The 56111-nt window shown below is 51.4% G+C and carries 59 protein-coding genes, 2 pseudogenes and 1 riboswitch (1 of these 62 running past the window's edge); of the genes and pseudogenes, 8 read left to right on the top strand and 53 right to left on the bottom strand.

Annotated features, from left to right (window positions below; genetic code table 11):
- The 12 genes from folP to I2H39_RS27665 form a co-directional block, all read right to left on the bottom strand.
- Positions 1-124 carry the beginning of a dihydropteroate synthase gene (gene folP, locus I2H39_RS27720; protein WP_195628027.1) on the bottom strand. It extends 755 nt beyond the left edge of the window, so the window shows 124 of its 879 coding nt (coding positions 1-124); it begins with the start codon at positions 122-124; its stop codon lies off the left edge, out of view.
- 5 nt (positions 125-129) lie between these two features.
- Positions 130-687, bottom strand: coding sequence for a GTP cyclohydrolase I FolE (folE, locus tag I2H39_RS27715; protein ID WP_195628026.1), 558 nt, complete (start codon positions 685-687; stop codon positions 130-132).
- Positions 671-2038 (bottom strand): folylpolyglutamate synthase/dihydrofolate synthase family protein, encoded by a 1368-nt coding sequence (locus I2H39_RS27710; protein ID WP_243281850.1) that lies wholly within the window; start codon positions 2036-2038, stop codon positions 671-673. The genes folE and I2H39_RS27710 overlap by 17 nt, the downstream gene beginning before the upstream one ends.
- Before the next feature lie 10 nt (positions 2039-2048).
- Entirely contained in the window at positions 2049-2924 is an 876-nt protein-coding gene (gene sdaAA / locus I2H39_RS27705) for an L-serine ammonia-lyase, iron-sulfur-dependent, subunit alpha (RefSeq protein ID WP_195628025.1), read from the bottom strand.
- Between the two features lie 12 nt (positions 2925-2936).
- The gene (sdaAB, locus tag I2H39_RS27700) at positions 2937-3605 is read right to left on the bottom strand and encodes an L-serine ammonia-lyase, iron-sulfur-dependent subunit beta (protein ID WP_138310054.1); all 669 of its coding nucleotides are present in this window, start codon (positions 3603-3605) and stop codon (positions 2937-2939) included.
- A gap of 80 nt (positions 3606-3685) precedes the next feature.
- Complete coding sequence (lpdA, locus tag I2H39_RS27695) at positions 3686-5113, bottom strand: dihydrolipoyl dehydrogenase (protein ID WP_195628024.1); 1428 nt, start codon at positions 5111-5113, stop codon at positions 3686-3688.
- A 92-nt stretch (positions 5114-5205) separates the two neighbouring features.
- Positions 5206-6651, bottom strand: a complete 1446-nt coding sequence (gene gcvPB, locus I2H39_RS27690) for an aminomethyl-transferring glycine dehydrogenase subunit GcvPB (protein WP_195628023.1) — start codon at positions 6649-6651, stop codon at positions 5206-5208.
- A complete protein-coding gene (gene gcvPA / locus I2H39_RS27685) occupies positions 6642-7967 on the bottom strand; it encodes an aminomethyl-transferring glycine dehydrogenase subunit GcvPA (protein WP_195628022.1) in 1326 nt (441 codons plus the stop codon). The genes gcvPB and gcvPA overlap by 10 nt, the downstream gene beginning before the upstream one ends.
- A 24-nt stretch (positions 7968-7991) precedes the next feature.
- The gene (gene gcvH, locus I2H39_RS27680) at positions 7992-8369 is read right to left on the bottom strand and encodes a glycine cleavage system protein GcvH (protein ID WP_195628021.1); all 378 of its coding nucleotides are present in this window, start codon (positions 8367-8369) and stop codon (positions 7992-7994) included.
- 17 nt (positions 8370-8386) lie between these two features.
- Positions 8387-9475: a glycine cleavage system aminomethyltransferase GcvT gene (gcvT, locus tag I2H39_RS27675; RefSeq protein WP_195628020.1), complete on the bottom strand. Its 1089-nt coding sequence runs from the start codon at positions 9473-9475 to the stop codon at positions 8387-8389.
- Positions 9476-9562: 87 nt separating this feature from the next.
- Complete coding sequence (glyA, locus tag I2H39_RS27670; protein ID WP_138310048.1) at positions 9563-10810, bottom strand: serine hydroxymethyltransferase; 1248 nt, start codon at positions 10808-10810, stop codon at positions 9563-9565.
- A 278-nt stretch (positions 10811-11088) separates the two neighbouring features.
- A riboswitch (glycine riboswitch) is annotated at positions 11089-11169 on the bottom strand.
- 191 nt (positions 11170-11360) lie between these two features.
- Positions 11361-11951, bottom strand: coding sequence for an MFS transporter (locus I2H39_RS27665; protein ID WP_227147614.1), 591 nt, complete (start codon positions 11949-11951; stop codon positions 11361-11363).
- A gap of 18 nt (positions 11952-11969) precedes the next feature.
- Between I2H39_RS27665 and I2H39_RS29370 the strand changes: the two genes are divergently transcribed.
- Positions 11970-12176 carry a hypothetical protein gene (locus I2H39_RS29370; RefSeq protein ID WP_240305415.1) on the top strand — a complete coding sequence of 69 codons (207 nt, stop codon included), beginning with the start codon at positions 11970-11972 and terminating at the stop codon, positions 12174-12176.
- A gap of 48 nt (positions 12177-12224) precedes the next feature.
- Here the strand turns inward: I2H39_RS29370 and I2H39_RS27660 are convergent, their stop codons facing one another.
- Positions 12225-12500, bottom strand: coding sequence for a M20/M25/M40 family metallo-hydrolase (locus I2H39_RS27660; protein WP_227147620.1), 276 nt, complete (start codon positions 12498-12500; stop codon positions 12225-12227).
- Between the two features lie 33 nt (positions 12501-12533).
- Between I2H39_RS27660 and I2H39_RS27655 the strand changes: the two genes are divergently transcribed.
- Positions 12534-13397, top strand: coding sequence for a LysR family transcriptional regulator (locus I2H39_RS27655; protein WP_227147624.1), 864 nt, complete (start codon positions 12534-12536; stop codon positions 13395-13397).
- A gap of 222 nt (positions 13398-13619) precedes the next feature.
- Here I2H39_RS27655 and I2H39_RS27650 read toward each other — a convergent pair whose 3' ends face one another.
- Both I2H39_RS27650 and I2H39_RS27645 read right to left on the bottom strand, forming a co-directional pair.
- Entirely contained in the window at positions 13620-15878 is a 2259-nt protein-coding gene (locus tag I2H39_RS27650; protein WP_195628019.1) for a molybdopterin cofactor-binding domain-containing protein, read from the bottom strand.
- Between the two features lie 3 nt (positions 15879-15881).
- Positions 15882-16358, bottom strand: a complete 477-nt coding sequence (locus I2H39_RS27645; protein ID WP_138310045.1) for a (2Fe-2S)-binding protein — start codon at positions 16356-16358, stop codon at positions 15882-15884.
- Positions 16359-16857: 499 nt separating this feature from the next.
- Here I2H39_RS27645 and I2H39_RS27640 point away from each other — a divergent pair, with 499 nt between their 5' ends.
- Complete coding sequence (locus I2H39_RS27640; RefSeq protein ID WP_138310044.1) at positions 16858-18216, top strand: nucleobase:cation symporter-2 family protein; 1359 nt, start codon at positions 16858-16860, stop codon at positions 18214-18216.
- A gap of 22 nt (positions 18217-18238) precedes the next feature.
- Here the strand turns inward: I2H39_RS27640 and I2H39_RS27635 are convergent, their stop codons facing one another.
- The 8 genes from I2H39_RS27635 to I2H39_RS27600 all read right to left on the bottom strand — a co-directional run bounded on the left by I2H39_RS27635 (position 18239) and on the right by I2H39_RS27600 (position 25041).
- The gene (locus I2H39_RS27635; protein WP_138310043.1) at positions 18239-18859 is read right to left on the bottom strand and encodes a flavin prenyltransferase UbiX; all 621 of its coding nucleotides are present in this window, start codon (positions 18857-18859) and stop codon (positions 18239-18241) included.
- Positions 18860-18905: 46 nt separating this feature from the next.
- Positions 18906-20135 carry a UbiD family decarboxylase gene (locus I2H39_RS27630; protein ID WP_264469695.1) on the bottom strand — a complete coding sequence of 410 codons (1230 nt, stop codon included), beginning with the start codon at positions 20133-20135 and terminating at the stop codon, positions 18906-18908.
- A gap of 75 nt (positions 20136-20210) precedes the next feature.
- Positions 20211-21887 (bottom strand): recombinase family protein, encoded by a 1677-nt coding sequence (locus I2H39_RS27625; protein WP_019727566.1) that lies wholly within the window; start codon positions 21885-21887, stop codon positions 20211-20213.
- A 100-nt stretch (positions 21888-21987) separates the two neighbouring features.
- Positions 21988-22215: a transposon-encoded TnpW family protein gene (locus I2H39_RS27620; RefSeq protein WP_004607973.1), complete on the bottom strand. Its 228-nt coding sequence runs from the start codon at positions 22213-22215 to the stop codon at positions 21988-21990.
- 417 nt (positions 22216-22632) lie between these two features.
- Complete coding sequence (locus I2H39_RS27615; RefSeq protein ID WP_019727567.1) at positions 22633-22893, bottom strand: helix-turn-helix domain-containing protein; 261 nt, start codon at positions 22891-22893, stop codon at positions 22633-22635.
- Positions 22874-23314 (bottom strand): sigma-70 family RNA polymerase sigma factor, encoded by a 441-nt coding sequence (locus I2H39_RS27610; RefSeq protein WP_008978027.1) that lies wholly within the window; start codon positions 23312-23314, stop codon positions 22874-22876. Before I2H39_RS27610 ends, I2H39_RS27615 begins: the two co-directional genes overlap by 20 nt.
- A 535-nt stretch (positions 23315-23849) precedes the next feature.
- Entirely contained in the window at positions 23850-24839 is a 990-nt protein-coding gene (gene rlmN / locus I2H39_RS27605) for a 23S rRNA (adenine(2503)-C(2))-methyltransferase RlmN (RefSeq protein WP_008978028.1), read from the bottom strand.
- A 22-nt stretch (positions 24840-24861) separates the two neighbouring features.
- Entirely contained in the window at positions 24862-25041 is a 180-nt protein-coding gene (locus I2H39_RS27600; protein WP_002588768.1) for a cysteine-rich KTR domain-containing protein, read from the bottom strand.
- A gap of 382 nt (positions 25042-25423) precedes the next feature.
- Between I2H39_RS27600 and I2H39_RS27595 the strand changes: the two genes are divergently transcribed.
- From I2H39_RS27595 to I2H39_RS27580, 4 genes are all read left to right on the top strand, one after another.
- Positions 25424-25777 carry a helix-turn-helix transcriptional regulator gene (locus I2H39_RS27595; protein ID WP_008978029.1) on the top strand — a complete coding sequence of 118 codons (354 nt, stop codon included), beginning with the start codon at positions 25424-25426 and terminating at the stop codon, positions 25775-25777.
- A gap of 267 nt (positions 25778-26044) precedes the next feature.
- A complete protein-coding gene (gene mobC, locus I2H39_RS27590; protein WP_008978030.1) occupies positions 26045-26374 on the top strand; it encodes a plasmid mobilization relaxosome protein MobC in 330 nt (109 codons plus the stop codon).
- A complete protein-coding gene (locus I2H39_RS27585; RefSeq protein WP_008978031.1) occupies positions 26335-27681 on the top strand; it encodes a relaxase/mobilization nuclease domain-containing protein in 1347 nt (448 codons plus the stop codon). The genes mobC and I2H39_RS27585 overlap by 40 nt, the downstream gene beginning before the upstream one ends.
- Positions 27682-27746: 65 nt before the next feature.
- Positions 27747-27998 (top strand): helix-turn-helix domain-containing protein, encoded by a 252-nt coding sequence (locus I2H39_RS27580; RefSeq protein WP_002585088.1) that lies wholly within the window; start codon positions 27747-27749, stop codon positions 27996-27998.
- A gap of 177 nt (positions 27999-28175) precedes the next feature.
- On the opposite strand, the gene I2H39_RS27575 is transcribed toward I2H39_RS27580, so the two are convergent.
- The 23 genes and pseudogenes from I2H39_RS27575 to I2H39_RS27465 all read right to left on the bottom strand — a co-directional run bounded on the left by I2H39_RS27575 (position 28176) and on the right by I2H39_RS27465 (position 51099).
- Entirely contained in the window at positions 28176-28541 is a 366-nt protein-coding gene (locus I2H39_RS27575; protein WP_067539660.1) for a cysteine-rich VLP domain-containing protein, read from the bottom strand.
- On the bottom strand, positions 28538-28744 hold the full coding sequence (locus I2H39_RS27570) for a transposon-transfer assisting family protein (RefSeq protein ID WP_002569181.1): 207 nt from the start codon (positions 28742-28744) through the stop codon (positions 28538-28540). The genes I2H39_RS27575 and I2H39_RS27570 overlap by 4 nt, the downstream gene beginning before the upstream one ends.
- Positions 28745-28746: 2 nt before the next feature.
- Entirely contained in the window at positions 28747-29700 is a 954-nt protein-coding gene (locus I2H39_RS27565) for a hypothetical protein (protein ID WP_008978032.1), read from the bottom strand.
- A 3-nt stretch (positions 29701-29703) separates the two neighbouring features.
- A complete protein-coding gene (locus tag I2H39_RS27560; protein ID WP_008978033.1) occupies positions 29704-33072 on the bottom strand; it encodes an antirestriction protein ArdA in 3369 nt (1122 codons plus the stop codon).
- Positions 33073-33312: 240 nt separating this feature from the next.
- Positions 33313-35403, bottom strand: coding sequence for a DNA topoisomerase 3 (locus I2H39_RS27555; RefSeq protein WP_008978034.1), 2091 nt, complete (start codon positions 35401-35403; stop codon positions 33313-33315).
- Between the two features lie 15 nt (positions 35404-35418).
- Positions 35419-35607: a hypothetical protein gene (locus tag I2H39_RS27550; RefSeq protein ID WP_002569177.1), complete on the bottom strand. Its 189-nt coding sequence runs from the start codon at positions 35605-35607 to the stop codon at positions 35419-35421.
- On the bottom strand, positions 35604-36305 hold the full coding sequence (locus I2H39_RS27545) for a DUF4366 domain-containing protein (protein ID WP_002585094.1): 702 nt from the start codon (positions 36303-36305) through the stop codon (positions 35604-35606). The genes I2H39_RS27550 and I2H39_RS27545 overlap by 4 nt, the downstream gene beginning before the upstream one ends.
- Entirely contained in the window at positions 36298-36576 is a 279-nt protein-coding gene (locus tag I2H39_RS27540; RefSeq protein WP_002569175.1) for a DUF4315 family protein, read from the bottom strand. Before I2H39_RS27540 ends, I2H39_RS27545 begins: the two co-directional genes overlap by 8 nt.
- Positions 36577-36614: 38 nt before the next feature.
- A complete protein-coding gene (locus I2H39_RS27535; RefSeq protein ID WP_002569174.1) occupies positions 36615-38684 on the bottom strand; it encodes a CHAP domain-containing protein in 2070 nt (689 codons plus the stop codon).
- Between the two features lie 35 nt (positions 38685-38719).
- Positions 38720-39679: a site-specific DNA-methyltransferase gene (locus I2H39_RS27530; RefSeq protein ID WP_008978036.1), complete on the bottom strand. Its 960-nt coding sequence runs from the start codon at positions 39677-39679 to the stop codon at positions 38720-38722.
- The gene (locus I2H39_RS27525; protein WP_067539662.1) at positions 39676-42114 is read right to left on the bottom strand and encodes a VirB4-like conjugal transfer ATPase, CD1110 family; all 2439 of its coding nucleotides are present in this window, start codon (positions 42112-42114) and stop codon (positions 39676-39678) included. Before I2H39_RS27525 ends, I2H39_RS27530 begins: the two co-directional genes overlap by 4 nt.
- Positions 42065-42466, bottom strand: coding sequence for a PrgI family protein (locus I2H39_RS27520; protein ID WP_067539664.1), 402 nt, complete (start codon positions 42464-42466; stop codon positions 42065-42067). Before I2H39_RS27520 ends, I2H39_RS27525 begins: the two co-directional genes overlap by 50 nt.
- A gap of 177 nt (positions 42467-42643) precedes the next feature.
- Complete coding sequence (locus I2H39_RS27515) at positions 42644-43513, bottom strand: VirB6/TrbL-like conjugal transfer protein, CD1112 family (protein WP_016289915.1); 870 nt, start codon at positions 43511-43513, stop codon at positions 42644-42646.
- 19 nt (positions 43514-43532) lie between these two features.
- Positions 43533-43616 (bottom strand): annotated as a pseudogene (locus I2H39_RS27510) (Maff2 family protein); the annotation flags it as partial.
- Between the two features lie 90 nt (positions 43617-43706).
- Positions 43707-45377: a recombinase family protein gene (locus I2H39_RS27505; protein ID WP_195628018.1), complete on the bottom strand. Its 1671-nt coding sequence runs from the start codon at positions 45375-45377 to the stop codon at positions 43707-43709.
- Positions 45378-45575: a hypothetical protein gene (locus I2H39_RS27500; protein ID WP_054328110.1), complete on the bottom strand. Its 198-nt coding sequence runs from the start codon at positions 45573-45575 to the stop codon at positions 45378-45380.
- Positions 45576-45815: 240 nt separating this feature from the next.
- On the bottom strand, positions 45816-47153 hold the full coding sequence (locus I2H39_RS27495; RefSeq protein WP_005929926.1) for a virulence-associated E family protein: 1338 nt from the start codon (positions 47151-47153) through the stop codon (positions 45816-45818).
- Positions 47122-47766: a CHC2 zinc finger domain-containing protein gene (locus I2H39_RS27490; RefSeq protein WP_195628017.1), complete on the bottom strand. Its 645-nt coding sequence runs from the start codon at positions 47764-47766 to the stop codon at positions 47122-47124. Before I2H39_RS27490 ends, I2H39_RS27495 begins: the two co-directional genes overlap by 32 nt.
- 65 nt (positions 47767-47831) lie before the next feature.
- Positions 47832-49412: a MobQ family relaxase gene (gene mobQ, locus I2H39_RS27485; RefSeq protein ID WP_195628016.1), complete on the bottom strand. Its 1581-nt coding sequence runs from the start codon at positions 49410-49412 to the stop codon at positions 47832-47834.
- 182 nt (positions 49413-49594) lie between these two features.
- Positions 49595-49990, bottom strand: a complete 396-nt coding sequence (locus tag I2H39_RS27480) for a hypothetical protein (protein WP_195628015.1) — start codon at positions 49988-49990, stop codon at positions 49595-49597.
- Positions 49991-50283: 293 nt separating this feature from the next.
- A complete protein-coding gene (locus I2H39_RS27475) occupies positions 50284-50580 on the bottom strand; it encodes a DUF3847 domain-containing protein (protein WP_195628014.1) in 297 nt (98 codons plus the stop codon).
- On the bottom strand, positions 50573-50914 hold the full coding sequence (locus I2H39_RS27470; RefSeq protein ID WP_195628013.1) for a DeoR family transcriptional regulator: 342 nt from the start codon (positions 50912-50914) through the stop codon (positions 50573-50575). The genes I2H39_RS27475 and I2H39_RS27470 overlap by 8 nt, the downstream gene beginning before the upstream one ends.
- Positions 50911-51099 (bottom strand): hypothetical protein, encoded by a 189-nt coding sequence (locus tag I2H39_RS27465; RefSeq protein WP_118601709.1) that lies wholly within the window; start codon positions 51097-51099, stop codon positions 50911-50913. Before I2H39_RS27465 ends, I2H39_RS27470 begins: the two co-directional genes overlap by 4 nt.
- A gap of 483 nt (positions 51100-51582) precedes the next feature.
- Between I2H39_RS27465 and I2H39_RS27460 the strand changes: the two genes are divergently transcribed.
- Positions 51583-52389, top strand: coding sequence for a helix-turn-helix transcriptional regulator (locus I2H39_RS27460; RefSeq protein ID WP_006060470.1), 807 nt, complete (start codon positions 51583-51585; stop codon positions 52387-52389).
- A gap of 122 nt (positions 52390-52511) precedes the next feature.
- Here I2H39_RS27460 and I2H39_RS27455 read toward each other — a convergent pair whose 3' ends face one another.
- The 7 genes and pseudogenes from I2H39_RS27455 to I2H39_RS27425 all read right to left on the bottom strand — a co-directional run.
- Positions 52512-53039 carry a hypothetical protein gene (locus I2H39_RS27455; RefSeq protein WP_195628012.1) on the bottom strand — a complete coding sequence of 176 codons (528 nt, stop codon included), beginning with the start codon at positions 53037-53039 and terminating at the stop codon, positions 52512-52514.
- Positions 53040-53105: 66 nt separating this feature from the next.
- Positions 53106-53708, bottom strand: a complete 603-nt coding sequence (locus tag I2H39_RS27450; protein ID WP_195628011.1) for a Type 1 glutamine amidotransferase-like domain-containing protein — start codon at positions 53706-53708, stop codon at positions 53106-53108.
- A 51-nt stretch (positions 53709-53759) separates the two neighbouring features.
- The gene (locus I2H39_RS27445; RefSeq protein ID WP_009274452.1) at positions 53760-54137 is read right to left on the bottom strand and encodes a TnpV protein; all 378 of its coding nucleotides are present in this window, start codon (positions 54135-54137) and stop codon (positions 53760-53762) included.
- Complete coding sequence (locus I2H39_RS27440; protein WP_347708613.1) at positions 54097-54459, bottom strand: helix-turn-helix domain-containing protein; 363 nt, start codon at positions 54457-54459, stop codon at positions 54097-54099. Before I2H39_RS27440 ends, I2H39_RS27445 begins: the two co-directional genes overlap by 41 nt.
- A 64-nt stretch (positions 54460-54523) precedes the next feature.
- Positions 54524-54682, bottom strand: a complete 159-nt coding sequence (locus tag I2H39_RS27435) for a Maff2 family mobile element protein (protein ID WP_009243792.1) — start codon at positions 54680-54682, stop codon at positions 54524-54526.
- Positions 54683-55093: 411 nt separating this feature from the next.
- Positions 55094-55264 carry a hypothetical protein gene (locus I2H39_RS27430; RefSeq protein WP_002569167.1) on the bottom strand — a complete coding sequence of 57 codons (171 nt, stop codon included), beginning with the start codon at positions 55262-55264 and terminating at the stop codon, positions 55094-55096.
- Positions 55251-56033: pseudogene (locus tag I2H39_RS27425) on the bottom strand (VirD4-like conjugal transfer protein, CD1115 family); the annotation flags it as partial. The gene I2H39_RS27430 and the pseudogene I2H39_RS27425, both read right to left, overlap by 14 nt.
- Positions 56034-56111: the final 78 nt, after the last annotated feature.

The raw sequence follows: 56111 nt of genomic DNA, 5'->3' as shown, positions 1-56111 counted from the left end.
GCCTGAGAGCCGCCTCCCGGTCACGGTACCTGCCTCCGTCGGAAAAGGAATCCGGCGTTATGTTCAGAATCCCCATGATATAGGTCCTGTTCCCCACATCAAATTCTTTTTGTCCTATAATCATCCTGACTACCCCCTTACCATTTGAAAAAACAGGTTTACCAGGTCTTCCCGCTGACAGAAGCAGCCCCTCTTTACCACGGTGACGGTCCGGCTGCCCGGCTTTTTGATTCCCCGCATGGTCATACACATATGCTCCGCCTCCATCATGACCATGGCGCCCCGGGGAGCCAGGCATTCCATCAATGCATCTGCAATCTGGGCTGTCAGCTGTTCCTGTATCTGCAGGCGCCTGGAAAACACTTCCACGGTCCTGGCCAGCTTGCTCAGTCCCGCCACCTTCCTATCCGGCACATAAGCCACATGGACCTTCCCATAGAAAGGGAGAAGGTGATGTTCGCAAACCGAATAAAAGGTTATGTCCTTTTCCACAATCAGGTCATTATTCTCCGCCTGAAATGTTTTATCCAGATACATTCCCGGCTCTTCGTCCATACCGCCGTACAATTCCTCATACATCCTGGCCACCCGCTCAGGCGTTTCGGCCAGACCTTCCCTGGACGGGTCCTCGCCCATTCCCTCTAACAGCAGCCTGACAGCCTGCTCCACCTTATTCCTGTCTGTCATCCCTTCTCCTCCTTTCCGCTTCCTCCATAACCTGTCCCAGATAGGACAGGGAGCCGAAGGCCAGCACAACGCCCTCCCGGCCGGCCTGCTCCAGCGCCATGTCAAGGGCTGTTCCCACTGAATCCGCTGCCTGCGTCCTGCCGCAATATTTCCCCGCCTCCTCTGCAAGGACCTCAGGAGGAAGGCTCCTGCTTCGGTCCGGCAGCCATACCGTATAGATTTGTTCCGCCAGAGGAGCCATGGTCTGTACTATGAGGGCATACTCCTTATCCTTAAAAACTCCCATAATAAAAATCAGGCGCTTACCCTTCAGGCAGGTCTGCACACATTCCCTCAGCCTGAGAGCGGCATCCCTGTTATGCGCCCCGTCCACAATCACCGCAGGGGAAGCCTTAATCATCTGGAACCTTCCCGGCCAGGAAACGTTGGAAAGCCCCCTTCTTATGTCAGATTCAGATATGGCGATGCCCTTTTTGGTCAGGGCAAGGGCTGTTTCCAGGGCAAGCGCCCCATTTTCCATCTGATAGGTTCCAGGAAGGGATATGCGGATTCCTTCCATGCCTTTATATGAAAAAACATTTTCACCGGGATAACTGCGGGGGCGGTCCTGCCGCTGCTTTGTTCCTGCATCCAGGCAGCCTCCATCCACCTGGGCAAAGCTGCAGCCCATTTGGGCAGCGCGTTCCTTCAGGACACGGACCACTTCAGGAGCCTGGGGCGCCGAAACCACCTGGCATCCAGGCTTCATGATTCCTGCCTTACAGGCAGCAATTTCGCCCAGGGTATTTCCCAGCATTCCCATGTGGTCCATGCTGATGGATGTAAACACTGCCGCCAGGGTATGCTCCACCACATTGGTAGCGTCCTGTTCCCCGCCCAGGCCGGTTTCCAGCACCACTATGTCACAGCCCTTCTCCTTAAAATACAGAAAAGCCATGGCTGTCTCTATCTCAAATACAGTGGGCTTTCCCCTTCCCCTTTCCTCCATGCGCTCTGCCGCAGCCTTCACCTGCCCTGCCAATGCTGCAAATTCCCGCTCCGTAATCCAGGCGCCGTCCACCTGAAACCGCTCCAGAACTGATATTACCGCCGGGGAGGTATAGGTGCCTGTACGGCAGCCCGCCTCCTTTAATATGGAAGAAAGGCAGGCCGACACGGAGCCTTTTCCGTTGGTTCCTGCAATGTGCACAAATTTCAAATCCTGCTGCGGGTCAGACAGCTCCCCCAGCAGGTTTCTTATGGAATCCAGGCCCATGACGCTGCCCAGTCCTGACCTCTGCTCCAAAAAATCCACTGCCGCCTTAAAGTCCATTGTCTCCGTAAAATCCATGTCCGCCTTCCTCCCAATCATCCTTGCACCGCTAAGCCTTCTGCACACAGCAGCCCATTCTGCATCCTGACGGTGTTGCGGCGCAGCCGCCCAGGGCTGTTTCCCTCAGTTCCAGCGGAAGCCCCCTGCCGACTGCATACATGGCCTCCAGCATTTCATCAAATGGAATCAGCTGCCGGATACCGCTGAGTGCTGTCTCGGCACAGACCAGGGCATTGGCCGCCCCTGCACCGTTCCTGTTCTGGCAGGGGCATTCCACCAGTCCGCCTACCGGGTCGCAGACCAGGCCCAACAGATTCATCAGGGCAGCGGACGCCGCGTCCAGGCTCTGGTCCGACGTGCCTCCCATCAGCTCCACCGCAGCGGCAGCGGCCATGGCGCAGGCCACTCCCACCTCTGCCTGGCAGCCCCCAACCGCCCCCGACACCGTGGCATTGCGCATGGCCAGATATCCGATGGCCGAGGCTGCAAACAGCCCGTCAGCCACCTGACTGTCCGGCAGATTGTATTCTTCCTGGAGAGCCAGCAGCAGCCCCGGCACAATACCTGAGGACCCGGCTGTGGGCGCTGCCACAATCAGGCCCATGGAGGTATTGACCTCCAAAACAGCCATGGCATATATGACAGCCCTTCCCAGGACACCGCTTAAGATGGATGTGCCCCCGGCGCGCCGTTTCTCCATCCTGGCGGATTCCCCGCCGATAAGACCGCCGATGGACGTAACCGGTTCCCTCAGGGGCAGGGTGGCTGAATCCCTCATAACCGCCAGCACATCCTTCATCCTGGCCTCAATGTCCTCCATGGATGCGCCTGTCAAATCGCATTCCCGCTGTTTCATCACTTCCGATATCTTACTGCCCCGGACCGCGCACTGCTCCAGAAGTTCTGCTCCGCTTTTAAAATCCATGTCCATCCCTCCCTATACCTGAACCAGCATGGTATGGTATACATGCGGGTTGCTGTCAATCCAGTCCGTGATTTCCAGGGGCAGGCGTTCGTCGGACTCCACGATGCAGTAAGCCTGCGCGCCTTTTTCCTCCCTGAAAAGCTTCATGAACGCAATGTTCACATTGCAGTCGCTGAGGCATTTGGAGATATGGGCCACCACACCCGGTTTATCCTGATGTATGACAATCAGGGAGCTGTACTCGCCTGTAAAATCCACATCCACCTGGTTTATCTTTACAATGCGCACCTTTCCCCCGCCCAGCGACTCCCCGCGGACCGTCATTTCCTGGCCCTGGCCGTTTACCATGCGGATGTCCACCGTGTTGGGATGGACATCCTTTTCCTTCTCATTTGTCAGGAAGGAATAGCGCAGCCCCCGTTCCTCTGCAATGGAAAATGAATCCCGAATCCGCCTGTCATCTGTCCTGAATCCCATGATTCCTCCCAGCAGGGCCCTGTCCGTGCCGTGTCCGCGGTATGTTCTGGAAAAGGAACCGTACAGGGTAAACTCCGCCTCTTTTACCTCGCCTGCTATCATTTTCTGGGCCAGGAGGGCTATGGCCACCGCTCCCGCCGTGTGTGAACTGGATGGCCCTATCATATTGGGGCCTAATACGTCAAATGCACTGATGACTGCCATATACTTATTCCTCCTGACATTATGCTCTGTCCCCGGCCCAGTCTTAGATACGCTTCTAAACGCCTGGGACCGGATGATGGTTACTGGTTTCCCCTGGACCTGCTCCTGGGAACCGTGTGGATACTGCCGCCTTCCAGTTCCTCCAGCGCCTCTCCCACTGCCTCGTTGTAGGTGGGATGGGCGCGCATGGCCAGAAGCAGCTGGGGCACGGTCAGCTTATTGGCCACGGCTGTTGCCATTTCCCCAATCATGTCCGTGGCCCTGGCGCACATCATCTGGGCTCCCAGCACCACCTTATGGTCAGCTTCTGCAATGATTTTGATAAATCCTCTTTCCTCCCTGGATATCTGGGATTTGCCGTTGGCGGACATCAGGAATTTTCCCACTGATACAGGTATTCCTGCCTGGGCCGCCTCATCCTCCGTAAGACCCACGGAGGCAATCTCCGGGCTGGTGTACACACAGCTGGGAACCACGGATAAATCAATGGAATGACCGGCTCCTGCCAGATGTTCCGCCACCCATACGCCCTGGGCACTGGCCACATGGGCCAGCTGGATTCCCTTAATCACATCGCCGATGGCATACACGCCCTTCATGGATGTCTCAAAGTCAGAATTTACCACGATTCTTCCGCGCTCCATGGCAAGGTCTGTCCCCGGGGCCAGCAGCTTTTCCGTCTCCGGAACCCTGCCGGCTGCGGACAGCACATACTCCGCCTCCTCCCGCTTCTCCCCGCCCTTTTCCTCAAATATGCATGCCAGACCGTGTTCCGTTTTCTCAATCCGTTTCACCATGGCCCCTGTATAGATTTTGACTCCCCGCTTTTTGAGAATCATCTTCAGATTCTGGGATATGTCCTTATCCAGGTTTGCCAGCAGTCTGGGAAGCGCCTCCACTATGGTCACCCGGACGCCAAGGGATGAAAATACAGAGGCAAATTCAGCGCCGATAACGCCTCCTCCGATAATCAGCAGGCTTTCCGGCGCATGTTTCATCTCAAACAGTCCGTCGCTGGTAAGCACCCCAGGCAGGTCCAGCCCCTGGATGGGCAGGTTCATTGGTTTTGAGCCCGAGGCCAGCAGCACATGCCTGCCTTTCAGCACCCGGCTTTCCGGTTCCCCTTCATTCCCAGACACCAGAACGGTCCCGTCCGCCTTAAGGGTGCCGGTCCCCCTTACCAGAGTCACGCCGTTTGCCTTAAAGAGCTGTTCCACGCCCTGCCTTAAGCTGCCTGAGGTTCCCTCCTTATATTCCAGTATCTTATCATACTCAAACCGGACATTCTCTGCAAAAATCCCGAACTGCCCGCCCTCCTTCATCTCCCTGTAAAGCTGGGATGCATGAATCATGGCTTTAGCCGGAATACAGCCGCGGTTCAGGCAGGTGCCCCCTACCTCCCTGTTCTCCACCACTGCCACGGTAAGCCCCAGTTTGGCTCCCTTGATTGCCGCCACATAACCGCCGGGACCAGCTCCTATGATAACCAAATCAAACATTTCTGCCATTTTTCCTCCTATTGCTGCCGGAGCGTGCCGGAATTACTTCCAACACGCTCCCTGGCACTGCCTATATTTTTTCGTGAATCAGTTCTTTGTCCTTACTCTCCCAGATAACGCAGCACAGGTTTCCTCGCTGCAGTCACCTCATCCAGTCTGCCCACCGGCGTCCGCAGAGGCGCCTCATGAAGGCGTTTTGGGTCTGCCTTGGCTGTCTCATAGATTTTGCGGAATACCTCAATGGCCTCGTCCAGGGTTTCCCTTGACTCTGTCTCTGTCGGCTCCACCATCAGAGCCTCATGGACAATCAGCGGGAAATACATGGTAGGCGGATGGATGCCGTAATCCAGAAGGGCCTTGGCAATATCCATGGCCGATACATTGATATCGTGTTTCAAGTCCTCCAGCGTCATGACAAACTCATGCATACAGGTTTCATTGTAAGCCATCTTATACAGGTCTGACAGCTTATTCATCATATAGTTGGCATTTAACACCGCATTGGAGGATGCCTCGGGAATGCCTTCCTTTCCAAGGGTCATGATATAGGCCAGCGCCTTTACCACCACTGCAAAGTTGCCGTAGAACATCTTTACGCTTCCCATGGATTCCGGCATCTTTGCAAGGCTGTAAGCCCTGCTTCCGTCCTCATGCTCCTCCATGGTCTTAACCATAAAGCCCGGCAGGAAGGGTTTTAATAATTCCTTGCAGCCCACAGGTCCGCTGCCCGGCCCGCCGCCGCCGTGAGGCGTGGAAAATGTCTTGTGGAGGTTCAGATGGATTACGTCAAACCCCATATCTCCCGGCCTTACGATTCCCATGACAGCATTGAGGTTGGCTCCGTCGTAATAGCACAGTCCCCCGGCCTCATGGACAATGCGGGTAATCTCCAGGATATTCTTGTCAAAGAGCCCTACGGTATTGGGATTGGTCAGCATCAGTCCGGCCGTATCCTCCCCCACTGCCTCCTTAAGCTTATCCAGGTCCACACAGCCGTCCTCCCTGGATGGAATGCTGACAACGCTGTATCCGGCCATGGTGGCGCTGGCAGGGTTGGTGCCGTGGGCAGAGTCCGGGACAATGATTTTAGTCCTCTTCTCATCCCCTCTGGAGTGATGGTAAGCCTTAATCAGCAGAAGACCTGTAAATTCCCCATGGGCGCCTGCCGCAGGCTGGAAGGTCATGGCATCCATACCGGTAATTTCGCACAGATATGTTTCTGCCAGGTTTAGCACCTTAAGGGCGCCCTGGACCGTATGTTCCGGCTGCAGGGGATGGATGCCGGCAAAACCCTCCAGGGATGCCGCCTCCTCATTTACCTTGGGATTGTATTTCATGGTGCAGGAGCCAAGGGGATAGAACCCGTCGTTGACGCCGTGGGCCCGCTTTGCAAGGCTGGTATAATGCCTGCTGATTTCATTTTCAGAGAGCTCCGGCAGGCTCAGTTTCTTTTCCCTGCGAATCCCTATCTCATGGACCGGCACATCACAGTCCCCAAGCAGATGGCAATGTCTGCCCGGAGTTCCTTTTTCAAATATTAATTGCATGCCCCGCACACCTCCTTCACGATTTGAACTGCCTGGTCCATATCTTCCTTACGGTTCTGCTCCGTGGCGCACCAGAGAATCTCCCTGTCATTAAGGGGCAGTCCCCCCAGGATTCCCTTCTCCTCAAGGGCCTTTAGGATAAGGCCGGAATCCCCATTACCCGTGGTAATGAACTCATGGAAGAATTCCCTGTCATACTTAGCCTTCAGACCCGCCTGTTCCAGCTGCTCCTTCAGATAATGGGCCTTGGAGGTGCAGAGAAGCGCTGTCTTCTTTAAGCCCTCCCCTCCCATGGCCGCCATATAAACGCTGGCAGTCAGGGCGCAGAGCGCCTGGTTGGAGCACACATTGGAGCTGGCCTTTTCACGTCTTATATGCTGCTCCCTGGCCTGCAGGGTAAGCACATAAGCCCGTTTTCCATTCACATCCTTTGTCTCTCCCACGATTCTGCCCGGAAGCTTCCTTCCCATGGCGGATGTGGCTGTCATAAAGCCCAGATAGGGACCTCCGAAGCTCAGCGGCATGCCCAGAGGCTGGCCGTCCCCCACTGCAATGTCCGCCCCGCATTCTGCCGGCGTGGGCAGGATTGCCAGGGATATGGGGTTGCAGCCCATAATATATCTGGCCCCCTTTTCATGGGTGATTTCTCCCAAAAGACTGCATTCTTCCAGGTTGCCGTAATAGTTTGGCTGCTGTACATAGAAGCAGGCTGCTGTATCGTCCAGCATTTCCCTCAAGGCATCTGCATCCGTGACTCCGTCCTTTTCGGGAACAATCACCACCTGTGCCCCGCTTCCGAAACAATATGTCTTAACCACCTCCAGGACCTGGGGATGGGTGGTGGCGGACAGGTAGACCCTGCTCCTCTTCCTGTCCCTGCACATGGCCGCTGCCTCAGCTGCCGCCGTAGCGCCGTCATAGACCGATGCGTTGGATACATCCATGCCTGTAAGCTCACAGAGCATGGTCTGATATTCAAATATGGACTGAAGGATGCCCTGGCTGATTTCAGCCTGGTAAGGGGTATAGGATGTCAGGAATTCCTCCTTGGATACCACGCTTTTTACAATGGAGGGTATGTAGTGGCTGTAAGCCCCCGCTCCCCTGAATATGTGTTTGAATACCACGTTCTGTTCTGCAATGTCCTTCATCTTCCCGATGACTTCCATTTCACTGAGGCCCTCAGGAAGCTTTAAGCCGCCTTTTACACGGACATCCTGGGGAATATGGGAAAACAGGGCCTCAAAGCTGTCAAAGCCGATTTCCCTGAGCATTTCCTGCTGCTCTTCACTGGTATTGGGTACATAAGAACCCATGGGTCCACCTCCTTTTCAAAATGCCTACAGTGTGTCCAGATATACCTCGTAGGCCTCCCCGTCCATCAGTTCCTCTTTGCCGCTTACATCCTTTACCCTGATAAACCATGCCTCATAAGGGTTCTGGTTCACAGACTCCGGGCTGTCCAGCAGCTCCTCGTTGATTTCCTCCACCTGGCCTGTAACCGGCGAAAGCACATCTGAAACAGCTTTTACGGACTCCACATCCCCAAACGCCTCTCCTGCCGCCACATCATCCCCCGGCTCCGGAAGGTTTACAAACACCAGGTCTCCCAGTGCATCCTGGGCATAATCCGTAAGCCCTACCACTACGGTTGTATCATCCACTGCCTTTACCCACTCATGGGACTTTGTATACATTAATTCCTTCGGTACATTCATTTTTATTTTCTCCTTTTCTATTTCTCTCTCTTATAAAATGGAAGCTTCACTACTTCTGCCCCAACCCTGCGTCCTCTTACATCCACCTCAACCTGGGTGCCCGGCTCCTTATAGGCTGTATCCACCAATGCCATGGCCACCGGATATCCCAGGTAGGGACAATGGGTGCCGGATGTGGTTATTCCAATCTGGTCTTCCCCTGCAAATACAGGTTCGTGCTCACGGATGATGCCCCGGCCCGTAACCTTAAGCCCCACGCGTTTCCTGGTAAGAGGTCCCTTTTCCTGCAGCGCCTTTTTGCCGATGAAGTCCTCCTTGTCCATTTTGACAAAGATGCCCAGTCCTGCTTCCTTTGGCGTAATGGTATCGTCCATCTCATGGCCGTAGAGGGGCATGGAGGCCTCCAGACGGAGGGTATCCCTGGCTCCCAGGCCGCACGGAATCAGTCCTTCCTCCCTGCCAGCTTCCAGCAGCAGCTCCCACAGTCTGGGAGCATCTTCTCCTGCCATGTAAATTTCCACCCCGTCCTCTCCGGTATATCCTGTTTTGGAAATGATGCAGGGGATGCCGTCTATGCGGCAGTCCTTTCTGAAGGTGTAGTACTTATCCGGGATATCATCCGGCTCCACCACCTTTTTAAGCACATCCAGGGCTTTGGGGCCCTGAAGGGCCAGCTGTCCCACCTGGTCGGATATGTCCTTCAGCTCCACATCTCCTGACACATGGTCCTTCATCCACTGGTAATCCTTATCCTTGTTGGATGCATTGACAACGATGAAGTAGCTGTTGTCCTTTATTTTATAGACAATCAGGTCATCCACCACGCCGCCCGCCTCATTGCACATGGGGCTGTATCTGGCTGTTCCGTCTTCCATGACCGTATAATCATTGGTCAGCAGCATATTTACATTCTTAAGGGCATCCGGTCCGCTTAACAGAATCTCGCCCATGTGGGATACATCGAAAAGGCCGCACTGCTCACGCACTGCCATGTGCTCCGCAATCACTCCCGTTTCATACTGGACCGGAAGAAGGTAGCCTGCGAACGGTACAATCTTTCCCTTATACTTTACATGCATGTCATACAGCGGTGTCTTTAATTCCATACTCTCTGCTCCTTTTTCTCCATGTTTTTACGGTTGCCCTGCAACCGCTTCCAACGGTTTTGCTTCACTTTATAGTTACCTTCCTGATTACCGGTACAGCGGATATTTGCCGCAGATTTTATCAACCTCTCCCCTGATGTAATCAGCCTTGGCTTCAAAATCAGTGGCTGCCAGCCAGATGCACTGGGCAATCTTTTCCATATCCTCTTCCTTCAGCCCCCTGGAGGTGACTGCCGGTGTCCCGATGCGCACGCCGGAGGTGACAAAAGGACTTCTGGGGTCGTTTGGAACCGTGTTCTTATTCAGGGTGATGTATACCTGGTCGCAGCGGTTCTGAAGTTCCTTGCCCGATACATCCATTCCCCTCAGGTCCACAAGCATCAGATGGTTATCCGTTCCCCCGGTCAGGATGTTGAAGCCCTGCTCCTTAAGGGCTGCTGCCAGGGCTGCCGCATTTCTGATGACCTGTTCCTGGTATGCCTTGAACTCCGGTTTTAATGCCTCTCCGAAGCAGACTGCCTTGGCCGCAATGACATGCTCCAGAGGTCCGCCCTGGATTCCCGGGAAAATGGCCTTATTGAAATTAAATTTATCTGCCGCTGCCTGGTTTGCCAGTATCATGCCTCCCCTTGGGCCTCTCAGGGTTTTGTGGGTGGTGGTGGTCACCACATCCGCATATGGGATGGGACTTGGATGAAGGCCTGCCGCAACCAGTCCGGCAATGTGGGCCATATCCACCATCAGGTAAGCGCCCACCTTGTCGGCCACTTCCCTGAACCGCTTAAAATCAATGGTCCTGCAGTAGGCGCTGGCGCCTGCAATGATTAACTTAGGCTTGGAGGCAACTGCTGTCTCTTCCAGCTTGTCATAATCTATGTAACCCTCCTCATTGACGCCGTAAGGCACAATGTTGAAATACAGGCCGGAGAAGTTAACAGGGCTTCCGTGTGTCAGATGGCCGCCGTGGTCCAGGTTCATGCCCATAACCGTGTCGCCCGGTTTCAGCATGGCCACAAACACCGCCATGTTGGCCTGGGCTCCGGAATGAGGCTGTACATTTACATAGTCGCATCCAAACAGCTTCTTTGCCCGTTCAATGGCAATGGTCTCCACCACGTCCACAAACTCGCATCCGCCGTAATAGCGTTTTCCCGCATATCCTTCCGCATATTTGTTGGTGAGAACCGTGCCCATGGCAGCCATCACCGGCTCCGATACAATGTTCTCAGAAGCAATCAGTTCCAGGTTCCTTCTCTGGCGTCCGCACTCTGCCTTGACCGCCTCCCCTATCTCCTTATCATATCCCTCAATAAAATCCATTACCTGTTCAACCATTGGTTCATATCCTCCTTTTATTTTTCATCATGGGCTTATCAACATGCCCTGCTCCACACCGTTTCCCGGTATCATCCCTTGACGCCGGATGATGCCGGATGGCTCTGCCTCCGAAACCATACCACCTCCCCTTTCGTACCGTGCGCTTTTTTGAAGTCCGCCGGATACATCCGCGGTCCGGATATCAAAAAAAGCGCACGAACAAAAATTTGTTCATGCGCTCTGTCTTTGTACCTGAAAGATTTGGCTTCGTCGGTGCTGTCGCTTTCCAGAGTTTCGTCCAGTATCCGGTTCTTTTGCCTGAGAGTTCTTCGCTTCCCCTTCGGCGCTGCCTGAGCAGTCTCTCCCGAATCCATCATCCGATTATATAAAATTGTCAACAAAAGCATTTCTTCTGGTCCTGCTTTGTGCTAATGTCATAGTATCACACTTAATATTTTCAGTCAATAGGTAAAATGTGTTTAATTTTTAACGCATTTTACCGTCAATCTGCTGTGTTTTTCATCTTATCCCTGTTCCATGTCCCCTGTTTTTTTGTCTGACTATGAGCTTAGGACAAGGCTGTTTCCCCGCCTGCTTTCCCCATACGAACAGCCGTTTCCTGCTCCTTTATGCACATGCGGCTGACCCTGTAGGAGTACAAAAGGGATAGGGTCATGACTATGGCCAGGGCTGCCACAATCATCCACGCAATATTGTAGGATCCTGTCAAATCATAGGCTGATGCAATCAGAGGGCCGCCGATGGCATATCCCACGCTGGGGAACAGACTCAGGAATCCATAGATTTCCGCATAATGCTTTGTGCCGAAGATTCCGCTGGTAATGACCGGCGCGCTTACGGTTCCTATACAGGTTCCGAATCCAAACAAAATTGCCATCAGATACAGGAAGGGCTGGTGTTTAATAAATATCAAACAAATAACTGAGAGAAAAAATATGGCATTCCCAAACAGTATGACTGCCTTCACTCCATACCTGTCATAAATATGTCCCAGTATGAGTTTTCCTGGAATGGCAATAAACAGGTACAGGGATGCAATGGAGGCCGCTGTGGTCGTGGCATATCCGGCGTCCATGACAGCGGCCGGGTGCTGGCAAAGGAATAACAGCAGTAAGCCAGACAGTTTCCGAGCATACATACCACCAGCGCCTTGTGCATGTATGGCTTTGACATGATTTTTCCGATGAACGGCGACATAAACGCCATCATCAGGGCTGCAATGGTACTGACCAGAGCATATGCGCTTCTGGTAAATCCCAGGTCCTTTGTCACCGGCTTTGTGAACAGGCTGGCGCAGCTCACCAGGGGCGCGTACCCCAGCCCCATTATCAGGATGCAGGTCAGCAGTATAAGCCAACCGTAAAAAAAACCTTTCTTTTCCGCTATATTACCCTCCCTCTATATGTATGTCCTACTGGTTGCCATGCAGTTCCAGCCATCTCATGGCTGTTCCGGCATAGATAGCCGCGCCTTTAACCAGGGCCGGCTCATGGAATCTCACCTTGGGATTGTGCTCCACATACCGCTTTGAGACATCCTCAATACCGGCTCCAATACACATATAGCTGGAGGGTATCTCCCGGGATATATAGGCAAAGTCCTCAGAGCCCATTACATGATAAGCGCAGACTGCCTTTATCTCCGGCTCCAGCTCCTTAATTGCCTCTTCCAATAATTCTCTATACATTTTTCTACCCCTTTCCTTCAGACAGGCCATGCTGTGTTTTGTCAGTTTTATGACTACTTCTCCAGAAAGCTGCTGGTCTCCCAGCCCTATTTAAGCGGAGTTCTCAAGAATCTGGAGGAGGAACTGGGCTGCCAGCTATTTAAGCGCAGCCATAACGGAATCCTGCTGACAGAAAAAGGAATAAAATTCATGGACAGCGCCCGCATCATACTGAATGAATACGAAAAGCTAAAACAGCTGTCCTGGGATGAGTCAGTACAGCCGCTGGAGATTTCCACCTATTTCGTATCCAATATCATGAGGCTCTTCCTTGAATTCAAAAAACAGTCCGCAGAACAGTTCCCGGACCGTCTCACAGAGATGGGGAATCAGGAGGTCATTGAGTCTGTCGCTGCAGGCCGCACGCGTCTTGGCTTCATTCTCTGCGCCTCCGAAAAAAAAGATAAATACCTGCGGCTGGTCAAGGACTTCCACTGCTCCTGCGATGAACTGATGACCTCCATTCCGCTGTATGTCATGGTTTCCAGGGAACATCCCCTCTATAAGAAGACCTCTGTTTCCCTGAAGGAGCTGTTGGACTACCCCTATGTGCACTTTAATGATGTGTCCGCAATCTCCTATTTGAAATTAGTCGGTCTGGCCGGCCATCCAAACCGGCTGGAAGTGGATAACCGGGGACAATTCTTTGATGCCATCCGGGAGGGACAATATATCTCCCTGTCTGTCCGGGGTAAAACCTCGGAGGGACGCGGGTTCTTTTTCGTGCCAATCAGCGAAAAAAACCTGTATCTGAATCTTTACTGTGTGACGCAGAAGGACTACAGGCTTAACAAAAGAGAACGGGAATTTATACGGTTTCTGCGGGATTTCGCCACCTTAGACGGACAGAAGTCCTGATGGGCCGATGAGTCATGGAATGGATTTGGACTGGTGTTGGAATATAATATAGAGACAATGAAAGAACAGCAGACTAAAGGTGTTTCTTCTATAATAATAGATTTTAATGGTTTATACTGAGGCCGGATGATTACAGAACGTGATGCAAACTTCCCGGGGATGGTTTTAACTCCCCTCCCCGGAATCATTCATTCAACTATCTGCTCACAATACCTGACAGACTCAGCTCTCTTTCAGCTTCAGCACATCAGCCGGTCTCACGGGAATCCGTTTCACCTGTTTTCCCACTGCATTGGATACCGCATTCGCCACAGCGGCCGCCACAGGCACCACGGAACACTCTCCAATGCTCTTGGCCCCAAAAGGTCCTGACTTCTCAATCCGTTCCACCATACCCACCTTAATGGGCGGCATCTCCTGGGCATTCAGCATATGGTACTGCTTTAGGGTGGTATTCTTTACCTTTCCCCTGTCATCCAGTATAAAACCTTCTGTCAGTGCATAGCCGATTCCCATCTGGACAGCACCCTCAATCTGGCCCTCCACAGCCATGGGATTGAGAGCCTTGCCAATGTCATGGACTGCCGTGTAATCCAGCACCTTCACACTGCCATTTTCCATATCCACCTGGACCTTGGCAAAATGGGCTCCGTAAGATACGGCCATGGCGCAGGAGGCAAATGTGTCCGCACAGCAGATATCCCTGCCATGGGCCTGCTTTGCATATCTGATTACCTCGGCCAGGGTGGCGGACATTTCAGGATTGGAGCTGCAGTACACTCTCTGGTTCCCCAAATCCAGCCCGCCTGCATCCACTCCCAGAAGACCGGCCCCTTCCTTCAAAAGCTCTTCCTTCACCTGGCCCGCAACCTTTAACGCTGCGCTGCAGCTCACAAAGGTGCCTCGGCTGGAGTAATTCCCCATATCCCAGAGGGTGGCATCGGTATCGGCCTGGACGCATTCAATGTGCGACATGGGGATTCCCAGTATCTCACTGACTACCTGGGTCTGGGTTGTAACGGAACCGTTTCCCATGTCGCTGACCCCGGTGAACATAACAGCTGTTCCGTCCTCATTCATCTTGATGATGACGCCCGTTGTATCCGGCTTTACGCCGAATACCCCGTTGCCGTGGGCAGCCACAGCCATACCCACGCCGATGCGGTACCGGCTGTCCCTGGCTGCCTCCTGTTCCCTGAGGGCCTCCTGGTATCCCGACAGTTGGATTCCCTTCATGACACAGTCAATGGGCCTGGGATTTCCATGGGGCAGGCCGTCCCTCTGGTCATAACCGTCCGGCTCCACCAGGTTCTTAAACTGAAGCTGGATTATGTCCATCCCCAGTTCATTGGCAATCCGGTTCAGCTGGCTCTGCTGGGCAAAGAACTCCTGGGGGGAGCCAAATCCCCTCATGGCCCCTGCCACCGGGGTGTTGGTGTACACCGGAACCGCGTGAAACCGCAGATTCGGCGTTTTATGGTTCTTGAAGTATTTGCCGCTCATGGCCCATACAATGCTCATGGTTCCGCCTGCGTATGCGCCTGCATTCACAAGGACATCCATTTGCTGGGCTACAATGGTGCCGTCCTTTTTTATGCCTGTTTTTAAATGGAGCTTCATGCTGTGGCGGTTCCTGGAAGACGGTATATCCTCCCTCCTGGTGTAAACCAGGCGCACAGGACGCCCTGTCTTCATGGCCAGAAGAGCGGTGACAGGCTCTGTCACCATATCAATCTTGCCCCCGAATCCGCCTCCGATTCCAGGGTTCACCACCCTCACCTTGCTCATGGGAAGGCCAAAAATCCGCGACAGATTGGTCCTGTGCCCGAACACATCCTGGCTGGGCGTATAGACGGTGAGCTTGCCGTTGCTCTCATAGACGGCCAGGGATGTGTGTGTCTCAATGGCCCCATGATGGATGGCAGGGGTCTCAAAATCATCCTCGAAAATATAGTCCGCCTCTGACATTCCCCTGGTCACATCCCCTGCTTCCTGGACCACTTCCTCAATCACGTTTGAATCCTTGTGAATGGGATAAGCTCCCTCCTGCAGCGCATCCTCCGGCTCCAGATAAAAGGGCAGCTCCTCATATTCCACCCGAATCAGTTTCAGGGCCTGCTCCGCTGTCTTTGCTGTCTCAGCAGCCACGGCAGCCACCTTGTCACCCACATAGCGCACCGTACTGTCAAATATGCGTTCGGTCTTCTCGCCGTCAATCTCCTCGCCGCAGCTGTTAAACAGGGCGTCCGGGGCGTCCTTGTAGCAAACCACGGCCCGGACTCCGTCTAACTGCTCTGCCTGGCTGGTGTCTATGGACTTGATTCTGGCATGGGCCACAGGGCTGAACAGCACCTTGGCGTGAAGCATATGGGGAAGGGTCATGTCTCCCACGTATTTAAACTGCCCTGTTACCTTAAGGGCCGCGTCCCTGACAGGCACATCCGTTCCAATCACTCCGTTCTTAGGCGTCTGTAATTCCATCCTCTACTCCCCCTCCTTCTGCATCCGTCTGGCCGCCAGCTGAATGGCCTTGACAATTTTTACATATCCCGTGCACCTGCACAGGTTGTTAGAGATGCCGGCCCGGATTTCCGCCTCTGTGGGGTCAGGATTTTTATCCAGCAGCGCCTTGGCCGACATGACCATACCCGGTGTGCAGTAGCCGCACTGAACCGCGCCCACGTCAATAAACGCCTGCTGGATGGGATGAAGGTGAATGCCGTCCGATAAACCTTCCACGGTCTCAATGGTCTTTCCCGCCGCATTCCTGGCAAGGACCAGGCATGAATTCACTGCTTCCCCGTCAATGATTACCTTGCAGGCGCCGCAGTCTCCTGTATTGCAGCCGCATTTCGCAGCTGTCAGCCCCAGTTCTTCCCGCAGTACATAGAGCAGCGTCCAGTTTTTCTCAATTGCCACATTGTAGTTTTTTTTGTTAATATTTAAACATACCTGTTCCATCTTACCATCTCCTGTCTGTCGTCCTCAGAACGCCTATCCCTGCCCTGCATCCCGGGATAACCCATCCTGTTTTTCAGAATAACCCATCCTGTTTTTCGGGATAAAAAAAACATAAGCATGTCGGCCTTTGGTAAAGAAAGGTCTCCAAACTTATGTCATGTGTTGTTTTATAAAAAGCCGAAGCTTTGTATTTATTTGTTTATTTTTTGATTATACCAACTCAATCATAAAAGTCAACATTCTCGAAAAAGATTGTCGCTTTATCACAACAGAAAGCAGCTTTTTTGAGCATTATTTACAAATTTCAACTTTTTTTCTCCGTTTCTGCGTCCGATGCATTGCTGGGATTCCAAAAAATTCCTTGTAAATCAAGGCATTTCGCCTGTTTAATTATCATATACACACCACATTTTATGCAAGTTGACAAAATATTGCAAATGACTTATACTCGCTTCGTAGAACTTTTAACATACTTTTCATCAAAGGAGATTTATCCGAAATGAATGCACAAAAGGAAAAAACGAGCCATTCCCTGTATGTCTTTGACAGCAAACCGCCTGTCCGCAAAGCGCTTCCCATCTCATTGCAGCACATCATGGCCATGTTTCTGGGTACAGTAACAGTACCCATCGTCATAGCCGGCGCTGCCGGCGCCGACGCCGCCACCAGGACCATCATGATTCAGTATTCACTGATGATGTCCGCCCTGGCCACCATGATTCAGGTATGCCCCCTGGGCCCTGTTGGCTCCAGGCTTCCCGTCATATTCTGTGCGGGATTTACCTGTGTACCTGTGTTTACTCCCATCGCGGCCCAGTACGGCCTGGCCGGCGTATTCGGCGCCCAGATTCTGTGTGCGGTCATCACCATTGCCCTGGGCTTCTTCGTGGGCAGGCTGCATAAATATTTTCCCACGGTGGTCACCGGCACCATCATCCTGTCCATTGGCCTGTCCCTGTATCCCATTGCGTTGAAATACATGGCCGGCAATGCCAGCTCGCCTACCTATGGCCAGCTGAACAACTGGATTGTGGCCTTTGTGACCCTGGCCGCCGTACTCTTCTTCAACCTGATGTGCAAGGGCGTGGTCAAGATGGCCTCCATCCTGTTAGGCGCTGTGGTAGGATATCTCCTGGCGCTGTGCATGGGCATGGTCCATTTTGACGGTGTGGTCACTGCCAGCTGGCTGGCCGTGCCAAAGCCGTTTTTCTACGGAACCCCCTCTTTTGACTTATCCATGGTGCTGCCCATCCTTCTGATTACCATTGTGAATATCATGCAGTCCGTGGGAGACATAACAGGCACCACCGTAGGAGGATTTGACCGCGAGCCCCGCAGCGAGGAGCTGACCGGAGGCGTGGCTGCATCGGGAATCGCCACCCTGATAGGCGCTGTCTTCGGTGTGCCTGTGGTTTCCTCCTTCAGCCAGAACGTGGGCATTGTATCCATGAACAAGGTGGTAAGCCGCCGGGTCATCACCATTGCCTGTGCAATCATGCTGGCTCTGGGTATTGTGCCAAAATTCAGCGCGCTGGTATCCACTCTTCCGGCTCCTGTTATTGGCGGAGGAACCCTTATTGTATTCGGTATGATTACGCTGACAGGGCTTAAATTAGTATCCAGCGAGCCCCTGACTGCCCGCAACAGCACCATTGTGGGAGTGTCCATAGCCCTGGCCATGGGTCTTTCCACCCTGGAAGGCACTGCGGCTCTGGAAAATTTTCCTCCTCTGGCCCAGGCCCTTCTCTCAAAACCAGTGGTAGTGGCAGGCGTTATGTCCTTCCTTCTGAACCTGCTGGCCCCCGGAAAAACCGTTGACGAAGAGGCCCGGGAGCGTGCAGCCCTGGACGCGGAGTAAGCAAACGCACCATCCCGCCTGTCTACCTGACACAGGCATCCATCCCTGTCCACCGGCATTCAGAGGGTTCACGGATTCCCATCTGGTCCAGAATCCGCGTCACAAAGAAATCCACTAACTCCTCAATGGTCCTTGGGCGGGAATAAAAGCCTGGAGATGCAGGCATTATGACAGCCCCGTAACCGGACAGCTTTGTCATATTCTCCAGATGAATCTGATTGTAGGGCGCTTCCCTGGGTACGATTACCAGGGGGCGCCGTTCTTTCAGGCAGACATCAGCGGCCCGTTCCAAAAGGTTGTGGGAGGAGCCATGGCAGATGGCGGATAATGTACCCATGGAACAGGGGACCACTATCATGGCATCCATGCCGGACGAACCGCTGGCTATGGGGGCGCCGATTGCATGGATATCGTAATGGTGTATCAGCTCCTTTGACCCGAAGGTTTCCTGCAGATATTGTTCCACCTGGCAGGAAGGGGTATCCTGCCCAATCTGCCAGCCAAGCTCAGACTCCACCACCAGTTTCCCCGCCTGGGTCATACAGATACACACATGATGACCGTTCTGAATCAGCCTTTCTATAACCCGCTTCGCATAGACGGACCCGCTTGCCCCGGTGATTCCTACAATATATTTTCCCATTTGCCATGCTCCTTATCTCATATTTTCTGTATTCCGCACAGGGATTTTACTGGTAATCCTTTAAGTCCGCCTTTGGATAGCGTACTCTTTCAAGGCATCTGCTCTCCTCATTCAATGTGGCGTCAATCCCCATCTTAGTCTGCACACCCCGCTCGTCGGAGCATGGGTCCAGCTCATGTCCCTGGGCATTGTGGATATAGAAAATGTCCCTCTCAGGAATGACCCGGTTGGATACCGCCCACATCACGTCTGCAGGGTCATAGATATCCACGTCCTCATCCACCACAATTACATTCTTGATGTTCACATAGGCGGTCATGGCTGCAAGAGCCACATTCTTAGGCTCTCCCGGGTTCTTTTTCTTCATCTGGACAATAGCAAGAAACCCGCTGCCATAAGGGGGAATATGTACATTGGTAACGCCCTTGCTCACATACTGCGTGTGTGTCTTAAGCAGGGGTTCCCTGGGCAGTACATTTCCAAGATTGATGTGCTCAAAGGAGGCGCCGTTAATGGTCTGGTAAATAGCCCCGTTCCTGTGGGTAATGGCCTTTACCTGTACCATGGGGCTGTTCCAGGGCTCGCTGTAATGGCCGGTGAATTCCCCCAGAGGTCCTTCCTTTTCTCTGTAATCCGGCAGGATTTCGCCCTCTATCACAAACTCAGCCATGGCAGGTACATAGATATCGGAGGTAATGCATTTCACCACCTCAATGGGCCTCTTCCGGATGGCGCCTGCAATCTCTGTCTCGTCCCCGTCATAGCGAAGTCCGGCTCCCACATAGATAACAGGGTCCGCTCCTATGACAACCGCAATGGGCAGGGCCTTTCCCCGGCTTTCTGCCTGGTCGTAGAAATCCTTCAGGTGGCGCCACTCGTTAATCATGATGCTGAACTTATCCTTCCCCTTTACATGCATTCTCTGGAAGGACAGATTCTGACGGGTTCCGTCTATCTCCTTACTGACAATCACCCCGCCTGTGATAATGGGGCCGCCGTCCTTTGGCGCATGAATGGGAACCGGAAGGCGTCCCAGGTCAATATCCTCCCCTGTCAGTATGTTTTCATGACAGGGGGCGTCCGCCACCACCTGAGGTTTAATGGGATGTTCCAGGCACTCTGCCAGAAAATCCGTCATCTCATCCTTCCTGCATCCCAGGGCCAGGGCAATGCCGTCCATGGATGCCAGCACATTTCCGCACACGGAAAATTCCTTATCCTTGATGCTGCAGAACAGTCCTGTTTTCTGCCCTTCTGCCTCCAGGGTGGCTAACAGGGAGCCAATTTTGTTGAGGTAAGATAACGTAACCTTTTTTGCAGAGGGTGTTATCTTACCTCTTTTTGATGTATGTTAGATAGCATAACTCTTTACGTCGGCTCCAATCTGTCTGAAATAGGAGATACTTTCAGTAGGCTTGTCGCCTGTATCAACTCTGCCGACAAAGCTATAAAAGATTTCGATTTTGCGGGTGTTCGTTTCCTTATCCAGTTCGTGAATAAGAATGCGGTCAATAAATTCATGGACGTTTTCGTAGGTCAGTTCGGTAATGGCGGTGTATTTGCGTACCAGTGCGACAAACCTTTTCACGTCCGCGCTGCGCTCGGTGGCGTTGTCAATTTCCTGTGACAGTTCCGCAATCCTCCGGGTCAGCGTCTTTTTTTCTTCGTCATAGCCGGAAGTCAGAAAAGCAAATTGTTCATCTGAAAGTTTCCCTAAAGCGTTGTCCTCATAGAGCTTGCGGAACAAGATATTCAGCTCGCTAATCCGGCTCTGCGCCTTGTCAAGCTCTTTCCGTTGCTGCGTCAGCGTCTTTTGTACTGCCTTTGCGCTGCACTCGTTGGCGGTTTCGATAAACTCCTGTTCATGCTCTTTCACATAGGACAATACCCTTTGTAAATCGGCAAGGACAAGTTCTTTAAGGACGCTCTTTCGGATATAATGGGTAGTGCAAAGCTCGCCAGTCCTTATCCTGTTTCGATACTTGCCGCAAGTGTAGGCGTGTTTGCGTTCCAGTGTCCCGGCTCCCTGTTGCAGATACATTTTATAGCCGCAGTCCCCGCAAAAGAGAAGCCCCGAAAAAATGTCAATTTCATCAACCTTTGTAGGGCGGTGTTTGGTGGCAATCCGTTTCTGTGCAAGCTCAAAGGTTTCTTCATCAATCAAGGGTTCGTGTGTGTTGGGGAAGAAGTAACGCTTTTCCTCCGGGTTCTTCTTCGTCTTTTTCGATTTGTAAGATACCTTATAGCTCTTGCCTGTAATGGTATGCCCCAAATACTCTTTACGCGCCAGAATGTCATAGAGCGTCTTATCCGGCCAGTTGTAAATACAATTCGGGTGTGGGCGGGGGTGCCTGTGGCTTCCTGTGCGCCTGTACTGCAATTCTGCAACAGTCAATACCTCATGTTCCCGTAGCCAGTTCTGGATTTCGCAGATACGGTCGCCGCGCACATACATAGCGAAAATCTGTTTTACAATGTGCGCCGTTTCCGGGTCGGGCAATAGATGATTGCGGTCGTTGGGGTCAGCTATGTACCCATAAGGCACTTGCCCGTTGACGCGCTCGCCTTTCTGCGCCTTTGCCTGTTTGACAGCCCGGATTTTCTTTGAAGTGTCGCGGGCGTAAAACTCGTTGAACCAGTTCCGCAGAGGGGTAAACTCGTTATCTTCCCTTGCTGTGTCTACACCGTCGTTAATGGCAATGTAGCGCACTTCATATTCGGGAAAAACAATCTCTATCAGCTCCCCGGTTTTCAGATAATTACGTCCCAGACGGGAGAGGTCTTTTGTTATGACGGTCGCCACGTTCCCGGCTTCAACTTCGTGCAGCATGGCTTGAAGCCCCTCACGCTCAAAGCTCACGCCGGAAAATCCGTCGTCTACGAAAAAGCGCGTGTTGAAAAAGTGGTGTTCGTCAGCATACTTTTGTAAAATCATCTTTTGGTTCTGTATGCTCTCGCTTTCCCCGGCCTGCATATCTTCCTGGCTCAATCTGCAATATAAAGCGGTAATCTTGTCTGTCTGTAACATTTTGTCCTCCTTTCCGACGACAGACAAGCATGGCATTTGTACTGTCTATATTATACCACATACCGCTGCCTGTGTCATGTATAAAATGTGAAGAAACGCCCTATTTCCGGGCGTTTGCGGGGTTCAGTTCCATGTCTTTGCGAATGAGTTTTTTTATCTTTTTATCCAGTGTGTCCGTTGCGCGTTCACTTGCGGACGAACATACAAGGTAAGTAACTTTTCCTATTTTATGCTCCGTTGTGGTAACGGGCGTTTGGTTTTGCGTCAAAGAAAATCCCCCTTTCTTTCGCAAACATATAATACAGTCTATGAATAGCAGCAAGTCCACTATTCAATAAAACAAAGGCTTTAATCGGACGGTTATTAGCATAACCTCATGGGAATTTCACCCCGGCATGGTTCTCATGCAGCCCTACCCATTGCCTGCGACGCTCTTAACGCTCGGACTGTGGCTGTAAGGAAGTATCATTGTATATTCTGCGTGTCGTCGCCCGCAAGCCGCTACACTTGCTTTCCGGCGCGGTGTTGGTCGCTCGGCTGTCCGGGCGGGGATAACCTCACCCGGATAGCGTCATGGCGCACCCGCCGTATGGCTCGGCGCAAAAGGAACGTATCCGATTTGCCCTATGCTGCGCCGCCGTTATCTTGCGCCGCTTTCTTTGTCAAGGTTCAGAATGGCTTTGCTGCCGCGTCAGCAGCGGAACGGAAAAGGGGGAGAGAGAAAGCGTCCCGCCGCCGCTGCGGTTTATTCCTCTGCCTTAAAGGTGAGGACAGCCATCATCAGTTTTGCTTGCAGCCGTTCCCGAATGTCGTGGTCTACGCCGAAATAGACATTCCCGCGCTCGTCGTACAGCTTCCGCATGGAGAGGCGGGCTATGTAGCCGCTGAAATGCTGCAAGACAATCTTCATAGCGTCCGGGTCGCCCTTTGTCGCTACCACAATGACAGGATAGGGAACAAGGGCATTTTCCGGGTAGCCGGGTTCGTTACCATTCGTCCCATTCATCAGCATTTTCCTCCAGATATTTTCTTAATCTCTCAAAAGAGCTTGTCCGCCTGTACTGTATCGTGCTTCTCGACGTATTGAACAGTTCCGCAATCTCGGTATCGTTCATTCCCTCGAAGTAATACAGCAGTATGGCTTTGCGCTTTTCTTCCGGCAAAGTACGGATTGCTTCAAGAAGCAGCTTTGGCGTGATTTTCTTCCCGGCTTTCTCAAAGACGGTTTCAACAGTTTCCCGTTTGAAATATTCATCAAACGTATGAAGCTGTCGCGCTTCGTCTAAGGTCATGTCGGAAAAGGTCACTTCCTTTGCCCTGTGTCTGCGAAGCTCTCTATGAGTGTCGCACGCTTCATTGTGAAGTACCGTATTACAAAACTTCTGAAAAGCACACTGTTTGTAAAACTCCCTGCTGTTAGGTTCCACATTCTCACCTCCTTTCTCGTTGGAAAGTTGGTGGTGCTTCCCCCTTTTCGCGGGGCAATACGGCGGTTTTCAAAAACGCCGAAGATTTTTTGAAATTTCTTCAAAAAATTTTTTGAGCAGCAAAATGCGCCTGTCCGAAAAGCCCGGACAGGCGCATTGGTATTGTGAGTAGTATTTAGATGATTAGACAGTTCATATATACAAGCGTAATTTCCCCCGGTGGTGGTCGGGCTTTTTTTGATGTGTCAATGACCGTCGGATTTTGTCGATATGGTATGTGCTTCATGGCGGCTACCTCCTTTAGCCGCCGCTTTTAACAGTGATACCGCGTCATTTCTTGAGAAGATAAAAAGAAACGGCGGCTTTGATTTTTCAAAGCTGCTGCGGAAATCAAAGAACGACAAGCAACAGTTCTGATTTTGCTCCAATATGGTTATTGGGGGCACAAATTAAATCAAAAAAGAGCCGATAACAGCAGTATTTCAAACTGCATATTATCGGCTCTGCGTCTGTGCGTCTGGCTCTTTTAATTAAATTATTTTTGTTGTTTTTTGGCTTTATTATATGTATTAGCTAACTGTCCACAAGCTGCTTTAATCTCTCTACCATGAGAAACTCTCATGGTAACTTCAAGTCCTGTTTGCTCTAATTGATGTTTGAACGCAACCATTTCTTGTTTTTGTGGTGCTCTAATTTTTGAATTACTCGTCGGGTTGTATTGCAGCACGTTAATCATAACATTTTTGCCCTTAAACCATTTTGCAAGTTGCCTTATATCTGAGGAACGGTCATTTATACCTGGTAAAAGCAAATACGCAAATACCACTTTTCGATTATGCCTTTGTGAATAGGACAATGCTTGCTTAACAACATCTTCAATAGCGTACATGTGCATATGAGGAATGATACAGTTTCTCACAGCCTGTGTTGCTGCATGTAAAGATATTGTCAACTGAATTTTTAGATGTTCTTCGCGCAATTTTTTTAATTGATTAACTGGACCAACTGTTGATATGGTAATGCCGTCGGTTGGAAAGTTAAGTCCATTTCTATCTCGAAGAATATGGATTGCTGCAATCAAGTTGTCGTAATTGAATAAAGGTTCTCCCATTCCCATAAAAACGATACGATTTACTTTTTGACGTATCAATATGACCTGCTGCACAATTTCAGACGGTGTTAGATTACGAACGAAACCATTGCGTCCGGACTCACAAAAAATACAGCCAACAGAACAACCAACTTGCGTACTTACGCAAACAGTCCCACCATCTCGCCGTTTAATAAAAACCGTTTCGATATACCTGTTGTCTTTCAATTCATAAACATACTTTTCAGTATCGCTACTTTTATAGACTTTTTTTGTTGATATTGATAGATTTTTTTTGTGAAATGGCTGTTTATACAATTTCGCATATAAGGCTCTTGCTTTATCCTCTCCAATTACTTCCGACATTTCTTTGTAAGTAAATCCGTATGGGTCATTCAATATTTCCGTAGGTGTACTTTTAGGTAAGTGTTTCATTTAATATCCTTCCTTTTCAAAATTAAAAAGTTTGTTTTTCAGAGTTTTTGATTATGATTTCTAATTTTTCAACATCAACGATATGTGTTAATTTACATTTAGGGCAGAAAAGAGGAAAATTTCTTAATACCGTATTATAAAATACTTGAACCCTCGTCTTTCCGTTACAAATTGGACATTTTATCCAATATTTTTCAAGCATAATATTTCTCCTTTTGCGCAAAAAAATACAGGTCAATTCTCAACATGAGCATTGACCTGCATTTATACATATAACACTACAACAAAATTAAGGCATAGTTTTTATACTATGTCTATACATCGTTAGTTTTGTTGTATAGCATACGCAAAATAAGCATGACAAAAAAGCCCATATTGAAAATGGGAAAAATCTTTTTTAATTTCAATGCTTATCGAATACGCATGCTATGTAACATAAACATTTCCCCCCTTTTAATAATACTATACAAAAAAAGCGGCTAGTTGTCAACATATACATATGAATTATTTTAGTCAACTGATAGAACAGTGTAGACATATCCAAGAGGAAAGGTGAACAGTAAAATGTAATAGGGTGAATAATTATGGCAAAAAGACCAGTACCGAAATACGACTTCAAGGCTTTTGGGGCAGCGATAAAGGCGGCGCGGACAGGGCGCAAGGAGAGCCGCAAGAAAGTAAGCGACGAAATGTTTATCTCGCCGCGTTACCTTGCGAACATTGAGAACAAGGGGCAGCACCCAAGTTTACAGATTTTCTTTGAGCTTATGCTCCGCTACAATATATCCGTAGACCAGTTCCTTTTGGAAACGCCGCCGGAGAAGAACACGCAGCGGCGGCAGCTCGACGCGCTTCTTGACGGTATGAGCGATACAGGCATACGGATTGTGACCGCAACGGCAAAAGAGATTTCCGAAGTCGAAAAAGAGGGCGAATAGGAATGTCCGGCTTAAAACTGAACAGGATTTAGAAAGCGTTGCAATCTTTTTTGAATTGCAGCGTTTTTCTTTTGCGGAAGTTTGGCAAAATAGCTTTTTCTCCGTAGTAAGGGATAAGGGCATAAGGGATAAAAACATTCGTAGCAAGCATAGGAAGCGGGTACCCACTTCCGTATTTTCGCCCTCCCGCGCTGCGGCGCGTCGGTTGAAAATGGCTTGTTGGGAAGTGTCCCAAACCCTCGGAACGGAAAGGAAAGGAGCGAAGCAATGGACGGACGGAAAAGGACGGTGCAAATCAAATTCAGAGTGACGGAAGCGGAACGGGATTTAATACTGGAAAAAATGAAGCTCGTACCCACCCGGAACATGGCGGCGTATCTGCGGAAGATTGCCATTGACGGGTATATCATTCAGATAGACCACGCCGATATAAAGGCAATGACCGCAGAGATACAGAAAATCGGTGTCAACGTCAACCAGATAGCCCGCCGCGTGAACGCGGCGGGGAACGCATACCAAGAGGACATAGAGGAAATAAAGGGGGTGCTTGCGGAGATATGGCGGTTACAAAGATTAAGCCTGTTAAAAGCACCCTAAGCAAAGCCCTTGACTATATCGAAAACCCGGACAAGACGGACGGGAAAATGCTCATATCCTCTTTCGGCTGCTCCTATGAAACGGCAGACATTGAGTTCGGCTATACCCTCTCGCAAGCACTGGATAAGGGCAGCAATTTAGCCTTTCACTTGATACAGTCCTTTGCGCCGGGGGAAGTGGACTATGAGAAAGCCCACGAAATCGGGAAGCAGCTTGCCGACGCGGTGACAAAGGGGCAGCATGAATATGTTGTGACGACGCACATTGACAAGGGGCATATCCATAACCACGTCATTTTTTGCGCGGTGAATTTTGTAGACCATCACAAATACAATTCCAACAAAAGGAGCTATTACGGCATACGGAACATGAGCGACAAGCTGTGCCGGGAAAATGGCTTGTCCGTCGTCGTCCCCGGCAAGGGCAGCAAGGGAAAGAGCTATGCGGAGTACCAGGCAGAAAAGACGGGTACAAGTTGGAAAGGCAAGCTAAAGATTGCCGTTGACGCGCTTATCCCCCAAGTTTCCAGTTTTGAGGAATTGCTAACGCGGTTACAGGCGGCGGGCTATGAGATAAAGCCGGGGAAATATGTTTCATGCCGCGCCCCCGGACAGGAACGCTTCACCCGCCTAAAAACCCTCGGCGCAGACTATACAGAGGAAGCCATAAGGGAACGGATAGCGGGCAGACGGGCAAAGGCGGCGAAAGCCCCCAGAGAGCAGCGCGACGTTTCGCTGCTTATCGACATTGAGAACAGTATCAAGGCGGCGCAGAGTAAGGGCTATGAACAGTGGGCGAAAATCCACAATCTGAAACAGGCAGCTAAAACCATGAATTTCTTGACGGAACACAAGATTGAACAGTACGCGGATTTAGTCAGCCGGATTGAGGAAATGTCAGCGGAAAGCGGACAGGCGGCAGACGCATTGAAGAACGCGGAAAAGCGGCTTGCGGACATGGCGGTGCTTATCAAGAATGTTTCCACCTACCAAAAGACAAAGCCCGTCTATGACGCATACCGCAAGGCAAGGAACAGGGAGAAGTACCGCGCCGGACAGGAACAGGCGATTATCCTACATGAAGCCGCCGCAAGGTCGTTGAAAGCGGCGGGCATTGCAAAGCTCCCGAACCTTGCCGCGCTGCAATCGGAGTATGAAGCCCTCCAAGCGCAGAAAGAAGCCCTTTACGCCGACTATGGGAAGCTGAAAAAGAAAGTCCGGGAATATGATATTATCAAGCAGAACATTGACAGCATTTTACAGGCAGACAGGCAGCCGGAACGTGAAAAGGGAACAGAGCGCGGATAAGGATAGCAAAATCCCCGCCGCTGTGCTATGATAAGGCTATCAAATACAGACAGGAGCGTTGAAGCATGGAAAACCAGAAAATGCCGGAATATGAAACCATACGCGCCGCCGTTGCCGGGGAAAAATGGGCGGTGGAGAAAGTCGTGGAGTGCTACAAGGACGAAATCGACAGGCTATCGACGGTAGCGGTCAGACAGCCGGACGGAAGCACGAAACAGGAAATCAACGAAGATATGCGCCAGTCTATCACAAAGAAGCTGATAGAAGCCCTCCCGCAGTTCCCACTTGAAGAAATGGAAAAGGGAAATGTCAGATAGGCAAAAAAAGAACAGGACGCGGAAGCCGGTATATGACTTCCGCGCCCTGTCTTTTTATGGGTGCTGTTTTCGTGAATGTTACGCAGTAGAACGCCATTTTCGGGGATAAAGGTATAAAGTATCGCCTATCCGATTTTCACGCCCGGAAAGCCCTGTAAATCAAGGGATTTTCCGCGCCTACTGCGTAACAGGGGTGCGTCTTTTCCTCATGCGCTCGGCGGCTTGTCTGCGGGTGATACGCTTCCGGCAGACGGGGCAGTATTTGACACTGTTAGAGGTTGACGCAAAGAACGCGCCGCACTCGGTACATTTCTTCTTATCCCCTGTCTGGTAAAGCTCCGCATAGAGCAGCCTGTCGGCGGGAAGCACCGCAACCCGGAACCACTTGCAGAGAAGCGAATAGGAAATGAGCTGCGGACATACGCATTCGTCTCCGTCGTCCAGTAAGATACAGTTCCCGTTATCATAGTTGCAGCACGTCCGGCGCACAAGGGCGTTGACTTTCCGGCTCTGGGGCGGCGTCAGCCGCTTAACCCCGTTCATACTTCATCAGCGGCGTAAATGGGAAGCTCTGCAAATTCCGCTTCGGTCAAAGCGTCCACTTTGGAAAGGGTGCGCTTTGCAAGCTCCCGCATATCCGCGTCCATGTAGGGCAGCGCGGCGTTGACATTCTCAATCAAAGCCCGCTTGCCGCCCTCGTTGTAAATGCTCAAAAGGTTTGTTTCTTCAACAGTCAGTCTAATCATGCTCATACCTCCATATCGTGATTTTTTGTTTTTGCCGCCGCCTTTTTCGGGGCGGTCTTTGCCTTGTCTGCTTTAAGCTGCGCCCGGATAGAGGGGCGGGGCTTCCTTATCTCCCTGTCCCGGTTCTCCCCCTTGTCAATCAGCGCATACGTCCCATGTCTGCCCTCGATTTTGGAAAAGGAAAGAGTCTTATAGGGCAGCATGGAGAAAAGGCGGTCAGTGTCCTTTGTGGCTGCAAGCCGCATGAACGCCGGGGAAAGCTCTGCCATGAAATGGGTCTTGTTCGGGCTATTCGGCTCATAGTGCCGCTTCATTTCCCGCACAATGCGCCGCGCTTCCGTTTCAATCAGCCCGTCCCGCAAGGCTGTGATATGCGCCTTGAAGTCCCCCGGTGGAAGCTGCTCCCGGCTGCGCCGTTCTTCCTGTAAGAGTGATTGCAGCGCGTCCGGGTCGTCGGGTAGGGCTTCAAAGCGTTCAAACTTCCCAAGCTGCGGGTCTGGGTTGCCGTTGAAGAACCGTCCGGCGGGTATCTCCCTTTCCCCTCGCTCATAAATCAGCTTCACCGTATCGGCGGGCAGTTCCTTTTCCTTGACGCGCTCATAATGTTTAGCGTAGTCCAGTTCGTACAGATTGCCCTTAATTTTCCCGCGCTCCTTTCCCGTCAGCTCGATTGCATAGGCAAGGACGCGGTCGCTTGTCTGCTCCATGTAGAAACGCCATGTGTTGTGGGGCGCGGTGTCTTTGAGGAAAACGTCGCGCTCCCGGAAACAGTGCGTCCCGGACGGGCGGCAGAACCACAAAAGGGTCTTGTCCTCCCTGTTGGGGCTTGCCGCCGCCTTTGCGATAATCTCTTTGTCAATGTCTAAGTCGCTCTGGTAAAAGCCTGTGTTCTGCTTCATAATCGCTTCAAGGGAAGCGAACAAATCCACGTTTTCAAATTTACTCTGTTCCGGCATGGGTCAGCTCCTTTCCAAGTCCTGTGACTTCTGCTTTGCGTTTTTCTTCTGCGCCTTTTCCTTGTCGGCTCTAAGCTGCGCCCGGATAGAGGGCTTTTTTTCCGGCTTCGCTCCCTTGCCGCGCTCCTTGTCGGCTTTGACAGCGTTAGCCAGGTCAACAAGGGAAATCTGCTCGCCCGCCTTTACCTTTGCTTCCAGTTCGTCAACGGTGGGGGTGTTGTTGATGATACCGTCAATCATGTTTCCGTTCTGCTCTATGGTCTGCTCGGCGGTTTTCAAGGGATTGTCCCGCTGCGCCTGTTCTGCGGCAACGGCAAACGCCCGCGTCCCATTCCCCATAATCAGATACTTTCCGTCGTCCGACTGGTGGTGAAAGCCATATCCGGCGGCTTCTATCTGCTCCCGGCTCATAGCGGTTACATGGAAAGTCCCTCTCGGTGTTTTGACAGTTTCGCCCGTTTCCAAGTCGTCCGGGGTAAGCTGCTTCTGCTCCTGTAAAAACTCCGGCACTTCCCGGAAACCTACACTGTCAACGAAATGCGCCGCGTCCTGTCCGTCCTGATGAAGCACTACCACGTCCGAAACGGAAAGGCTGTGTCCCTTAAAATCTTTGGGGTGGTCGATATTGAAACGGGTGTAAATATCTTCAAGGGAAGTTTCCGGCGCAAGGGGCGCGGAATAGACAAGCTCATAGTTCGCCCTGTCAACCACATTTCCCGCCGCCTGCAGGCGGTCGTATGGCTCAAAGCGGAAATCCCTTGTTTCGTCCCCGCCTTTTATCTGGTAAATGGAAAAGGTGTCTTTGTCCTGTCCGGCGGTCTGCGCCGTTTCCTGTGCCTTTGCGTAAAGCTGCTTTACGTCGCCCTCGGTCAGCCCGCCGCTTTTGAGCTGCCCCATAAGCTCGCGGCATTTCTCCGGCGTTCCCGTATAAAGCACGTCGCCCATTTTCGCCCGCCCGTTCTCCTGTGTCACATAGGCTTGCAAGAGGTGGCTGTTTTCCGGGCTGTCGCCGTAAGGGTTCCGGCGCATCTTGTAAATCGTTTCCGGGGTAAAGGCTTCTTTCGGGGCTGCGCCCGCCTTTTCCTGTGCGCCGGATTTTCCCGGTGCGGCTGCTTCCGGCTTCTCTTTCCCGGCTGTATCTGCCTTTGCCGGGGCTTCCGGCTGCGGCTGTTCTTTCGGGGCTGCCTTTTCCTCTCTGGTGGGCTGCTCCTGTCCGGCGGTCTGCTCCTTGTCCTGTGCCTTTTGCAGCTCCGCAAGATTTTCGTCTATGGAATTGATAATCTCGGCGGCTGCGCTGCGTATCGTTTCAAGGGAGCTTTTCAGCTCGGACAGCTCCCGCCCGCTGCTCCACCCGGCGACATAGCCGAAAGAGTAGTCCGACGTGTCAAGCCCGTAATGTTGGCAGACAGTATAGGCGACGCTTTCCGCTTCGACTTCGCGGGTGCGGCGGTCAACGTGGGGCTGCTGCTCGTCCTTTGGCGCGTTGAGGTCAATGTCGTGCAGCTTCGCATGGGCGATTTCGTGAATGGCGGTCTTTAAGGTCTGTAATTCGCTCATGCCCTCGTTGATAGCAATGCGCTTGTCCTCCAAGTGGTAGTAGCCATGAGAGCCGCCCTCGATATTCTCAAAGGCGATAGGAACGGGGGAAGTCTTTTCAAGGGCTGCGAAAAAATCCTTGTAGCGGTCAACGTCGCCCGTCAGCTCGTCAACGGCAATATCCGGCAGCTCCTTTCCCTCGGTCTGGGAAACGTCAAAGACGGATACCACCTTGTAGGCGGGTATGGTGACTTCCTTTTCCTCGGTGACGGGCTTTCCATCCTTGCCGATTATGGGCTTCTGTGTGTGCGGGTCGATTTTCTGCATTTCCTGTTTGATTTTATAGGGCGACGGGGCAATGATTTTAATTCCCTTTTGCCCTTTCATCACGTTTCGCTCAAAGTTATTCTTCCAAGCGGAAAAGCCCGCCACAAGGGAAGCGTCCGGCTTCTGCATGGCGATAAGGACGGTGTTTCGGAAGCTGTAATTATGGAATTTTGACATGACTTTCAGATATTCCTTGTAACGCTCGCTGTCAAAGAGTTCCGCAATACCCTGTTCCAGACGGTCGGTAATCTCTTTTAATTTCTCGGCGGGCTTCTCGCTCGTCAGCACGATAGGGATAACCGGGCGCGGCTCCTGTGGCTGCTCTGCGGTCTGCGCGGTTCTCTGCCCCGGCGCGGCTGCGTCAAAATCTGCTTTTTCCGGGTCGGGGCGTGACCGCTGCGGGGGCTGCGGCGTTACCCGGTATTCCTGTGGAACGTCGCGCCCGTCGTACCATTCTGTAAAGGTGTTGCGGTTGTTGTAGATATAGCCCTTTTCGGTAAACATACCGTCGTCGTTAATGGAAGCGTCGCGCCCGTATTCCTCATACATGAAATACTTTTTCGCTTCTTCGGGCAGTTCGGGTTCTTCCAGTTCATCAACCAGATAACGCCCGTATTCTTCTTCATTGTGGACGGACGGATAAATCCAGTAGCAGTCAAGGTTTTGTGCAAGGTTGATGATGTCCTGTAAGCTGTCGGCATGGTCGCCGTATTCAATGGCTGCAATGAATTTCTCCCGGTCGTCGTCAAACTGCATTTCCAAGAGCTTCCCTAAATAGTTCAGCTCGTCGGGGTGGGAATACTCGCTTAAATGTTCCGCCAAGCCGGGGATAGGGGATTGAAATTCTGTGAAATGCCATTCCTCGTAATGCTTGAAGTCAATCCCGATACGGTCAAAGACTTCTTTCAGATGTTCGGCAGTCGTGGGGAACGTCACCCATTCGCCCGCGGGTCTGCCCTCGGTGTACTTCCCAAGATTGGAAAGATAGCCGCTTAAAATCGGTTCTGCCATTTGTTCGCTCCTTTCTTTTTCAATCATGCGGTGCATAAGCTCAAAATCCTCAATGCTCATGCTCCCGTCAAATACATAGGGGTTAAAATCCTCTCCGTCCCGGTAGGGCTTTTCGGAAAAGGGAAGCCCCGCTTCATGGGCGGCTGCCCTCGCTTCCTCGATAACCTCCGGGGGAAGCCTGTCGTCATGCGCCCCGATAAAACCGTCAATGTCGTTCATGCTGTTTTCGTAGTGGTAGCGCACTCCGGCGGTCAGCTCGTCAAGGCTCATGTCCTCGCCTAAATGCCCGCAGTAATAGCCGTTTAGGATAACGGCGGCGGGGTCGGTGCTTTTGATTTCCTCTAACCGGCTCCTGTCCTCCGGGTAGAGGGTGTCGTCCATATCAAGATGAAAATATTCCGCGTTCCATGAACGCCCCTGTTTCCAGAACGCCACCCATGCGATACCGTCCCTAAGCTCGTCTTGATAGTCCTTTACGGTGTCCCGTAAACTTGCCATAGTGAAAAACCTCCTTTCTTTGGGGCAGCGTCACAAGCTGCATTTTTGGGCTGCATGGTCTACTACGGGTACGCCCGCATTTCTGCCAAAGATTTCTCAAAAATTTTTAGAGGGTGAAGCCCTCCGCAAAAGAGGGTTTGGGAAACTTCCCAACAAGCAAAATCCCCGTCCGGCGCGTCAGCGTCGCAACGGGGATTTACGGAAGTGGGTACCCGCTTCCTATGCTTGCTATTCAAGTTTTTAGTTCTTCTGTACTTCGATACGGTAGTTGACGTATTTCCCGCCAGTGTCAGCCAGAACGATAGTTCCGTCATAGGTCTTGCCTGTTTTCGGGGAATAGAGCTTCTTCACATTCACTTTGCCGGATTTAAGGAGCGCGGCGGCAATCTTCGCGGAAAAAGCGGTCTTGCGTTCCTCGAAAAAGCGGTCATTCTTCCACATGACAAAGGCACATTCTTTGTTGCTGCAATAATAGTTTTTCTTCCCCTCATGGACGGGGGAACCGCAACGGGGGCATTTGCCGACAGAGGGCTTTTCCTCCCGGAACAAATCCTTTTTCCCGTCCAGTGCTGCGGCGTGTGTCTGCACAAGCTCCCGCGCCATAGCTTCAATGCCGGACAGAAATTCGCCGGGGTCTGCGGCTCCCTTTGCTATCTGCGTCAGATTGTTTTCCCATTCTGCGGTAAGCTGCGGGGAAGTGAGCATATCCGGCAAGACTGATATAAGGGCGGCTCCGTTCTGCGTGGGGATAAGCTGCTTCCCCTTGCGCTCTGCAAAGCCGCCCTTTACCAGTTTTTCAATGACGGCGGCGCGGGTGGCGGGAGTGCCAAGCCCCCGGCGTTCCGCGTCCGGGTCGGTGTCCCCGTTCCCGGCTCGCTCCATAGCAGAGAGAAGCGACGCTTCGCTGTGGGGCTTCGGCGGCGTTGTGGTATGCTCCGTTACTTTTGCGGCGGGGTTAGGAAAGTTCTGTCCCTCGGAAAGCTCCGGCAGCGTCACGCCCTCATTTTCCCCGTCCTCTGCTTCGGGCTTATCTTTCAGCGTCGCCCGGTATCTGCGTTCAAGCTCTTTCCAACCCTCCGCAAGTACGGTCTTTCCCCTTGCGGTGAAGTCTGTCCCGGCGCATGAGAAAACCGCCGTAACCGCTTCATAAATATGCGGCTCGGCGGTGGCAAAAAGCAGACGCGCCCCCGCAAGGGTAAGGATATTCTTCTCGCTTTCCGGCAGCGCGTCCGGGTCAGCCTTTGCAAGCTCCATAGTGGGAATGATTGCGTGGTGGTCTGATACTTTCTTGCTGTCTAATACCTTTGCAATCTCCGGCGTGAAGTCCGCGCCCGCCATAAAGGGGAGCTTTTCGCAAAGCAGCGCGATAATGTCCGCTGCGGTGCCGCCCATGTCGTCAGTAAGAAAGCTGCTGTCCGTCCTCGGATAAGTAAGGAGCCGCTTTTCATAAAGGGATTGTGCAAGGTCAAGGGTCTGCTTTGCGGTGTAACCGAAAATGCGGTTCGTTTCCCGCTGCAAAGAGGTAAGGTCAAAGAGCTTTGGCGGGGCTGCGGTTTTCTTCTCTCTGGTAAGGGAAACGCATACCGCCTTTCCCGCTTCGCAAGCCCCTTTCAGCGCGTCGGCTTCTGCCTTGTCCGAAATCCTTTCGCTTGCCGCGTCCGCGCCGGATAAATCAAGGCGAACATGATAATATTTTTCTTTCTGGAAATGGGAGATAGCCGCGTCCCGGTCGGTGAGCATTTTTAAGGTCGGGGTCTGGACGCGCCCCACGTTCAAGGTCTTTCCATACAGGCAGGAGAAAAGCCGGGTGGCGTTAATGCCGATAAGCCAGTCAGCCTTTGCGCGGCAGAGGGCGGACGCAAAGAGCGCGCCATAGTCCCGCCCGTCTTTGAGGGAAGCAAAGCCCGCCTTAATCGCCCCGTCCTCCATTGAAGAAATCCACAAGCGGCGCATGGGCTTCTTGCAGCCCGCCACTTCGTAGACAAAGCGGAAAATCAATTCACCCTCGCGCCCCGCGTCACACGCATTTACCACTTCGGAAACGTCGGCGCGGTGCATAAGCTCTTTAATGGTTTTGAATTGCTTCCCCTTGTCCGGGTCAACGGCGTACTGCCATTCCTCCGGCAGAATGGGTAAGCTGTCAAAACTCCATTTTTTATATTGCTCCCCGTAGGCGGCAGCTTCCGCAAGCTGTACCAAATGCCCGACGCACCATGAAATGAGGTAGCCGCCGCCCTCGATATACCCGTCCTGTTTCCCCTTAATGCCAAGCGCGGCGGCGATAGTCTGCGCCATGCTCGGCTTTTCTGCAATCACAAGTCTAAATGCCATGAAAAAATCCTCCTTTCAGCGTTCCGGCGCGGTGTGCTTCTTCTCCTGTGCCTGTTTCAGACAATAGCCGATACAGGGGGATTGCGCCTTATAAGGGCAACGCATACACGCCGGGGATTTTGGAACGGGCGGCGCACTGTCACGCCGCCCGGTGGGTCTTTGTACCATCATTTTTTCTAAAGGGTTTTCGGTGAAAAGCGTCATGCTTCCTCGTCCTCCTGTTCTTCATCAGAAAGCCCGTCCCCCTCGTCCTCGTCGTAATCGTCAAAATCGAAATCTTCAAGGTCGGTGTCGCCCTTGACGTTCTGCTTTGGCTTCATAAACTTAAAATAATAGAACGCGCCCCCGCCGCCAAGAAGTGCCACGACAAGGAAAAGCACAAGCCCGCCTGTATTGCCTTTCTCTTTGGGCTGCTCTGTTGGTTTCTCGGTTTCCGGCTCCGCTTCCTTGCCGCTGCAAGCGGTCATGTTGTCCTTGCAGACAGGGCAGCTCACATTTACCTTTCCGGCTTCGCATTTATCGGTGCAACTGCAAACGGCGGGCGGGGCTGCTTCGGTGCTTCCGTCCTCCATAAGTGCTAAGAGGTCGGCTTCGTCCACTTGATTAAGGAAATGTACGGTGTCCTCGCCCTCGTCGTCCCGGTCAATGAGGATATAAAAGTAATTGCCGTTTTTGGTCGTTACGGTGATAAGCTGCTTGTTGCCGCCGAAATCGTCTACAAGGGTCGCGTTCCCGTCCGGGGTAAGGGGTTCTTCCTTTTGGGGTTCCTCGTAGACAACGCCGCTGTCGTTGGTGTCGTCCTCTCCCTCCGGGGTCTGTGCAAAAGCGGTGACGGAAAAGCCGCCCATAAGTACAAGGGCGGCGCAAAGTGCGGTCAAGGTTCTAAGGATTTTCTTATTCATTCTCGGTGTCCTCCATTTCTTCGGTGTCATGGTCTGCGGGTTCTGCGGGGTAGCCCGGCGCGGCTTCCATACCCGGAATACCGCCCCCGGAAAGCATAGCGGAAAGCTCATGCGGGGAAAGGCGCATGGAGCGCACAAGCTGTACGATTTGCAGGTTTTCCGCTTCGGTTTTCTGCGCTTCAAGCCCCCTTAATCTGTTCTGGTACTCGGTGATTTTCTCGCGGGTCTTTGCAATCTCTTTGTCGATACGTTCAATTTTGTTCATAGCCATCAATAAATTTCTCCTTTCAGATTTTCATTTTTTTGTTGTCAGTTCCAATTCATTAAGCCGTAGCCCTTGATACAGGAGTAATTGACGGGGTAGCTCTTTATCTTGCAGGCGTCGCCGGAATTGCCCTCGACGGTATAGACGCGCTCCCCGTCCGTTCCGATAACAAGCCCCACATGGTCTGCGCTCCCGTCCCCGTCCCAGTCGAAAAAGATAGCGTCGCCGGGGGCGATATTCTCATAGCCCCTCGCGCCCCATTGCCCGCGTGACTGGAACCAGGGTACGCCCTGTGACTGGCACCCGGCAAAGCGCGGCTCGCTCTTTCCGGCTTGATTGTAGCACCATGAAACGAAACAGGCGCACCATTCCACGCGGCTGTTAAATCCGTACCAGCTCCAAAAGGGTCGCCCGCCCACGTTGCCGACTTGCCGCTTCGCAAGGTCTACAACGGCGGTGTTGCCGGGGCGTGTGCCGTTTACAAGCTGTACGCCGCTTAAATCCTCGGACGCGCCCATATCGGGGGAGCCGCCGCCGAAAATCAGCGGTTTGTTTCCGCTTGTTTCCAGATAGACGCGGTACATTTCAAGCTGCTGTGGCGTTAGAAGTTCCTCCGCAATCTCGGAAATGGGCTTGTTCGTCAGCTTCACGTTGAGGATATGGTACTCGTAGGGTACTTCCTCGGTGGTCGTTTCCCCTGTTTCCGGGTCTGTGCTTGTTTCTGTGCGGTAGCGGATTTCCGTTTCTTCTGTCAGCGTCAAAGTGTACTGCATGGCAAAGACGCGATTTAGCTCTGCCTGTGCGCTCTGCGGGGTGTAGGTCTGCAAAAGGGCGGTGAGGTAGGACGCTAACTCATGGGGGTTATGCCCGATACTGTCAAGGTCATAGCGGTATTCGTCATAGCCGGGGTGGGTGCTTTCGATATTGTCAATCTGCTGCTGAAGCTCGTTTTCCTTTGCGGCGTAATTGTTCTCCGTCGCCACAAGGTCGCTGTCCTCCGACGTGTAGGAAGTCCCAAGTATGCCGTTCATCAAGCCGGAGAACATGGAACCGCAAGAGGAAAGCCCCGCCGATACCATGATGAATAAGAGCAGCGCGGCAACGGCGATACATACGCCCGCCGGGTGCCGCCCTACAAAAGCGATTGCCTTTTTTGTTTCCTCGGCGGTCTTTTTTGCCGCCTTGCGGGTGTTCTCTGCGGCTTTCTGCGCCGTTTTTGCGCCGCCTTTCCTTGCCGACTTTGCATACTGCCGCTTGATTTGCTGCTTCTGCATGAAGCGGGAAAGGGGATTGCCCGCAATCTGCGGATTGTCATGCAGGGCTTTATGGTACTGGAAATCCACATTCGCCTTGAACGCCGCTTTCTCTGCCTTTGCCGCCGCCCGGTAGGGTTTGAGCTTGTGGCTGTGGTAGCCCTCCTTGACTTTCCGCGCCCCGTACTTTGCGCCGCGCTCTGCCAGTTCTTCGGATTTGTGCGCCCCCTCAACGCCGGAATTGTCCTTTTCAACGGAATGTATCTTGTTGTGGACGAAAATACCCGCTTCCTGTGCGGGGCGGGATAGCGGGTTATTGTGGGGCTTATTCTTTCCTATGGGCTTTTCCTGTTCCTCAAAATGTAGGCGGGTCTTGCCTTTCCCGGTGGCTTCATCAAAGGTGCGCTCCCGTACAAGTTTCTTTTCTTTGGGGATAGCCGCCTTTGCCGCGTCCAGACGGTCGGCTGCTTTGTCCGATTTTCGGATATACCTTTCAAGCTCCGGCGTTGCCCGTTCCTCGTCGGTAAACTGCAAGCGGGAAGATTTTTCTTTTGCTGTGGCTTCTGCCTGTGCTTTCCTCGCCGCCTTTTTGCTCGCCTTTCTGGTACGCGCCCCGTCGATACGTTCCAAGACGCGCTCGGCTGCTGCGGTGTCCTGTTCCCGTTCTGCCCCCGGCGCATGGGGAAGCGGCGGCGTGTCGGTTAAGGGCGGGGAAGTTGCGCCGCCCGGTAGGGGCTGCGCTGCCTGTTCCGGCTGCGGTGGGGCTTCGGTCTTTGCAAAGTCCGCGTCCCTTATCCGCTTGCTGATACGTTTCTTTTTCCCGGTAGCGGCGTTTACCTCGACAGCCCCCTCGCGGGTCATTTTCTGCGTGACTTTTTCACGCGCCTTATATTGTTTTATGTGTCTGTCCCTCCAATCCGCGCCCTTGCAAGGGCGCAATACTCGGCGTTTATCTCAATGCCTATATAATGCCTGTCAAGCTGCTTTGCGGCTGCCCCCGTCGTGCCGCTGCCGAAAAAGGGGTCAAGCACAACGCCGCCTTTCGGACAGCCCGCCTTGATACAGGTTTCGGCAAGTTTTGGCGGGAACGCGGCGAAATGCCCGCCCTTGTAGGGAACGGTATTGATAAGCCACACGTCCCGCCTGTTCCGCATGGTCGGCATGAGGGCTTCGTCGTAGTAGCTGCCGCTTCGCGCCCGGTTAAGCCCCTGTACGTTCCCCTGTCCGGGTACTTCGTCCGCATATTTCTGTCCCGCGCTGCGCCCGGTGCGGTACCGCGCCGCCGTTGTGGGGGCTAACGGCTCGGCTATGGCGGCTGCGTCATAAAAATACTTCTTTGACTTCGTAAGCAGAAAGATATGTTCATAGCAGCGGGTAGGGCGGTCTTTCACGCTCTCCGGCATGGGGTTTTCTTTCTGCCAGATAATGTCGCTCCTTAAATACCACCCGTCAGCGCGTAGGGCAAAAGCTAAAAGCCAGGGAATACCGATTAAGTCCTTTTGTTTGCAGCCGGAAACGCGGTTGTTTCTTGCAATCTGCTGTCCGTTTCTCCCTTTCGGGTTCTTCGGGTCTGCATGGTAGCCTTTATTTCCTGTGCCGCAGTAGGTGTCCGCGATATTCAGCCAGAGCGTACCGTCAGAACGCAGTACCCGGCGCAGTTCGCGGAAAACCTCGGTCAGCCTGTCAATGTACTGCTCCGGCGTGTCCTCCCGCCCAATCTGCATATCAAGCCCGTAATCCCTAAGCGCATAGTAGGGCGGGCTTGTGACGCAACAGTGTACGCTTTCCTCTGGAAGCTCCCGCAAGGCATAGAGCGCGTCCCGGTTGATAATGGTGTCTGTCCTTAATTTTGTCATGCTTCGCCCACTTCCTCCGGCTTCGTCGTCATTACCCGGTAAAGCTCGGTGTCTTTCGGGAAGCGGTCTACAAAGGGCAGCACCACGTTCCCGTAGAAGATAAGCCCCTCGCCCGCTTCGGTGTGGGTGACATACTTCATCTGCTGCGGGGAGATGTTGAGCTGCTTTGCAAGGATAGCCCGGTCGCCCGCCGCCTGATTGAGCATGAGGACAAAATCAGAGTTTTCAAAGATATTCTCCACTTCGCGGGAAGCAAGCAAATCCTTGACGTTCTGCGTAATGGCTGTGGGTATGCCGCCCCATTTTCTGAAACGCTTCCAGATTTCAACGGAATAGGCGGCGGTCTGTTCCTCTTTCAAGAGAAGATGAAATTCGTCCATAAAATACCGGGTGGATTTCCTTTCTGCCCGGTTGACGGTGACGCGGTTCCATACCTGGTCCTGCACAATGAGCATACCTAACTTTTTGAGCTGCTTCCCAAGCTGCTTGATGTCAAAGCAGACAAGGCGGTTAGAAAGTTCCACGTTGGTACGGTGGTTAAAGACGTTCAAGCTGCCGGAAACGTAAAGCTCCAATGCCGCCGCGATACGCGCCGCTTCCGGCTCCGGCTGCTTCAAAAGCTCGTCGTAGAGGTCGCCCAAGATAGGCATTTTCTCCGGGTCGGGGTCTGCAAGGAAAGGGCGGTACACGTTCCTAACGGCGCGGTCAATGACGGTCTTATCGACGGGCTGCAAGCCCTCCTTGCCGCCGATTACAAGCTCGCAGAGGGAGAGGATAAAGTCGGATTTCAGCGCAAGGGGGCTGTCGTCCTCGGAATAGTTGAGGTTAATATCCATAGGGTTCACATACTGGGGCTTCCCGTCAATGCCCTTGCCCGTAGGCGATAACCGTATCACTTGCCCGTCAAGCCGCTGCACAAGGGAAAAATACTCTGCTTCCGGGTCGCAGATAATTATGTCGTCGTCGGTAATGAGGAAAGCGTTTGTCATTTCCCGTTTGGCGGCAAAGGATTTCCCGCTTCCCGGCGTACCCAAGATTAAGCCGTTGGGGTTCTTTAGCTGCTTGCGGTCGCAGAGTATCATGTTGTTAGACAGGGCGTTTAAGCCGTAGTACAAAGCCGCGCCCGTCTGGAAAAGCTCCTGTGTGATAAAGGGGATAAAGATAGCGGTGCTTGACGTGGTAAGCCCTCTTTGAATGGGGATAAGGTTCTCCCCAAGCGGTACAGAGGACATAAGCCCCGCTTCCTGTTGGTAGTCAAGGCGGGTCAAGGCGCAGTTGTTCTTCTGTGCAATGCCCGCCGCCGCGAATACGTCATTTTCCAGTTTCCGCTTCGTGTCCGCCATGTTCACCACAAGGAACGTCAAGAGGAACATTCTTTCATTCCGGCTCTGCAAGTCCTGTAAGAGGTTCTTCGCTTCGCTGCCGAACGTGGCAAGGTCGGACGGGATTATATCCATGTCGTAGCCGCTGCGTACCGCTTTTTTCTGTTCCTCGATTTTCATTTTGTCAAGGTCGGTGATTTTCCGCTTGATTGTCTTTATGGCTTCGGTCTGGTCGATACTGTGGATATGCAGATTGACGATAACGCCCGTTTCCAAGTCCAGAATATCCGATAAGATACGGTCGTTTAATTCCGGCGCAAGGATTTCAAGGAATGAAACCGCGCCGATTTTGCGCCCCATGCGGAAATAACGCCCCTCGCCAAAACGGAAAGAGGATGGGGCGATAAAGTCCTTTGTGGAAAGCCCGGACGGGGCAAGCCATGAAAAATCAAAGGCAAACTGCCCGCCCTCCGGGTGGAAAATGCCATGCAGCATTTTAAGGCGTTCATAGCCTGTCATGGGGCGGGCAGACACGCCCAAGAGCTTAAAGTTGTTGAGTACGTCCGTTTCGATACGGGCAAGGCGGGATTTCGCCGCGCCCAGACTGTCGGCTTCAATGGCAAAGGTGATATATTTTGCTTTGACAAGCCCGTTGTTTCCCTTTGCAAGCTGGTTTTTCAGCATATTCCGGTATTCTGTGCGGATAGAGTTGAAAGCGTCCTCCTGTGCCGGGATATTGACCGCCTTTTCCGCTTCGCCCCGCTGCGTCCCCTGATTGATGAAAGAGAGCTGCACCGAAACGGAAGCGTCAAAGTAGTTGAGGAAGTCGCACCAGTTCTCAAAAATGGCGGTCTTGTCGTCTGCCTGTGCAAGCTGATAGTTAATATCTTCAAAGGCGACGGTCTTTGAGTATTTCCGTCCCGTAACCTTGCAGATACCGTCCGGGTACATCTGGATATAGGGGATTGTCTGCTGTGCGGTGTGGGCTTTCCCGTCGCCCTTTGCCTGTCTGATGATTTCCGCAATCTGCTTTTTCTCGGCGCGGGTGAGCTTGCGGGGCGGGTTAGGCTTTGCGCTTCCCGCCGCGCTGTTTCTTCGTGTTTCCTTTTGCAATCGCTGATACCTCCTTTTCAAGTTTTCTCTGCCGTTCTAAGACGGAATAAAAGTTGTCTGTCCTGTATGGTCGTTCTTTGGGGGCTATGAATTTCGTCCGTATGATGTTCTTCACCACCACTTCAAGGGGCTGTCCATGCTTTTCATACATGGCGAACAGGAAACAGGGCAGCATGACGGCAATCATAGCCATAGACGCAAGGCTTGTGCCTGTGCTGTCTTTGAGCAGAAAGAAAAGCGGAAGCCCTAACAGGAGAGCTACCGCAAAACATACAATCTGCCGTTTGGTAAGGTTGAAAGCTACTTTTGTCTTGACTTTGGATAAGTCTTTGGGTACGGGTACATACGCCAAGTGGAAACCTCCTTTCTCTGGGTTTTTTGCTGCTGTAAGTTCCCATAGGGGTAATCAAGGCAAAGGTCAATTTCTGCCCTTTGCCCGTCCCTATTCTATGGGGTTTTCCCGCGTCAAGGTCGGGTAGTATTTTCGCCGCTTTGCTCTGAAAATCTCCACCCTACCCTTGACACGCCGCTAATGCGCGGAGAAAATCGACTTCGCCAGTGCGCCGGATTTGAACAGGGAGAAACAGAGGATAACGGTATAGGCTGCAAGGGAAAAAATCGCGCTGTGCAGGTTGTCCGCTATTATCATGTTGTTCACCAAAACCGCGTAAATGCCGACGCATATCATTATGAGGAAGCCTTGAAAGCCAAGCGCGAACAGGGATTTTAGGTAGTTGTTCCCTATCTGTCCCCATTCCCGATTAGTCATTGTTGCGAACGGGATAGGCGATACCGAACAGTAAAGGTAAATTTCTATCATTCTGCCGTAGAGGATAACGGTTATCAGTACGGACATGATTTTCATGCACAAGCTCACAAGGCTTGTTTCCATGACAAGTAAGAGCAGTTCGGGGATTTCCATAGCGTCAAGCCCGCTTTGCATGGAAGCAAGGGCGGCGGCAACATCAATCTCTGTGCTGCCGCCGATTACCCCCGCCGCGCCGGAAACAACGTGCTGCGCCATATCGAACACCGCCATAGTGATGTCAAAGGTGTGCGTCACAAGGTAGACTGCCACAAACGCCTTGAACACCCACTTGAAGAACATGGAAGTGTCAACGTCGTGCATATTGTTCTTTTCCGTTACCATGCTGATAAGCTCATAGCATAGGACGTAGGTAATGACAAGCCCCGCAATGGGTACGATTACATTCTCACTAAGCGTCTGTATCATGGAGAATATATTTGCGTTCCACCCTTGCGGGGTCTGCCCTACCTCTGCGGCGATAGTGCCGACTTTCTCGTTTACGTCCCCGAACATAGTTGACAGATTACCGTTTATGGCTCCTATGAGGATTTCCTTTATCCATTCGTTAATCGCGTCAAGTATGCTCTGCATAAGCCTTTACCCGCGCTTCTTAACCGAACAAGCCGGAAAGCAGCGGTACAAGGGTCATGCCGATAAGGGCAACGCCGCCGCCCGCCATAAGCTGTTTTATCCCCAATTAGGTGTAAAACTCTGCTCGATGGCGGGCGGCGGCGTACAAAAAATCTATATGGTGTTTTTAAGAGAACCGTCCCGGCGGGACAGGTCAGGCAGTGACCTGTTCCACCTCCGGGATGGGTTTGAGATTAAAATGAATTTCGATAGAAATGTGTCTTGTTTTATCTTCGTCAATACGTTCATGCACGACGATTTCTTTGATTAAGCGGTTGAGGGTGGCTGCGTCCAGCTCTGTGATGTTGGCGTATTCCTGAATGGCTTCCACCCATTGTTTTGCGTCATTGGCAAGCTGGACTTCATCGGACAGCCGCTTTCTGCCCTCGGACACTTTTGTTTTAAGCTCCGTCTGCTCGGTCTGTGTCTTTTCCAGCATGGTGTTGAAATTCTGCTCACTGATACGCCCTGCAATCATATCCTCATAAAGCCGCATGACCATTTTGTCCAGAACCTCAATCCGTTCCTCGTCCCTTGTAAGGGAGCGTTCCATTGCTTCCCGCTGTTCCCGCTGCTCGGCTTCACAGGTATTGGTCAGGCGGTCGGCAACCGCTTTCCCGTCCATCAGGGCAGCTCTGGCACATTCCCGGATTTTCCGCAGCACATGGCTGTAAAGGGTGTCATAGTCAATCCGGTGCTGGGTGCAGTGGTTCTTTCCAAAGGCATTGTAGGTCTTGCAGGAATAAATCTGCTGGGGATATTTTGCGTTTGTGTAGCGTATCGTCAGCGACTTCCCACACTCGCCGCATTTTATCAGTCCGGCAAACAGGCTGATTTCATTGGTCTGCCCCGGACGCTGGCGGGATTTCAGCTTGTTCTGCACAATGTCAAAGCTCATGCGGTCAATCAGCGGTTCATGCTGTCCCTCCACCACAATCCAGTCCTCCGGCTTCTTTTCTCCAATCGTGCCGATTTTGAAACGGTAGTCTTTTTTCTGGGAAGCAATCGCCCCGGTGTAGACGGGATTCATCAAGAGGTCTTTGATAACGGAGAAGTCCCACATATACCGTCCGTTTTCCGGGTCTTTCTTTTCCCATTTGGTGCGGGTATTGCGAAGCCCCCGTTCCCGGTTCCACCATGTGGGGCAGGGGATTTTTTCTTCCTCCAGCCGTCTGCGGATATAGTTCGGACCATGACCGTTCAGGGCATATCCGAAAATCAGCCGCACAATCGGGGCGGTTTCCTCGTCAATGAGCAGATGGTTTCTGTCCTCTGGGTCTTTCCGATACCCAAAGGGGGCAAGACACCCGGTAAACTGTCCTTTCTGCGCTTTCAGAAGATAAGAGGAATGGACTTTCTTGGAAATATCCTTGCTGTACATCTCGTTCAGGATATTCTTGAACGGGGCAATATCGTTGTTATCCCGCAGGGTGTCGATACCGTCATTCATGGCGATATAGCGGACACCGTTTCTTGGGAAAAAGTCCTCAATCAAATGCCCGGTTTGCAGATAGTTACGCCCCAGTCGGCTGAGGTCTTTCGTGATGACAAGGTTGATCTGCCTGCGCTCAATGGCTCTCAACATTCTCTGTAAATCAGGACGCTCCATGTTAAGACCTGTGAAGCCATCATCCTGATAGACTGCCACAACCTCCCATCCCTGCTTTTCGCAGTATTTTTCCAGCATATCACGCTGGTTTGCGATACTGGCACTTTCGCCTTGCAGGTCATCGTCCTTTGACAGCCTGCAATAGACCGCTGCACGATACTCTCCGGCAAGTGCCGAACCGATTGTTCTGTATTCCATTTCGTTCATCATAGCCATTTACCCACACAATCCAGACGGTATCTGGCTCTTTTGAACCTCATCTTCATTATACTTCATATCTTTCTTTTTAGCAAGATATTCTTTCGTATTTGTTTTGCCGTATTTCTGGGAAATCAGGCTGACGAACACATCGGTTGCGTCCAGTTCCCCGTCAAACACAGTAGTCACATGAATCTCTGTTTTGTTTTTTGCCATAGGCAGTTATCCTCCATACATGAAAATAGCCAGACAGAGGGTGTCGGCAACGAAGTCCGGCAACGGGCTTCAAAAGACCTTGCAAACAATCTCAATCTGGCGATGGTTACTATTTATACTTTTCTTTTATTTTTCTGTTGTTTTGGTTGTCATAGGGGAGAAAAGCCGATAGTTTCGGGATTTTCCCCGGCAACCGGCTCGGCAACGGGATAGCAACAGGGGGGCAACGGGCTGTCATTTTCAGAATGGAAGCTCCATCTGTTCTGTGACCTCCACAAAACCGTCCATCGTTTTTTCAGACGGGTTGCCGGAGTCCGTTGCCGGGTTTTCACGCTCCCAGCCCTTTTGTCTGCCATATTCTGAAAACATTCTTGGGTTCGGGAAGTACCGCCAGCGGTCAATGCACTGGTTCATAATCTCGTTGATTTCCCGGATTTCCCATTGCTTCGGCTCGTCAAAGGCATGGTTCAAGGCTTCCTTGTAGAGCTGCTTGGAACAGACCATACTCCCTGTGTACTTATCAAGATACGCCTGTATCATCCCGGCTTTGGTGTCCTCCGGCATAAAATCCCGCTGGTGTTCTTTGAGATACCGCTGCATGGCGGGGCTGAAAGCCAGCTTGAACCTGCCGCTTCGGTAAATCTCCATCGCTTCCGCCCACATCTGCTCGATATAGGCTCTGGAAGCAGCTTCGTCCTCCAAAATGTGAACCTCGGCTTGCTCCGGGTACACCATGACGGGGATAAAGCGGCGGTTGCCGGAACGGTCAAGGGGCAGGAAGTCAAGGGCATTGGAAGTGCCGCCAAACACGCACTGACGGGGGCGGTCTGCCGGGTGGGTTTCATAGGGTATCTTGTAAACCTCTTTCTGCCGGCTTAAAAATGACTTGATTTCCTCAATGCTCTTGGCGTTGGCGGTTGCCATCATTTCCGACATTTCAATAATCCAATGACCTTGCAGCTTGCGGTACACATTGTCATCGTCCAGCTTCCGCAAATCATCGGAGAACCACTCGTCCCGGACTGCCAGCAGACGGAAGAAGGTGGACTTGCCAGCCCCCTGACCGCCTACCAGACAGAGCATGATTTCAAACTTGCACCCCGGCTGAAAGGCTCGTGAGATTGCACCCAGCAGGAACAGCTTCAACGCTTCATAGGTGTAATCGTCTGCGTCAGCCCCCAGAAAGTGCCGCAGGCAGAAACGGATTCGCTCTGTCCCGTCCCACACAAGGGTATTGAGATAGTCCCGGATGGGATGGTACTTGTTTTCATTCGCCACAATCCCGATGGCGTTATCAATCTTTTTCTCATTGGTAAGCCCGTAGGTTTCTTCCAGATAGAGAAGCAGATACTTCATGTCCGTATCGTTCAGGGCGGTGCTTTCTCTGTGAAAACCGATGGGCTTTATGATGTCCTTGCGGTCGGTCAGGATGTTGTATGCGATAGCCCCGGAAAGCAGCGGGTCACGCTGGAATACAGTCAGGCAGTTCCGTATGCTCTGACGGACACCGCCTTTCTCGGTAGTTTCCAGTCCCGCCTTGATTTCCTCAACGCTCTGTGGCGGCTGCATGGCGTTCATGATGTTTTTTAGTTCTTGCTGCGTCTGCGGCTGCAAGCTCTGCCATTCGCTGTTCAAGCTGTATCACATCCTTTCCGTAGTCCGTAATCAAAGCCGCTTTTTCCTCTGTTTCCCCGAACAGCAGCACATCCAGCAGATATTCCACTTGGTCTTGCTTCTGTAAGGCTTCCACAAACCGGGGATGAAAGACTTCCTCTGGGGAATGCGGGGCATATTCCGTTCTCCATGCCCGAAGCAGGTGGAGATAATCAGCAAGAATACGGAAGCAGCGGCTCTTTGCTTCCTGAAACTGTTCCTCCGGGGATTTCTGCCGGGGCTTGGGCTTTTTTGCCTTTCCCGGCGGCTTCCAGTCCTCATAGGAAAGCCCGAAGTCCTGTGCCAGTTGTACGGCGGCTTCTTTCTTTCCCAGCCCATACAGGGCGGCGGCAAAATCAATCACATCCCCATCCGCACCGCAGCCGAAGCAGTGGTAACGCCGATCCAGCTTCATGCTTGGGGTTTTATCGTTATGGAACGGGCAACAAGCCATCCCGTTCCGACCTACACGGATTCCATAATGCTCCGCAGCCTGTCTGGTTGTGACGGACTGCTTCACAGCTTCAAATACATTCAAATCTATCCCTCCTTGAAAATAAGAAAAGCACCTGACATTCTCTGATTGAAAATGGCAGGTGCCCGTTAAAGTTCCATATCCTGTTGTCTGTGTTTCGTCTGTGCCGGGGCGGTTCTTTGTGCTTTTTTCTCGTCAGCCTTATCCTGCAAGACTTCTTTGATGGGCTGCTTCTTGGGCGGCTCTTTGCTTTCCTCTGTGCCGGGTGTGGCTTTCCGTACCCAGTAGCGGATGTCCCGCAGCTTCTTCAAATCCTCCTGTACCTCGGTCAGCGGTACTTTCAGTTCTGCGATTTCGCTGAGAAGCGTTTCCTGCTCCTCTTGCAGCTCCTTTTGGGTACTGTCCTTATCGTCCGGGTGCTTGGCAAGGTAGTCAGCGGCTTTCTCATACCGGGCAACCTCCGGGTGTTCCTGTTTGAATTTCTCCTTTGTTTTCTTAAAAAATATCTTCTGGTACTTCTCATAGACAGCCTTACATTCTTTGCAGTCTGTCCGACTGGCAAGAATCCCGTCAATCACTTTGCTCCGGGCTTCCTTTGGCTTCATCTGATTGCGGTAATCTGCGGCTGATTTCCCGGAAGATTCCAGAAACGCTTCTAAGTCCTCCACAGTGGAAAGCCCCTTTTGCCGGAGATAGGACAGGGCTTCGCTGACTGCCTTTAAGTCCTGTGAAGTCCCCCGGTTCTGTCCAGCCCTCGTCCAGTCCTTCCGTTCTTCCTTTCGTATCTCCATATATTTCATCAAAAGATTGGGGAGAAGCGTTGCTTCCTCCGCTGCTTTTTGTGCAAGCAGCTCCTTCCGTTTTTCTCCCAGCTCGGCAATCCAGCCTTTGAGGTTGTGGATAAGCTGCCGGATGGACTTCATCAGGCGGTTGGCGGCTCTGATTTCCCGGTTCAGGTTTCCGATACTCGTCTGGATTCCACGCTTTTCCATCTGCCGGACAGCAGCCCCCTCATGGACAGTGGGAACTATATCAAGCCCCTGTCTGGCATAGGAACGCAAGTCCACACGCTCCGGGCGGTCATTGGCTTCCAGATAGCGGTTCTGGATGACTTCCCACTCATGCCGCCAGATTTCACAATACTTCTGGTCGTTCCATTCCACCGTATCCTCCTTGTGGCTTTTCCACCTGCCGGATGGCAGCTTTATCCGTTCCCCGTTCTCGTCAAGGTCATAAACCTTACGGCTCTTGGGAAGCCATTTCCCATGTTCGTCCATTGCCCTCATAGTCAGCAGAACATGGGCGTGGGGATTGTGTCCCGGCGGATGGGGGTCATGGATTGCAAAATCAGCAATCATGCCTTTGGAAACAAACTGCTGCTCACAAAACTCCCGTACAAGGACAGCATACTGGTCGGGTGGTATCTCTCTTGGGATGGTAAGCACCCACCTTCTTGCAAGCTGGGAGTTCCATTGCTTTTCCACCGCTTCGGCGGCGTTCCACAAAGTATTGCGGTCTGCATATTCCTGTGGGGCATTAGGTGGGAGCAGGATTTCATTGTGGACGATACCACGCTTTTCCGGGTAGTGCTTCACTTGCTGGTCATATTCACAGAACAGTTTTTCGCCACTCTGGTAAGCAGCGGCGGCAACAGCAGACTGCCGTTGGCTGCGCTGAACAATCGTGATTTCGTTGTGTGGACAGGGCATTTCGTATCCCTCCTTTCGCTAATTGGTGGATGGGGTGGCGTTTTACCACCTCATTTTGGGCAGAAAAAAAGCAGGAGACCTTTTTCAGATTTCCTGCTCGGTGCGCCGCTGTGTTGGCGGCGGGTATTTAGTTGTAAAAGTTCGGGGCAAGTTGACCTGATGTGTGGGTGGCAAACTGGAAATTATTTAATTCTCTGTGTACCTAATTGTAATTGTTCAACTGCTATTTTTACTTTATTGTCATCTTCCTTTTGAAGATTTTCTATTTCCGAACTCCGAATAGTCAAAATGATTTCGTCCCCCACCTGTAAATCATCAAGTGTTATAGCTACAACATCTTGTGTATCATAATTACAATAAATCATAGGAATTTGGGAACAATCAATAAGACAATCATCCCCTAAAACACCTTCTTCTCCGCTATCTTTTGTGGTTATGATTTTATTTTCTTTATCAATTTCTGTTATTATCGCATTGACACCTAAAGTAAGTGGTTCGTTTGTTTGTTGTCCAGAACACGCAACTAAAGTAAACACACAAATAAATATACATAATGCCATTATCATTTTTTTCATCATAAGTTCCTCCAAATTCCGATTAGTCGTTGACTTCATTATACTTTATTCGACCGTCAAAGTATAGAGAGATTTTGTAAAACTTGTCGGCTGGGAACAGCTTGCAACGCAAGGTGTCCCCAGATGGCAAGTCCACAAAAGGGTAGCTGGCGGCAGCCAGCGCAGGGGAAGCGTAGCGTCCCCTGTATGATTTGGAGCAGACCATGACTGCGGAAAATCACAGCCCTCCGGCGAGGAGCCTTCGGAGAACGCAATGCACCAACCTCTGGGTGGTGTATAATTGCGCCCTTAGTAAACTAAGGGGTTTCCGGCTTCTTCCGTTCCAGCAGTTTCTTCAATAGTTCCTGCGTGTCCTGCCTGTGAAAAATGAGTTTCAACAACAGCATGACATCATCGTCTGTCAGGCGTTCCGGCTCTTGCAGAAAACTTTCCAGCATACCGCCACGAGTGCAGAGCCGGTGCGTCCGTTCCTTTCGGGTAAACTGCTTTAACTGGTGCTGCAATGCCTTTTCATCATTGATGGCTTTCCGCAGTTTCTTTTCGCTTTTCTCCAGCTCCCGGTTGAGCTTTTCCAGCTTTGAAGTATCAGGCAAGGGCAGCGTCCTCCTTTCCCGGTATCAGCACATAAATCCTGTTTGGTTCTCCAACGCCCTGACGCACCCGCATGATAAGCCCGGCGGTTTCCAGTTCATTCAAAGAACGCTTGACCGTCATGGGGCTGCGGGACAGGACTGTGGCAATGGCTGTGATAGGGAAGCAGACAAACAGGATTCCGTTCTCGTCCTCCTGCCCTTTGGATAGCATAGCGTCCAGCATCCGGCAGTACATGACCTTTGCGGTGCTGCTGACTGGAAATCCTGTCAACGCTCTGGGAAAAGGCATACAGGGCGGCAATGGTGTGTCTATCGTCATAAATTCAAAATTCATTCGGTGTGTTTCTCCTTTTTCTTTGCTCGTTTGGATAAATAACGGGGGCAGTCAATCACAACCGCCCGGAAGCTCTGCCTGCACCCATGCTGGCATTTCCGGCATAATTCGTTGTAAGTGACACGCCCCCGGTCATTGAGGTAAAAGGAAAGCTCATGCTTCCTCTTTTTGCTCATTCTCGGCATATTGCGCTTCCTCCCGTTTTCGTGTATGGTTTCGGGGCGATTTTCGGCAAAATTACAGCCATAGAGCCGCTTAAAATCTCCCGAAGTATCAGCGATAGGGTAGACTATCCCCCTATCAGATTGTCGTGTTTCGGTATCATTTCGGTGTCAGTCCGCCAGTTCTCCCCGGTGTCGTTCCTCCCCTGAATCTCACAGCGGCGTATCGCTCCCTTTGGTATGCTCGTTTTGGTCAGGGTTCCTCCACATCCCTGCCAAAAGTCATGGCACTACATCGCCGGGGAAGCATATCCCACACAGGCTGGTCATTCGATTGGAATAATCCATCGATGAACTACCTGTATCGTAGAACATTTTTGTGCCCTGTGCCGTATGTCCACAAAGTAGGAATTCGGGGTAAAAATCAGAAATTTCCACGATTGCGGAATTGATATGGTATAATCAATTCAACGGTTATAAATGTTGTCAGAAGGGGGAACTGCTTCAATGAACGGAGCTACTACAATACAGGAACGGCTAAAAGATTTACGATTAAACAAAGGATTAAAACTGGAAGAACTGGCAGAGCAAACGGGTATTTCAAAATCGGCTCTTGGCAGTTATGAAAAAGATGACTATAAGGAAATCAATCATGGCAACCTTATCCTGCTGGCAGATTTTTATGGGGTGTCCCTCGATTATCTCTTTTGCCGGACAGAGAACCGGGCGGAGATCAACACGCCATTAAGGGAGCTGCATTTGAGTGATGAGATGGTAGCACTTCTGAAAAGCGGTCGGATTAACAACCGTCTGCTGTGCGAACTTGCCACCCATAAGGACTTTATCAAGTTTCTTGCGGACATTGAGATTTATGTGGATGGAATTGCCACCATGCAGATTCAGAACCTCAACGCCCTTGTCGATACCGTCCGGCATGAAATCATTGAACGGTATCGCCCCGGCGAAGATGACCCCCATTTGAAAGTGCTGCAAGCCGCCCATATCAGTGATGATGAATATTTCAGCCACATGGTTCTGGATGACCTCAACCTCATTATCCGGGATATTCGGGAAGCCCATAAAAAGGACAGCGAGAGTGCACCTCAGACCACCGTTGCCGATGAACTGAAAGAAAATCTGGAAGCGGTTGAAAATTTCAAGGGCAGCCGTGATGAAAAGCTGGTTGTCCTTTACTGCAAGCAACTTGGTATCAACTATAAAAATCTGTCAGATGAAGAATTTCGCTGGCTCATTCGGATTCTCAAAAAATCAAAGAAAATGGGAACGCCTATCAGCCAAAGGAAAAAACGGTAAAGAAAAACCGCTGTTGCATGGTTTGTTAGCTTCCATGTAGCAGCGGTTTTTACTGTGGTTATTCAGTTGAAAATCAGAACGATAAACTGGAAGTTGTCTGATTAGCAATTATCTTTTGCAATTTATAACTGTATCAAAAAGAATACCAGTACACTCGAGAGTATTGTTACTGTCCCCATTATGATAAACATCATGGAAGTAAAACTTTTTGAAATTGGTCTATCAACATAACACTTTTTAGGATTGTTTGGATTATAATAAACTGTCATCTTACTGTTGATAGGCCACAACTGCTCCGCAAATTGACGCAAATTTGCAATAGCTCCAGTTTTTACATGTAGCCATCCTTTTTCATCTTCATAGACTTCTGATTTCATCGGTACAGGTACTCCTGATAGTTGCGTTGTTATAATTCCTCGAAATTTCTTCTTTGCTTTATAACAAGTTCCATTCACAAAGTACTCAACGATTGGGTACACTCTTCCATTTCCAGGAAACCCATATTGTTTAACAATACCGTCTGTCTTTTTTGTACACAATTTATTCTGTCTTTTTACAATGATATTGAAAGTAACTCCTAGTAGAACTAATATTACACCAAGACCTCCAACTGTCATCAATTCTAACCATGCAATTTGTATTTCATCCATAGTTTCATCGCCTCAAATTTCGATTTTTCGTTCTCTACGACTTCCCAATAAACGGGAATTTTCAAATTAGTCTTTGCAAATAACCTTTGAACCTTCACCATCAATTACAATTCCCTGACGGTTGTTAATTGGGCATAGATTCAAATCCGAAAACTCAGTCATTATTTTCTCGGTAACTTTCTTAAATGGTGCTGTAAGATAATGCGGAAGAACATAGAAATCAATCAAATCAAGCCCTGCATCATCTTCTTGTGAGTAGTCCTCTGGCTTTTTATCCATTTGCTCGATATATTGGATGCTTGGAGCGCATATAATTGCGCCTGCCGACTCGCCGATAATCAATTTTCCATTTGCCAATTCCTTTTTCAGTAGCCCATCAGCTCCCGTTTTACGGAGCTGGTCCATAAGAAAGAAAGAATTTCCGCCGGTAAAATATATCACATCTGCTTCTTCAAAAACAGACTGTATCGTTGAATAAGCCTCCGTTGAAATATCAATTTCAGTTACGATTGCTCCCAACTTTTTGAATAATTTTCGAGCCGAGCCGACATAACCGGTGTAGCCTTCACGCAGTGAAGCTGTTGGAATAAATGCGACTTTCTTATTTTCAATTTCTTCCTTTATCAGACTTCCCACACTTGAAAAATGCGAACATAAAAATAGTTTCATCAATATTCTCCTTTATAAATTCTTATTTGTCATAATCATTCTACCATACCGTTATGAATAAATCATCTCTTGCAAAATAATTTCTTCTGCCCGGTTGTGAATGTTATTGCAACGCCGCACCCATTCCATTTGTTGGGTTCGTTTCAATTCCTCGGTCACGCCCTCGGCATCTTTCATCTGCTCCATGATGGTGTCTAACCGTTCCTGTGCCTGTTCGTTCAGGTCTGCAAGGTATGTCCATAACTCCCCTGTCAAGGTCAAGGTGTTCAATTTGGCTGGGTGGACTTCTCTTAAATACTCCCGGTGCATCCGTCCGTACTTTCCGATAGGGCGGTGTTCCTCCGGCAGCTTCAAATCTGGGATATAGTAATCTCCGACAAGGATATAATCAATTCCGTTTTCCGTTATTCTTGGTTTCAATTCGCTCATGCTCCTTACCTCCTGTGGAAGCAGGCTCGTCTGATACTAACTCAATCACATCGGTAATCTCACAATTCAGCGTTTCGCAGATACGGGCTAATGTATCCATGCTGATGTGCTTTCCCTCTTTGCTCATGTTGGCAATCATATTCGTTGTCATACCAGCGGCAAGCCTTAAATCCTCTTTCCTCATATCACGCTCTAACAGTGTGTGCCAGAGTGGTTTATAGCTGATGTGCATATTGTTTTCCTGCCTTTCTACCCATACCACCGGGGCGGCTGCCCCGGCAGGAACTTTTCTCTTATTATAACACCAATCTTGTGAAATCACAATTTATTCTTGTAGCCTGCCGCTGATACCGTCTGGATTGGTTTTTCCTTTCTTTTTGTTCCCTTTAATTAGCCATGAACTGCTTCATGCCCTGGCTTTTCGCGCCCGGATTGTCGTTGCCGTAGCCTTCCATGAGGTTAATCACGCCCCAGATACCAAGCCCGGCTCCAAGTGCTACAACAAGGGTCTGCAAAACGTCTACTGCGCTATTGAAAAATGCCATAAATATATCCTTTCTGCCGCGTCTGCGGCTGTCCGGCAAGCGGACAAAAGGCGGTCAGCGTATGGTCGCCGCCGCATAAAAAAACCGCCCTCTGGTAAAGGCGGCTGTCCCCGCGCTGCGTAAGTCCTGCGGCGCGGCGGTATTCAGTTGTAAGGGGTGCGGCTCCTGCCGCTGTGTACTGCGCCGGAAAGTGGGGGCGCGTATCATGTAGCCGGTATGGATAGATGTGATTGCTTCAATCGCTCCTTTCTGTGTCCCGCTGTGCTGCCGGACGTTTTTTTCAGACTTGCGGGAAGTGAATAGCTTGCGTAGCAAGGTGTTCGCTTCCCGCAAGTTCACAAAGGGGTAGCTGCCGCAAGGCAGCGTAGGGGAAGTGTAGCTTCCCCTGTCCCCCGGCGGTCTGCCATGCTGTCACTGTTGCGGGATAAGCCCCCGGCGCGTGACATACTCCGTTGCAAAACGGCGGTGTTCCGCTTCCTTTTCCCGCCAATACTCCCATAATGCAGCGTCGGCGGCTTCCGCAACATTCATTAAAAACCGTTCAAGCTGCTTTTGTTTTTCCTCTGCGCTACGTTTCCTCATGGTCTGCGTCCTCCTGTAAGTCTGCTGCGTCAATCTCGTAATAGTCAAAAACCTCGTCGGGCTTGACAATGGCGGGGCGGCGTTTAAGGTGCTTTTCCATGTCAAAGGCGTTCTTCGGGTCTGCGTCGGATAGGTACTTGTATTTCGGGTGTTTCGTTATGTCGAATTTGTCCGAAAAGAACGGGCGCACCCCGCGTAGCTGCAAGATACATTTCCCTCCGTCCATGACTGCGATTTCATCTTCCGTCATAAGCTGCTTTCCCAATTTCTGATAGTTCAGCCCATGCGAAAGCTCCCGCCCTCTGGTTTCGGAAGTGTTGAAGCTGTCTATCGTTTCCTTGCCTAAAATCTCCGATATTTCTTTGAGGGTGGTTTTCTCCTTGCCGCCCAAGAAAAGCGTGGTGTCGCAGTTGCCGACTATGGTATCGGCGTTGTCCTTGTAGATTGCCTTTAGCTGTGACTGGCTCTGCAAGATGATTGACGCGGAGATTTCCCGGCTCCGTATCGTTGCAATGAGCTTTTCAAACTTTGGTATCTGCCCGATATTCGCAAATTCATCAAGTAAGCACCTAACATGGACGGGAAGCCGCCCGCCATATTCATCATCTGCTTTGTCGCATAAAAGGTTGAATAACTGTGTGTAGAGAATACTCACGACAAAGTTAAAGGTGTCGTCGGTGTCGCTGATAATCACGAAAAGGGCTGTCTTTCTGTCGCCTATGGTGTCAAGCTCCATTTCGTCGGTTTCCATAAGCTCCCGCAGCTCCTTAAATAGCGATAGGTAATCCTTTGATGTTATCTCCGGATTTTCCCCCGCCCTAAACCGGGCATGAACCTTTCAGCTCAC

The organism is Clostridium sp. 1001283B150225_161107_B6 (assembly GCF_015556325.1).
Classification (GTDB): Bacteria; Bacillota; Clostridia; order Lachnospirales; family Lachnospiraceae; genus Enterocloster.
Note: the sequence above shows the minus strand (reverse complement) of the source record. Positions and strands in the feature narration are given on the sequence as shown.

What these genes read in the sequence shown, in the direction of transcription:
- I2H39_RS27495 (WP_005929926.1), bottom strand. Translation starts at nt 47,153, where the DNA reads ATGAACGCCATGCAGCCGCCACAGAGCGTTGAGGAAATCAAGGCGGGA.
- I2H39_RS27635 (WP_138310043.1), bottom strand. Translation starts at nt 18,859, where the DNA reads ATGGGAAAATATATTGTAGGAATCACCGGGGCAAGCGGGTCCGTCTAT.
- I2H39_RS27460 (WP_006060470.1), top strand. Translation starts at nt 51,583, where the DNA reads ATGAACGGAGCTACTACAATACAGGAACGGCTAAAAGATTTACGATTA.
- I2H39_RS27665 (WP_227147614.1), bottom strand. Translation starts at nt 11,951, where the DNA reads ATGTATGCTCGGAAACTGTCTGGCTTACTGCTGTTATTCCTTTGCCAG.
- mobC (WP_008978030.1), top strand. Translation starts at nt 26,045, where the DNA reads ATGGACGGACGGAAAAGGACGGTGCAAATCAAATTCAGAGTGACGGAA.
- rlmN (WP_008978028.1), bottom strand. Translation starts at nt 24,839, where the DNA reads ATGAAACACTTACCTAAAAGTACACCTACGGAAATATTGAATGACCCA.
- I2H39_RS27615 (WP_019727567.1), bottom strand. Translation starts at nt 22,893, where the DNA reads ATGAATGGGACGAATGGTAACGAACCCGGCTACCCGGAAAATGCCCTT.
- glyA (WP_138310048.1), bottom strand. Translation starts at nt 10,810, where the DNA reads ATGGTTGAACAGGTAATGGATTTTATTGAGGGATATGATAAGGAGATA.
- I2H39_RS27545 (WP_002585094.1), bottom strand. Translation starts at nt 36,305, where the DNA reads ATGAATAAGAAAATCCTTAGAACCTTGACCGCACTTTGCGCCGCCCTT.
- folE (WP_195628026.1), bottom strand. Translation starts at nt 687, where the DNA reads ATGACAGACAGGAATAAGGTGGAGCAGGCTGTCAGGCTGCTGTTAGAG.
- I2H39_RS27660 (WP_227147620.1), bottom strand. Translation starts at nt 12,500, where the DNA reads ATGTATAGAGAATTATTGGAAGAGGCAATTAAGGAGCTGGAGCCGGAG.
- I2H39_RS27530 (WP_008978036.1), bottom strand. Translation starts at nt 39,679, where the DNA reads ATGACAAAATTAAGGACAGACACCATTATCAACCGGGACGCGCTCTAT.
- gcvH (WP_195628021.1), bottom strand. Translation starts at nt 8,369, where the DNA reads ATGAATGTACCGAAGGAATTAATGTATACAAAGTCCCATGAGTGGGTA.
- gcvPB (WP_195628023.1), bottom strand. Translation starts at nt 6,651, where the DNA reads ATGCAATTAATATTTGAAAAAGGAACTCCGGGCAGACATTGCCATCTG.
- I2H39_RS27625 (WP_019727566.1), bottom strand. Translation starts at nt 21,887, where the DNA reads ATGTTACAGACAGACAAGATTACCGCTTTATATTGCAGATTGAGCCAG.
- I2H39_RS27450 (WP_195628011.1), bottom strand. Translation starts at nt 53,708, where the DNA reads ATGAAACTATTTTTATGTTCGCATTTTTCAAGTGTGGGAAGTCTGATA.
- sdaAB (WP_138310054.1), bottom strand. Translation starts at nt 3,605, where the DNA reads ATGGCAGTCATCAGTGCATTTGACGTATTAGGCCCCAATATGATAGGG.
- I2H39_RS27570 (WP_002569181.1), bottom strand. Translation starts at nt 28,744, where the DNA reads ATGATTAGACTGACTGTTGAAGAAACAAACCTTTTGAGCATTTACAAC.
- I2H39_RS27480 (WP_195628015.1), bottom strand. Translation starts at nt 49,990, where the DNA reads ATGATGAAAAAAATGATAATGGCATTATGTATATTTATTTGTGTGTTT.
- I2H39_RS27640 (WP_138310044.1), top strand. Translation starts at nt 16,858, where the DNA reads ATGAATGCACAAAAGGAAAAAACGAGCCATTCCCTGTATGTCTTTGAC.
- I2H39_RS27575 (WP_067539660.1), bottom strand. Translation starts at nt 28,541, where the DNA reads ATGAACGGGGTTAAGCGGCTGACGCCGCCCCAGAGCCGGAAAGTCAAC.
- I2H39_RS27555 (WP_008978034.1), bottom strand. Translation starts at nt 35,403, where the DNA reads ATGGCATTTAGACTTGTGATTGCAGAAAAGCCGAGCATGGCGCAGACT.
- mobQ (WP_195628016.1), bottom strand. Translation starts at nt 49,412, where the DNA reads ATGCCCTGTCCACACAACGAAATCACGATTGTTCAGCGCAGCCAACGG.
- gcvT (WP_195628020.1), bottom strand. Translation starts at nt 9,475, where the DNA reads ATGGAATTAAAGACACCGCTGTATGACATGCATGTAAAGTATAAGGGA.
- I2H39_RS27600 (WP_002588768.1), bottom strand. Translation starts at nt 25,041, where the DNA reads ATGCTTGAAAAATATTGGATAAAATGTCCAATTTGTAACGGAAAGACG.
- sdaAA (WP_195628025.1), bottom strand. Translation starts at nt 2,924, where the DNA reads ATGGATTTTAAAAGCGGAGCAGAACTTCTGGAGCAGTGCGCGGTCCGG.
- lpdA (WP_195628024.1), bottom strand. Translation starts at nt 5,113, where the DNA reads ATGGCAGAAATGTTTGATTTGGTTATCATAGGAGCTGGTCCCGGCGGT.
- I2H39_RS27470 (WP_195628013.1), bottom strand. Translation starts at nt 50,914, where the DNA reads ATGAATTTTGAATTTATGACGATAGACACACCATTGCCGCCCTGTATG.
- I2H39_RS27505 (WP_195628018.1), bottom strand. Translation starts at nt 45,377, where the DNA reads ATGGCTATGATGAACGAAATGGAATACAGAACAATCGGTTCGGCACTT.
- I2H39_RS27445 (WP_009274452.1), bottom strand. Translation starts at nt 54,137, where the DNA reads ATGAGCGAATTGAAACCAAGAATAACGGAAAACGGAATTGATTATATC.
- I2H39_RS27455 (WP_195628012.1), bottom strand. Translation starts at nt 53,039, where the DNA reads ATGGATGAAATACAAATTGCATGGTTAGAATTGATGACAGTTGGAGGT.
- I2H39_RS29370 (WP_240305415.1), top strand. Translation starts at nt 11,970, where the DNA reads ATGTATGGCTTTGACATGATTTTTCCGATGAACGGCGACATAAACGCC.
- I2H39_RS27585 (WP_008978031.1), top strand. Translation starts at nt 26,335, where the DNA reads ATGGCGGTTACAAAGATTAAGCCTGTTAAAAGCACCCTAAGCAAAGCC.
- I2H39_RS27645 (WP_138310045.1), bottom strand. Translation starts at nt 16,358, where the DNA reads ATGGAACAGGTATGTTTAAATATTAACAAAAAAAACTACAATGTGGCA.
- I2H39_RS27535 (WP_002569174.1), bottom strand. Translation starts at nt 38,684, where the DNA reads ATGACCCGCGAGGGGGCTGTCGAGGTAAACGCCGCTACCGGGAAAAAG.
- I2H39_RS27580 (WP_002585088.1), top strand. Translation starts at nt 27,747, where the DNA reads ATGGAAAACCAGAAAATGCCGGAATATGAAACCATACGCGCCGCCGTT.
- I2H39_RS27550 (WP_002569177.1), bottom strand. Translation starts at nt 35,607, where the DNA reads ATGACGCTTTTCACCGAAAACCCTTTAGAAAAAATGATGGTACAAAGA.
- gcvPA (WP_195628022.1), bottom strand. Translation starts at nt 7,967, where the DNA reads ATGGGTTCTTATGTACCCAATACCAGTGAAGAGCAGCAGGAAATGCTC.
- I2H39_RS27595 (WP_008978029.1), top strand. Translation starts at nt 25,424, where the DNA reads ATGGCAAAAAGACCAGTACCGAAATACGACTTCAAGGCTTTTGGGGCA.
- I2H39_RS27430 (WP_002569167.1), bottom strand. Translation starts at nt 55,264, where the DNA reads ATGAGGAAACGTAGCGCAGAGGAAAAACAAAAGCAGCTTGAACGGTTT.
- I2H39_RS27515 (WP_016289915.1), bottom strand. Translation starts at nt 43,513, where the DNA reads ATGCAGAGCATACTTGACGCGATTAACGAATGGATAAAGGAAATCCTC.
- I2H39_RS27650 (WP_195628019.1), bottom strand. Translation starts at nt 15,878, where the DNA reads ATGGAATTACAGACGCCTAAGAACGGAGTGATTGGAACGGATGTGCCT.
- I2H39_RS27710 (WP_243281850.1), bottom strand. Translation starts at nt 2,038, where the DNA reads ATGATTGGGAGGAAGGCGGACATGGATTTTACGGAGACAATGGACTTT.
- I2H39_RS27435 (WP_009243792.1), bottom strand. Translation starts at nt 54,682, where the DNA reads ATGGCATTTTTCAATAGCGCAGTAGACGTTTTGCAGACCCTTGTTGTA.
- I2H39_RS27540 (WP_002569175.1), bottom strand. Translation starts at nt 36,576, where the DNA reads ATGGCTATGAACAAAATTGAACGTATCGACAAAGAGATTGCAAAGACC.
- I2H39_RS27465 (WP_118601709.1), bottom strand. Translation starts at nt 51,099, where the DNA reads ATGCCGAGAATGAGCAAAAAGAGGAAGCATGAGCTTTCCTTTTACCTC.
- I2H39_RS27560 (WP_008978033.1), bottom strand. Translation starts at nt 33,072, where the DNA reads ATGGCAAGTTTACGGGACACCGTAAAGGACTATCAAGACGAGCTTAGG.
- I2H39_RS27500 (WP_054328110.1), bottom strand. Translation starts at nt 45,575, where the DNA reads ATGGCAAAAAACAAAACAGAGATTCATGTGACTACTGTGTTTGACGGG.
- I2H39_RS27565 (WP_008978032.1), bottom strand. Translation starts at nt 29,700, where the DNA reads ATGCCGGAACAGAGTAAATTTGAAAACGTGGATTTGTTCGCTTCCCTT.